This is a genomic window from Streptomyces sp. NPDC093085 (assembly GCF_040683935.1).
Lineage (GTDB): Bacteria > Actinomycetota > Actinomycetes > Streptomycetales > Streptomycetaceae > Streptomyces.
Window position 1 is genome coordinate 115344 of the sequence record NZ_JBFBFB010000012.1, and the last position, 57671, is coordinate 173014.

Genomic DNA, 57671 nt, shown 5'->3' on the forward strand with positions numbered 1-57671 from the left:
GCCGTTCCTGGTCAGCTCGTTGGCGAGGTCGACATTGAAGGCGTCGACCCGGGTGGAGGGGAGGGAGAGTCCGATCTTCTCGTCCTCGTACCGGTCCGCGAGCCCCTTGGCGACATCCGCGATCTCGGTGTGGTCGGCGGAGGAGAGCGAGAGCAGGCCGACCTCCTCGAAGCCGGTCGCCTTCAGCCCCTTGTCGACCATCTCCCCGATGCCGGTGATGGAGCGTTCGCGGACCGGGCGGGTGATCATGCCGGCCTGGCAGAAGCGGCATCCCCGGGTGCAGCCGCGGAAGATCTCCACGGACATCCGCTCGTGGACCGTCTCCGCGAGCGGGACCAGCGGCTGCTTGGGGTACGGCCACTCGTCGAGGTCCATGACGGTGTGCTTGGAGACCCGCCACGGGACGCCGGAGCGGTTGGGCACGACGCGGCCGATCCGGCCGTCCGGCAGGTACTCGACGTCGTAGAAGCCCGGCACGTACACGCCGCCGGTCCGCGCGAGCCGGAAGAGCAGCTCCTCGCGCCCGCCGGGGCGGCCCTCGGCCTTCCAGGCGCGGACGATCCCGGTGATCTCCAGGACGGCCTGCTCGCCGTCGCCGATGACCGCGCAGTCGATGAACTCCGCGATCGGCTCGGGGTTGAAGGCGGCGTGGCCGCCCGCGACGACCACCGGGTGGTCGACGGTCCGGTCCTTCGCGGCCAGCGGGATCCCCGCCAGGTCCAGCGCGGTGAGCATGTTGGTGTAGCCGAGCTCGGTGGAGAAGCTCAGTCCGAAGAGGTCGAAGGCGGCGACCGGGCGGTGCGCGTCCACCGTGAACTGCGGTACGCCGTGCTCGCGCATCAGCGCCTCAAGGTCCGGCCAGACACTGTAGGTGCGCTCGGCCAGCACGCCCTCGCGCTCGTTCAGCACCTCGTACAGGATCATGACGCCCTGGTTGGGCAGTCCGACCTCGTACGCGTCCGGGTACATCAGCGCCCAGCGGACGTCGGTGTCGTCCCACTCCTTGACGGTGGAGTTGAGTTCACCCCCGACGTACTGGATCGGCTTCTGCACATGCGGGAGCAGAGCTTCGAGCTGCGGGAAGACCGATGTGACAGGCATCACGGAATCTTTCGTGGACCGACAGGGGAACCGACAGCGGCGGCCTCCCAGCGTAACGCGGCCTACGGCACGCCCCGCCCGCTCAGTCGTCGGAGGCGATACCGAGACGGGCCCGGAGCGCGGGCTCGGAGGCCGCCGCCCAGACCTCCGGCAGCTCCCGCTCGCGCCGTGCGGCCAGCGCCTGCTCCTGCCCGTAGAGCATCCCCCAGACGAACGCGGACTCCCCGGCCGCGTGGGCCCGTACCGCGAGGTCCCGCAGCACCTCGCGGGCGACGACGCTGTCCTGGTGGTCACCGAGAAGCGTCTGTACGGCCTTGACGCGGCGCGCGAACCTGGTGGCGGGCTTGCCCAGCGCGGGGGCCGCCGCCTCCGCCGCGTACCGGGCGCGCTTGGCGGCCTTGCGGGCGTCGTGCAGCGCCAGGTCGCGGTCGGGCCCCGGCGGCAGGGTGAGGGCGTCCTCGATCCGGGCCGCGAGGCCGTCGTAGACCCGGTGGATCTGCGCGGGCAGCACCTTCTCGGGCTTCCCGGCCGCGCCGGGACGGAGCGGCGGGGCGGCCAGCAGGGCGTCGAGGGTGGCCAGCAGGGTCAGATAGCGCTCGCTGTCGAGTACGGCGACGGTCCTGGCCCGGGAGCCGGTACGGCCGCCCGCCCGCCAGATCCGCAGCCGGGCCTGGACCGGACCGAGCAACAAGGTGCCGGGCACGGCGTCGACGCGGGCGGTCAGCCGTTCGCTCAGCACCTCGTGGTCCCGGTCCACACCCAGTTCGGCGGCGAGCCACTTCAGTTCGGCACCCACCGGGTCGGTGACGTTCCGGTCGAGGACCTTGCGGTACGTACGGAGCGCGGAGCGCAGCCGGCGGGTGGCGACCCGGAGCTGGTGGACCGAGTCGGGCAGGTCGCGGCGGACGGCGGGGTCCTGGGCGACGATCGCGGCGACCTGGGTGCGCAGATAGCCGAGGATGTGGTCCCCGGCGGTGGCCGCTCCCCGCTCTCCCGGTTCCGGCGGGGCGGCAGGAGGCGCCTTCCGGCCGCCTTCGGTGAGCGCGCGGGCGAGTTTCGAGGCGCTCCCGGCCGGGCGGAGCCCCGCGCCCCTGAGCCGCTTCTCGACGGCGTCCAGGACCGCGGGGCGGGCGCCGTCGGCGAGCTCCACCTCGACCTCGGTCCAGGCGGTGTCGGCCCGCTGGTGGCCGGTCCCGGGGAGCCGCCGGGCCCGTACGGTGTCCACGGCGACCTCGGCGAGCGGGGTGCCCGCCGGGTCGACCAGCAGGCTCGCCTCGCGGGTGGTGCGGAGCCGGACCACCGGGATGAGTTCGGCGTCGCGGACCCGGGAGCGGACGAGTCCGGCGAGTTCCGCCGGGAGGGTGTCGGCGAGCGGCGCCCGGATCTCGTCGCGGATGCCGGAGGCGACGGGGAACTTGAGATGCCATCCCTCGTCGTCGCCGCCGGTTCTGCGGCGCAGCGTGAGCCCGTCGGCGTGCAGCCGCAGCGCGGGGGTGTCGTAGTAGACGGCGTCCAGCTCCCGTACACCGAGGTGACGGACGGCCGCGACGCCTTTGGCGGAGGCGAGGTCCGGCAGCGCGGGCGGCTCGCCGTCGTCCGGGCGCGTGGGGAGTTCGTACTTCCGCTCGATCTCACGCTTGGTGTCCGTCATGTACCGAATTTACCCGCCGGGAGAGCCCGAGGGCACCCCCCGACGGATAACGCCAGGGCCGGACGGCGGAGCGGGTTCGCCCGGCTCAGGCGGTGAGCGGGCGCTGCACCCGGATCGACTGGAGCAGCCCCACGGCCATCCAGACGGCGAACATCGACGTGCCCCCGTACGAGACGAAGGGCAGCGGCAGCCCGGCCACCGGCATGATGCCGAGGGTCATCCCGATGTTCTCGAAGGACTGGAAGGCGAACCAGGCGATGATCCCGGCGGCCACGATCGTCCCGTAGAGCTCGGTGGTCTCGCGGGCGATCCGGCAGGCGCGCCAGAGGATCACCCCGAGCAGGACGAGGATGAGTCCGGCGCCGAGGAAGCCCAACTCCTCCCCCGCGACGGTGAAGACGAAGTCGGTCTGCTGCTCGGGGACGAACTGGCCGGTGGTCTGCGAGCCGTGGAAGAGCCCGGTGCCGGTGAGTCCGCCGGAGCCGATGGCGATGCGCGCCTGGTTGGTGTTGTAGCCGACGCCGGCCGGGTCGAGGTCGGGGTTGGCGAAGGCGGCGAACCGGTTGATCTGGTACTCGTCCAGCACGCCGAGCGCGGCGACCGCGATGGCCCCGGCGACGCCCGCGCCGACCAGTCCGATGATCCAGCGGTTGGAGGCGCCGGAGGCGAGGAGCACGCCGAGCACGATGACCGCCATGACCATCACGGAACCCAGGTCGGGCATGAGCATGACGATGCCCATCGGGATGACGGCGAGGACCAGGGACTTGGCGACCGTACGGTGGTCGGGGTGGACCTGGTCCCCCGCGTCGACCCGGGAGGCGAGCATCATCGCCATCCCGATGATGATGGTGATCTTGACGAACTCGGAGGGCTGGAGGGTGAACCCGCCGCCGACCACGATCCACGAGTGCGCGCCGTTGATGGTCGCTCCGAGCGGGGTGAGCACCAGCAGCACCATCAGCACGGAGATCCCGTAGAGCACCGGGACGGCGCCGCGCAGGGTGCGGTGGCCGAGCCAGATGGTGCCGATCATCAGGGCGACCCCGATGCTCGTGTTGAGGAGGTGGCGGAGGAGGAAGTAGTACGGGTCGCCCTGGTTGAGATGGGTGCGGTTGCGCGTCGCCGACCAGACCAGGAGGGAGCCGAGGACGGAGAGGGCGAGCGAGGAGACGAGCAGCGGCCAGTCGAGCCGCCGCACCACCGAGTCGCGGGCCGCGAGCCGGGCCCAGGTGGAGCGCTGCGGCCCGTAGCCGGAGACGGAGAAGCCGCTGGTGCCGGCCATGGGTCAGTCCCTCCGGCCGGTCTGGACGGGCGGGCCGGCGAGCACCTGCTCGTCCGGGTCCTCCTGCTCCGGCTCGTACGGCGCGACCTTGGGGGCGTCGATCGAGCCGTCGGGCTGGATGGTGGGGAGCGCGGTGCGCGGGGCGGGCATGAGCGCCTTCTTGAGGTCCTGTTCGCCCTTCGCGTTCAGCCCGTACATCGCCTCGTAGATCTTGCGGACGGCGGGCCCGGAGGCACCGGAACCTGTACCACCCTGGGAGATCGTCATGACGATGGAGTAGTCCTTGGTGTACGAGGCGAACCACGAGGTCGTCTGCTTGCCGTAGACCTCAGCGGTACCGGTCTTGGCGTGCATCGGGATCTTGTCCTGGGGCCAGCCGCCGAACCGCCAGGCGGCGGAACCGCGGGTGGCGACGCCCGCCAGCGCCTCGTCCATCTCGTCGCGGGTCGCCTTCGACATGGGCAGCTTGCCGTGGGACTTGGGGGCGATCTCCTCGACCTGCTTGCCGTCGGGGCTGATGATCGCCTTGCCGACGGTGGGGGTGTAGAGGGTGCCGCCGTTGGAGATGGCCGCGTAGATGGTGGCCATCTGGATCGGGGTGACGAGGGTGTCGCCCTGGCCGATCGAGTAGTTGACGGAGTCACCGGCGCGCATCAGGTTGCCTTCGAGGCAACCTTCGTAGGCGAGCTGCTCGACATAGGTGCCGCCCTTCTTGCCCTGCTTGCACCAGCCGGTCTTGTTGGCCTCCCAGAACCTCTGCTTCCACTGGCGGTCCGGGACGCGCCCGGTGACCTCGTTGGGGAGGTCGATGCCGGTCTCGGCGCCGAGGCCGAACTGGTGGGCGGTCTTGTAGAACCAGTCGTGGGCGCTCTTCTTCGGCTTGGTGCCGCCGTCCTTCTGCCACTCCTTGTGGGCGAGACCGTAGTAGACGGTGTCGCAGGAGACTTCGAGGGCCCGGCCGATGGTGATCGAGCCGTACCCCTTGGACTCGAAGTTCTTGAAGACCTGGCTGCCGACGTTGTACGAGCTGGGGCAGGGGTAGTTGCCGTTGAAGGGGTACCCCGCGTTGACGGCGGCTGCCGACGAGACGACCTTGAAGATGGAGCCGGGGGCCGCCAGGCCCTGGATGGCGCGGTTGAGCAGCGGGAAGTTGGAGTTCTTTCCGGTGAGCTTTTCGTAGTCCTTGGCGGAGATGCCGCCGACCCAGGAGTTGGGGTCGTACGTCGGCAGGGAGGCCATGGCGACGACACGGCCGGTCTTGGCCTCCATGACGACGACGGCGCCGGAGTCGGCCTTGTAGTTCTCGTTGGTGTTGCGGTCCAGCTCCTTGCGGGCTTCCTTCATCGCCTCGTTGAGTTCGTACTCGGCGACGGCCTGGACCCGGGCGTCTATCGAGGTGACCACATTGGCGCCGGGCTTGGCCTGGTCGCCCTTGGCCTGGCCGATGACCCGGCCGAGGTTGTCGACCTCGTAGCGGGTCACCCCGGCCTTGCCGCGGAGCTGCTTGTCGTAGGTGCGCTCCAGGCCCGAGCGGCCGACCTGGTCGGAGCGGAGGTACGGCGAGTCGGACTTGGCGGCCTTGGTGATCTCCTCGTCGGTGACGGGCGAGAGATAGCCGAGGACCTGGGCGGTGTTGGCGAGGCCGGGGGCGGCGTAGCGGCGTACGGCGGTGGGCTCGGCGGTGATGCCGGGGAAGTCCTCGGCGCGCTCGCGGATCTGGAGCGCCTGCTGGGTGGTGGCCTCGTCGGTGACCGGGATCGGCTGGTACGGCGAACCGTTCCAGCAGGGCTGGGGGGTCTTGGCGTCGCAGAGCCGGACCTTGTCCATGACGTCCTTGGGGCGCATGCCGAGGATGTCGGCGAGCGCGGTGAGGACGGCCTTGCCGTTGTCCTTCATCTTCATCAGCTCGGTGCGGCTGGCGGAGACGACGAGGCGGGTCTCGTTGTCGGCGAGCGGCACGCCGCGCGTGTCGAGGATCGAGCCGCGCACGGCGGGCTGGATGACCTGCTGGACGTGGTTGTTCTTCGCCTCGTCGGTGTACTCCTGGCCGTTGCGGACCTGGAGGTACCAGAGCCGGCCGCCGAGGGTGAGGAGCAGGGAGAAGACGAGGACCTGGATGACGATGAGCCGGATCTGGACCCGGGGGGTCCGCCCGGTCTCCGGGATATTGCTCACTGCGACCCCCCACGGGCGCTACGGACGGTACGTGCGGTGGCGGTACGACCGGGTGGTGCTGGTGGTGCTGGTGACTCGGGTGATGCCGGTGGCGCTGGTGGTACGGACGGGGCGGGCGCGGCGGTCACAGGCGCTTGACCCCCTTGATGCGTCCGGCGCGCGCCGCGCGGTTACGGGCCGACCTGACCCGCAGGGCGCCGCGCTGGCCGCCGATCCGCAGCCCCGTACCGGCGCTGAGCCAGCCGGAGGACATGTCGCCCGCGCTCTCCCGGGAGTCGGCGAGCGGGTCGTTCTCGGCGCGTCTGGCGAGCGCCATGACGAGCGGCACGACGAACGGGGCGAGCAGCAGGTCGTAGACGGCGGCGGTGAGGATCAGGCCGCCCAGGCCCACATGGCGGGCCGCGGTGTCGCCGACGAGGGCGCCGACGCCCGCGTAGAGCAGGGTGGAGCAGATCGCCGCGGCGACGACCGCGATCATCGGTCCGGCCGCCGAGCGGAGCTGGCCCTTCTCGGGGCGGACCAGTCCGGTCGCGTAACCGATGACGCAGAGCACCAGCGCGTACCGTCCGGCGGCGTGGTCGGCGGGCGGCGCGAGGTCGGAGAGGAGCCCGGCGCCGAAGCCGATCAGGGCGCCGCCGACATGCCCGTACACGAGGGCCAGGGCGAGGACGACGAGGAGCAGGAGGTCGGGTACGGCGCCGGGGAGCTGGAGCCGGGCGAGCACGGACACCTGGACGACCAGGGCGACCACGACCAGGGTGACGGAGAGCAGAATCCGGTTGAAGCGCATGGGGATCAGCCCTACTCCTGGTCGTCTGCGGCTTGGCCGTCGTCGCCGGGTCCGGCGTCGGGATCGGCGTTCGGCCGCGGGTTCGCGTTTGCGTTTGCGTTCGGGTCGGGGTTCGCGTTCGGGTCGACGTTCGCGTTGACGTTCGTGTCGGGGAGCGGCTCGGCGTTCCCGTTGGCGTCGAAGTTGCCGTCGGCGTTGGGCGAGGGGGTGACCGTCACGGTGACGGTGGGCGTCGGGACGGGCTGCGGCTTGGGCGGCAGCACCGTGTCGCGGGGGTCCTCGCGGGGCGCCTCGACGACGACGCCGACGATGTCCAGCTTGGTGAAGCCGACGAACGGCCGCACCGAGAGCGTACGGGTGAGGTCGCCGCCGGACGGGTCCACCCGGACCACCTCGCCGACCGGGACCCCGGGCACGAACGGCTTGTCCTTGCTGGAGCCGAAGGTGACCAGCCGGTCGCCCTTCTTGATCTTCGCCTTGCCGTTGAGGAGCTGGACGGAGAGCGGCCGGTCGCCCTGTCCGGTGGCGAAGCCGAGTTCGTCGGAGCCCTCCATCCGGGTGCCGACGGTGAAGCCGGGGTCGTTGGCGAGCAGCACGGTGGAGGTGCGGGGGGCGACGGTGGTGACCCGGCCGACCAGGCCGTCCCCGTTCAGTACCGTCATGTCGCGCCGGATGCCGTCGTCGCCGCCCATGTCGATGGTGACCGTCCAGGAGAAGCCCTGGGCCGCTCCTATGGCGATGACCTGGGCGCCCTTGATGCCGTACTGTCCGGCGCCGGCCCGCTTGAGCATCTTGTCCAGCTCGCGGACCTGGCTGCGGTTGCGGTCGTCGCTGCCGAGCCGCTGCTTGAGCGCGGTGTTCTCGCGCTCCAGGGCGGCGATCCGGTTGTGCCGCGAGCCCGAGTCCCGGACCGCCCCTATGGCGTTGCCGACCGGGTTGACCGCTGCGGCGACCCCGTTCTCCACGGGGCCGAAGACCGTGGCGGCGGCCTGCCGGGCGCCGTCCACGGGGGAATCCTCACCGCCGCGGATGTCGACCGTGATCAGTGCGAACGCGATGGCGATCAGCAGCACCAGGAGCAGACGGCTCTCTCGTGTGTCCCTCACGTGCGGCGGCCGTGCCTTCCTGCTTGGAGTGCCTTGTCCTGCGATGTCGGTAGATGTGGTGCCGGGATGTCAACGATCCGCCGGACGGGAGGCAGAGCACCCGTTCGGCGGATCGTGAGGTTCCGTCACCGACGGGGCTGTGCGTCCAGTACCTGCTGGAGTGCTTCGAACTCCTCGACACACTTGCCGGAACCGAGCGCGACGGAGTCGAGCGGATCCTCGGCGATATGGATCGGCATCCCGGTCTCGCGGCGCAGCCGCTCGTCCAGGCCGCGGAGGAGGGCGCCGCCGCCGGTGAGCACGATCCCGCGGTCCATCACATCGCCGGAGAGCTCGGGCGGGCACTTGTCGAGCGTCGTCTTGACGGCGTCGACGATCGCGTTGACCGGCTCCTCGATGGCCTTGCGCACCTCGGCGGCGGAGATGACGACGGTCTTCGGCAGCCCGGAGACCAGGTCTCGCCCGCGGATCTCGGTGTGCTCGTCCTTGTCGAGGTCGTACGCGGAACCAATGGTGATCTTGATGCTCTCCGCGGTCCGCTCACCGAGGAGGAGCGAGTACTCCTTCTTGATGTGCTGGATGATCGCGTTGTCCAGCTCGTCGCCCGCGACGCGGATGGACTGGGCCGTGACGATGCCGCCGAGCGAGATCACGGCGACCTCGGTGGTGCCGCCGCCGATGTCGACCACCATGTTGCCGGTGGCCTCGTGGACGGGGAGCCCCGAGCCGATGGCCGCGGCCATCGGCTCCTCGATGATGTGCACCTGGCGCGCGCCGGCCTGCGTGGAGGCCTCGATGACGGCACGGCGCTCGACCCCGGTGATACCGGAGGGCACACAGACGACGACGCGTGGGCGGGCCAGGTAACGGCGCTTGTGGATCTTGAGGATGAAGTAGCGGAGCATCCGTTCGGTGATCTCGAAGTCGGCGATCACGCCGTCCTTCAGTGGCCGGACGGCAACGATGTTGCCCGGTGTCCGGCCGATCATCTTCTTGGCTTCCGAGCCGACCGCCAGGATGCCGCCCGTGTTGGTGTTGATGGCGACCACGGACGGCTCGTTGAGTACGATCCCGCGGCCCCTGACGTACACCAGCGTGTTGGCGGTCCCGAGGTCGACAGCCATGTCACGGCCGATGAACGACATATGGTTCCCCATGAGGATGCGTCTGGCCTTCCCAAGCGTTGACGGCTCTACAGGACGGCGAGGTGGGTGCTGTGGCGTGGAGGCTTCCATCGTAGTGCCGTCGGCGCGACGGCGGTGCGGTGGCCCACCTCAGTAACGGTGACGAAGTGTCGGACCGATGCGTTCCCGGAAGTGGCCTGGATACACCCAAAGGCGACCGAATTCCTTCGGTCGCCCCAGGTGGTCAGCTCCGTTTGGCTGACACTGGGTCAGGAAAGTCCCGGGAAAAAGATCTTCAGTTCCCGAATGGCGGACTCCTCGGAGTCCGAGGCGTGGATCAGGTTCTCCCGGACAATGGTCCCGAAGTCCCCCCGGATGGAGCCGGGTGCCGCGGCGATCGGGTCGGTCGGACCGGAGAGCGCGCGCACCCCCTCGATGACCCGCTCGCCCTCGACCACCAGGGCGACGACGGGCCCGGAGGCCATGAACTCCATCAGCGGCTCGTAGAAGGGCTTGCCCTTGTGCTCGCCGTAGTGCTGCTCCAGCGTCTCCTGGTCGAGGGTGCGCAGTTCCAGCGCGATCAAGGACCAGTTCGCCTTGCGCTCGATCCGGCCGATGATCTCGCCGACGAGGTGGCGGCGTACGGCGTCGGGCTTGAGCAGGACGAGCGTGCGCTGGCTCACGGTTCGGGCTCCTTCGTGGTGCGACGGCTGTGGTGCGGAGGGCCGGAGGACCGGGGTGCCCGGCTCCGGGTCCTCAGAGGCTACAGGGCACTCCACCCTCCCGATTACGCAGCGTCAGCCTCTGGCGCCCCCTGGGCGGCGGCCTGGGCCGCCCACCGGGCCTTCGCCGCGTCGATCACCCGCCCGTAGTGCACCGACGCCCACCACAGCGCCCCGAAGAGGATCCCGAGCAGGAACATCGCGGGGACCACGAAACCGCTCGCGACCAGGCAGATCTGGAACGCCCAGCCGAGCTGGACCCCGCCGGGGCGGGTGATCATCCCGCAGAGCAGCAGCGCGACCACCATGGCGATGCCACAGACCGTCCAGACCGTGGCCACCGACAGGTCGTCCGACTTCATGGCGACCAGACCGGCGAAACCGATCACGAAGAATTCACCGATGAGCGTCGACGCGCAGAGTGTTCGCAAGGAATTCAGCCCCTCTTCAGCAGCAGCCGGGCCTCGCCGACCGTGATCACGGACCCGGTCACCAGGACGCCCCCGCCGGAGAACTCGGACTCCTCCTCGGCGAGCGTGATCGCGGCCTCCAGCGCGTCGTCGAGCCGGGGCTCGACGACCACCCGGTCGTCGCCGAAGACCTCGACGGCGACGGCGGCCAGCTCGTCCACGTCCATCGAACGGTGGCTGGAGTTACGGGTGACGACCAGCTCCGTGCAGATCGGCTCCAGCGCCTCCAGGACCCCGCGCACGTCCTTGTCGCCGCTCGCGCCGACCACCCCGATGAGGCGGCTGAACCCGAACGACTCGGTGACCGCGTCCGCGAGGGCCCGCGCGCCCGCCGGATTGTGCGCCGCGTCCAGCACCACCGTCGGCGACTTGCGGACGACTTCGAGCCGGCCCGGGGAGGTCACCGAGGCGAACGCGGTACGGACCGTCTCCAGGTCGAGCCGGCGCGCGTGCTGGGCGCCGATCCCGAAGAACGCCTCCACGGCGGCGAGCGCCACCGCCGCGTTGTGCGCCTGGTGCGCGCCGTGCAGCGGGAGGAAGACCTGCTCGTACTCGCCGCCGAGGCCGCGCAGCGTCAGGAGCTGCCCGCCGACCGCGATCTCCCGGGCGGTCACCCCGAACTCCATGCCGGCGCGGGCCACCGTGGCGTCCGCGTCGACGGCCTTCTTCAGCAGCACCTGGGCGGCGTCCACCGGCTGCTGCGCCAGGACGACCGTCGCGCCCTCCTTGATGATCCCGGCCTTCTCGGTGGCGATCTCGCCGGGCGTGCTGCCGAGCCGGTCCGTGTGGTCGAGGTCGATCGGGGTGATGACGGCGACCGAGGCGTCGATGACGTTGGTCGCGTCCCAGGTGCCGCCCATGCCGACCTCGACGACGCCGACATCGACCGGGGCGTCCGCGAAGGCCGCGTACGCCATGGCCGTGAGCACCTCGAAGAACGAGAGCCGGTACTCCTGCCGGGCGTCGACCAGCTCGACGTACGGCTTGATGTCCTCGTACGTCTCGATGAACCGCTCGGCGGAGATCGGCGCCCCGTCCAGGCTGATCCGCTCGGTGACCGACTGGACGTGCGGGCTGGTGTAGCGGCCGGTGCGCAGTTCGAACGCGCCCAGCAGCGCCTCGATCATGCGGGCCGTGGAGGTCTTGCCGTTGGTGCCGGTGAGATGGATGGTCGGGTACGCGCGCTGGGGGTCGCCCAGCACGTCCATCAGCGCCTCGATCCTGGTGCGCGAAGGATCGAGCTTGGTCTCGCCCCAGCGGCCCGCCAGCTCCTGCTCGACGGCGCGCAGGGCCTTGTCCACCTCGGGGTCGGCGGGCCGGGCCGGCACGCCGTCGTCCTGCGGCGGCCCGGTGTGGGCGCGCAGCGTACGGCTGCCGGCCTCGATCACCGCGAGGTCGGGGTCTCGGTCGGTCGCGGCGGCGGTGATCTCGTCGAAAGCGTCGTCTGACGGATCGACATCGCCGTGGTCGCCGGGGTGCTCGGAAGGACGGTGCTCGCTCACGCCCCCCAGTCTACGGAGCCCCACCGACACCGCCCCCGGCACGCCCCCGGGCCCGTCGTACGGACCGGTCGACCGGTGGGCCGGAGGGCCCGTACGCGCGCCTCTCGTGCGCCCGTACGGGTCCACCGCGTACCGCCCGCCTCAGCCCGCCGGGAGCGCCGCCACCTGGGCGGTCAGGCGCTCGATGTCGGCCTCCGCCTTGGTGAGGCGGGCGCGGATCTTGTCGACCACGTGGTCCGGCGCCTTGGCGAGGAACGCCTCGTTGCCGAGCTTCGCGAGCGCCTGGGCCTTCTCCTTCTCGGCCGCCCCGAGGTCCTTCGTCAGGCGCTTGCGCTCCGCCTCGACATCGATGGTGCCGGAGAGGTCCAGCGCGACCGTGGCGCCCGCCACCGGCAGGGTCGCCGTGGCCTGGAAGCCGTCCTCCTCGGGCTGGAGCCGGAGGAGCTGGCGGATGGCGGCCTCGTGCGCGGCGAGCGGGGTGCCGGAGAGGCCGAGCCGGGCCGGGACCTTCTGGCCCGGCTGGAGGCCCTGGTCGGCGCGGAACCTGCGGACCTCGGTGATCACCTGCTGCAGGTGGCCGATCTCCCGCTCGGCCGCCGTGTCGCGGAACCCGCTGTCGGCGGGCCAGTCGGCGACGACGACGGACTCCTTGCCGGTGAGCGTGGTCCAGAGCGTCTCGGTGACGAACGGGATGACCGGGTGGAGCAGGCGCAGCGTGGTGTCGAGGACCTCGCCGAGGACCCGCCCGGAGACCCTGGCCGCCTCGCCGCCTTCGAAGAACGCGGTCTTCGACAGTTCGACGTACCAGTCGAAGACCTCGTCCCACGCGAAGTGGAAGAGGGTGTCGGAGAGCTTCGCGAACTGGTAGTCCTCGTAGTACGCGTCGACCTCGGAGACCACCGCGTTCATCCGGGAGAGGATCCACCGGTCGGTGGCGGACATCTCCGCCGCGTCCGGGAGCGGGCCCTCGACCGTCGCGCCGTTCATCAGCGCGAAGCGGGTCGCGTTCCAGAGCTTGTTGGCGAAGTTGCGGGAGCCCTGGACCCAGTCCTCGCCGATCGGGACGTCGACGCCCGGGTTGGCGCCGCGCGCGAGGGTGAAGCGGACCGCGTCCGTTCCGTACGCGTCCATCCAGTCGAGCGGATTGACGACGTTCCCGAAGGTCTTCGACATCTTCTTGCCGTGCTCGTCGCGGACCATGCCGTGCAGCACGATGGTGCTGAACGGCGGGGTGCCGTCCATCGCGTACAGACCGAACATCATCATCCGGGCGACCCAGAAGAAGAGAATGTCGTAGCCGGTGATCAGGACGGAGTTCGGATAGAACTTCTCCAGGCTCTGGGTCTGTTCGGGCCACCCCAGGGTGGAGAACGGCCAGAGTCCGGACGAGAACCAGGTGTCGAGGACATCGGTGTCCTGTGTCCAGCCTTCGCCGGTCGGCGCCTCGTCGCCGGGGCCGACACAGACCTCCTCGCCGTTGGGGCCGTACCAGACGGGGATGCGGTGGCCCCACCAGAGCTGGCGGGAGATGCACCAGTCGCGGAGGTTGTCGACCCAGGCGAAGTAGCGCGGCTCCATCTCCTTGGGGTGGATCGCGACCCGGCCGTCACGGACCGCGTCACCGGCGGCGCGGGCCAGCGGGTCGACCTTGACCCACCACTGCATGGAGAGCCGGGGCTCGATGGTGGTCTTGCACCGCGAGCAGTGGCCGACGGAGTGGGTGTACGGGCGCTTCTCGGCGACGATCCGGCCCTCGGCCCGGAGCGCGGCGACGATGGCGCTGCGCGCCTCCATACGGTCCAGGCCCTGGAAGGGGCCGGGGACGGTGATGACGGCGCGCTCGTCCATGACCGTGATGTTCGGCAGGTCGTGGCGGCGGCCGATCTCGAAGTCGTTCGGGTCGTGCGCCGGGGTCACCTTGACGGCGCCGGTGCCGAACTCCGGGTCGACATGGGCGTCCGCGACGACCGGGATCGTACGGTCGGTGAGCGGCAGCCTGATCTCGCGGCCGACGAGGTGGGCGTAGCGCTCGTCGTCCGGGTGGACGGCGACGGCGGTGTCGCCGAGCATGGTCTCGGCGCGGGTGGTGGCGACGACGACGGAGTCCTCGCCGTCCCCGTACTTGAGGGAGACCAGTTCGCCTTCGTCGTCCTGGTACTCGACCTCGATGTCGGAGATCGCGGTCAGACAGCGCGGACACCAGTTGATGATGCGCTCGGCGCGGTAGATCAGCTCGTCGTCGTAGAGCTTCTTGAAGATGGTCTGGACGGCCTGGGAGAGTCCCTCGTCCATGGTGAAGCGTTCGCGCGACCAGTCGACGCCGTCGCCGAGGCGGCGCATCTGGCCGGAGATCTGCCCGCCGGACTCGGCCTTCCACTGCCAGACGCGCTCGACGAAGGCCTCGCGCCCCAGGTCGTGGCGGGACTTGCCGTCCTTGGCGAGCTCGCGCTCGACGACGTTCTGGGTGGCGATGCCCGCGTGGTCCATGCCGGGCTGCCAGAGCGTCTCGTACCCCTGCATGCGCTTGCGGCGCGTGACGGCGTCGATGAGGGTGTGCTCGAAGGCGTGGCCCAGGTGGAGACTGCCGGTGACGTTCGGCGGCGGGATGACGACGGTGAACGGGGGCTTGTCGCTCTTGGCGTCGGCCTCGAAGTAACCGCGGTCCACCCAGCGCTCGTACAGCTTCCCCTCTACCTCGGCCGGGACGTACTGGGTCGGCAGTTCGGGGTTGCTGGCTGGCTGCTGCTGAGGATTCTCGGTCACGGGGGTCAGTTTAGAGGTGTCACAGCCGTGTACTGAAACGGCATTTTGCGTAACGGTGACACCCCCTGGTCCCCGTCCGTTTGGCTCTTCCGTCAGGATGTTCGGAGAACATAAGAAACGAGGGGACAGAGCATGAGCTACAACCAGCCGGGTCCGTACGGACAGCAGCCGCAGCAGCCCGGGCCGTACGGCCAGCCGGGCCCGTACGGCCAGCAGCCTCCGCAGGGAGCGCCCGGTTACGGTTACCCCCCTCAGGCCCCGCAGGGCGTCCCCCCGCAGCAGCCCCCGTACGGCTACCCCCAGCAGGGCCAGCCCGGCCCGTACGGACAGCAGCCCCCGCCGCCGCCGGGCCCGTACGGCCAGCAGCCGCAGTACGGCGGCGGCTACCCGCCTCCGCAGGGCGGCGCCCCGAAGAAGAAGACCGGTCTGATCGTCGGCGCGTGCGTGGCGGCGCTCGTGGTGATCGCGGGCGGCGCGTACTTCCTGAACGGCGGCGGAGGTTCCTCGGTCGCGGACGACGGCAAGAAGTACGAGCTGACGACGCCGGAGAAGGTGCTGAACGGAGAGTTCACCAAGGGCTCGGACTCGGGCTCCACCTTCTCCGAGAGCGACGCCAAGGAAGCCGAGGGATGGGGCATCTCGGACCCGAAGAACGTCAGCGCCTCCTACAAGGCGGGCACGGGTGCCGCCGTCAAGCAGCTCAACTTCAGCGGCCTCTACGGCACCATCGACGACCCGGCCGCCGTGGTGGACAAGATGTTCGAGAAGTCCAAGGAGAAGTCGTCGAGCGGCAGCGGCAATGTCGAACTCGTCGGCGAGGCGAAGGAGTTCACGCCCGACGGGTTCGAGAACGGCATCATGAAGTGCCAGGAGATGAAGGTGGGCCTCGGCACGGGGTCCGCCACGGCGGGCACCCCCTCCAGCGCCACGGTGCCGCTCTGCGTCTGGAGCGACCACAGCACGCTCGTCTACGTCGTCTACACCGACGCGGCCAGCGTCCTGACCGGCACCAGCATGTCCTTGGAGGACGCCGCGGCCCAGGCGGCGAAGCTCCGCAACGACGTCCGCACGGAGATCAAGTAACGGCCCCGGGAGGGCCCGCGCGAAGGACATGGGGGTGCCCGGCCGGAGAACCGGCCGGGCACCCCCATGTCCGCGACCGAGCGACTACGCTGAGTGCCGGACTGGCCGACCGCGCGGAGGAGACGCATCATGACCGTGATGCTTGAGCACCGGACCATAGACAGCGGCGACCCCCGACGCTTCGAGGAGCTGTGCACGGCCCTCGACGAGCTCAACGTGCCCGACGGCTTCAAGGCCGAGATCATCAGGGGGAACATCGTCGTGTCGCCGTGGTCGAAGGCGTACTACCTCGACGTCATGGATCTGATCTGCGATCAGCTCAGGCCCCATCTCCCCGACGGACACCGGATCAGTTCGGCCCCCGCGCTCTATGTGTTCCCCGGGGTCGAGCGCGGGTACGGGCCCGACATCCATGTCGCCGACCGGCGGACGCGCCGTACGGAGAGCCGTCGGCTGGACGGCGAGGGCCTCTCCCTCGTAGCCGAGCTGACCTCGCCCTCCACCCGGGATGTGGATCTGGTGGACAAGGTGGAGAGCTACGGCAGGGCCGGCGTTCCCGTGTACCTGCTGCTCGACATGGAGGAGGACAGCGCCACGGTCTACTGGTCACCGACGTCCCGGGGATACGCGTCCCACCTGACCGTGCCGTTCGGCAAGGAACTCAGGCTCCCCGCCCCCTTCGGCTGCGTCCTCGACACCACCGGCTTCGACGCGCCGTTCGAGGACGACGAGGAGTGACCCGACGAGGAGGGGCCCGGTCGGTGTGACCAGGCCCCTCCTCGTGACGTTCGTGACGGTGGTGCCGGTCCGCTACGCGGACTTCTCGTGGCGGCCGTCGTGTTTGATGATCCTCGGCTCGCGGGGGACCAGGGTCGGGTTGACGTGGGAGTGGACGACCTCTTCGGTGATGACGACGCGGGCCACGTCCTTGCGGGACGGGACCTCGTACATCACCGACTGGAGGACCTCCTCCAGGATCGCGCGGAGGCCGCGGGCGCCGGTGCCGCGGAGGATGGCCTGGTCGGCGATGGCCTCCAGGGCGGGGCGGTCGAAGTCGAGTTCCACGCCGTCGAGTTCGAAGAGCCGCTGGTACTGCTTGACGAGGGCGTTGCGGGGCTCCACCAGGATCTGGAGGAGCGCGGCGCGGTCGAGGTTGTGGACCGAGGTGAGGACCGGGAGGCGGCCGATGAACTCCGGGATCATCCCGAACTTCACCAGGTCCTCCGGCATGACCTCCTGGAACTGGTCGGTCTCCTCGATCTCGCGCTTGGAGCGGATCGTGGCGCCGAAGCCGATCCCCTTCGCGCCCGCCCGCGACTCGATGATCTTCTCCAGGCCTGCGAAGGCGCCGCCCACGATGAAGAGCACGTTCGTCGTGTCGATCTGGATGAACTCCTGGTGCGGGTGTTTCCGGCCGCCCTGGGGCGGTACGGAGGCCGTGGTGCCCTCCAGGATCTTCAGCAGGGCCTGCTGGACGCCCTCGCCGGAGACGTCACGGGTGATCGACGGGTTCTCGCTCTTCCGGGCGACCTTGTCGATCTCGTCGATGTAGATGATCCCGGTCTCGGCCTTCTTGACGTCGTAGTCCGCCGCCTGGATCAGCTTGAGCAGGATGTTCTCGACGTCCTCGCCGACATAGCCGGCCTCCGTGAGCGCCGTCGCGTCGGCGATGGCGAACGGGACGTTGAGCATGCGCGCGAGCGTCTGCGCGAGGAGGGTCTTGCCGGAGCCGGTGGGGCCCAGCAGCAGAATGTTGGACTTGGCCAGTTCGATCGCGTCGTCACGGCCGGACGCGCCGCCGTTCTCGCCGGCCTGCACTCGCTTGTAGTGGTTGTAGACCGCCACCGAGAGGGCCTTCTTCGCGGGCTCCTGCCCGACGACGTACCCCTCGAGGAATTCGTAGATCTCGCGCGGCTTGGGCAGTTCCTCCCAGCGGACCTCGGAGGTCTCCGCGAGCTCTTCCTCGATGATCTCGTTGCAGAGGTCGATGCACTCGTCGCAGATGTACACACCGGGTCCTGCGATGAGCTTCTTCACCTGCTTCTGGCTCTTCCCGCAGAACGAGCACTTGAGCAGGTCGCCGCCATCACCGATGCGTGCCACGAGGTGCTTCCCCTTCGCCTGGGAGCAGCTTGGTTCAGCGGCTCCTGTGCCTCATATCCGACGGTACCTTGCCCGGGCCCCGGTTCGGGCCCCCCTTGGCGCGGTTCACATGGTCGCTGGTGTCGGGCCGCGGCCGGTAAGGGCCGCGCCAAGGGTGCCGGGTGTGTGTCAGGCGGCCGCTGCGGCCGTGGTCTTGCGGGTCGACACGATCTGGTCGACGAGGCCGTAAGCGAGCGCGTCCTCGGCGGTCAGGATCTTGTCGCGCTCGATGTCGTCGCGGACCTTCTCGATCGGCGTGGTCGAGTGCTTGGCCAGCATCTCTTCTAGCTGGGCGCGCATCCGCAGGATCTCGTTGGCCGCGATCTCCAGGTCGGAGAGCTGCTCGCGGCCGGTCTGGCTGGACGGCTGGTGGATCAGCACCCGGGCGTTGGGCAGGGCGAGCCGCTTGCCCGGGGAGCCCGCGGCGAGCAGCACGGCGGCGGCCGAGGCGGCCTGGCCCATGCAGACCGTCTGGATGTCCGGCTTCACGAACTGCATCGTGTCGTAGATGGCGGTCAGCGCCGTCATCGAGCCGCCGGGGCTGTTGATGTAGATCGAGATGTCGCGGTCCGGGTCCATCGACTCCAGGCAGAGGAGCTGGGCCATGACGTCGTTGGCGGAGGCGTCGTCGATCTGCACGCCGAGGAAGATGACGCGCTCCTCGAAGAGCTTCGCGTACGGGTCGTACTCGCGCACGCCCTGCGAGGTGCGCTCCACGAAGCGCGGGACGACGTAACGGTTGTCCACCTGCGGGCCGGTGTAGAGGCCGTTCGCGGGGGTGTTGTTCATGTGGGTGTTCACCATCCTGTGGCGTTCGGTGGTCCTGGCCGGGTCCGGGAGGGGCATCGGGGCGGGTGCGGTCCTCAGGCCCCGGTGCCGCCGCCGCCCGGAACGCCCGAGGCCGCGGTGATGATCTCGTCGATCAGGCCGTAGTCCTTGGCCTCCTGGACGGTGAACCAGCGGTCGCGGTCGCCGTCGCGGATGATCGTCTCTTCGGTCTGGCCGGAGTGGAACGCGGTGATCTCGGCCATGCGCTTCTTGGTACGGAGCAGGTACTCCGCCTGGATCTTGATGTCCGAGGCGGTGCCGCCGATGCCCGCGGAGCCCTGGTGCATCAGGATGTCGGTGTTGGGGAGCGCGAAGCGCTTGCCCGCGGTGCCGCCGGTGAGCAGGAACTGGCCCATCGAGGCCGCCATGCCCATACCGATGGTCACGACGTCGTTGGGGATGTACTGCATGGTGTCGTAGACGGCCATGCCGGCCGTCACGGAGCCACCGGGGCTGTTGATGTAGAGGTAGATGTCCTTGTCCGGTTCGGCGGCAAGGAGCAGCATCTGGGCCGTGATCTTGTTGGCGATGTCGTCGTCGACCTGCTGGCCGAGGAAGATGATGCGCTCTCCGAGCAGCCGGCTGTAGACCTGGTCGCCGAGGCCACCACCGAGGGACGGCTCACCGGCGGCGTAAGGCATCAGATTCGTCACGTATACACCTGCTCGTCTCTGACGGCTGCGGCCGTCTCAGCGTCTTCGTACCGGGGACGGGAGACTCCCCTGCCCTCGTATTCATGGACCCTAACGCGCTGGTCGGCGCGGGCCATCCCGCTTCCGTGGCTGTTCGCTGGGAGCGCAAGGCAGTTGAGGTCACGCGCGCCCGCCGACGGGCCCGGCACGGGGCTGGGCAGCCTGCTGGGCCCCTCTGACGCCCCTCCGGTGTCCAGGGGGGCGGAGCCGGTGTGCGCGGCCCGTACCGGCGGACAGGGCGGGCCCCGGGCGCGTGGTGCGTCCGGGGCCCGTTCCGTCGGTGCGGTCGGTCAGCGGGTGACCGCTCAGGCGCCGGTCTTCTCGTCCTTGTCGGCCTTCTCGGCCTTCTCGTCGGACGCGGCCTCGGCCTGGTCGGCGGCGGGGGCCTCGGACGCCTCGGCGGCGGCGACAGCCTCGGCCGCCTCCTCCTCGTCCTCCAGGTCGACGGTCTTGCCGTTGGTGTCGGTGACCGTGGCGGCCTCGACCACGACGGCGAGCGCCTTGCCGCGGGCGACCTCGCCGACGAGCATCGGCACCTGGCCGCCTTCGACGACCGCCTGGGCGAACTGGTCGGGGGACATGCCGGAGGACTGCGCGCGCCGCATGAGGTGCTCGGTGAGCTCCTCCTGGTTGACGTTCAGCTTCTCCTTGTTGACCAGCTCGTCGAGGACGAACTGGGTCTTGATGCCCTTGACCGCCTGCTCCTTGGTCTCGGCCTCGAACTCCTCCTCGGTCTTGCCCTGGATCTCCAGGTACTTCGCGAGGTCGAGTCCCATCTGGCCGAGCTGGTGGTGCTCCAGGTTGTGCTTGCGGGTGTTGATCTCCTCCGCGAGCAGCTTCTCCGGGATCGGCACCTCGGTGAGCTTCAGCAGCTCTTCGAGGACGCGCTCCTGGGCCTGGGTGGCCTGGTCGTACTGCTTGGTGCTCTCCAGGCGCTTGCGGCTGTCCGCCTTGAGCTCCTCCAGCGTGTCGAACTCGCTGGCCATCTGCGCGAACTCGTCGTCCAGCGCGGGCAGCTCGCGGGCGGCGACCTGGGTGACCTTGACGGAGACCTCGGCGTTCTTGCCCTCGGCGGTGCCGCCCTTCAGCTCGGAGGTGAAGGTGGCCTCGCCGCCGGCCTCCAGGCCGGTGACGGCCTCGTCGATGCCGTCGAGCAGCTCGCCGGAGCCGATGGTGTACTGCACGCCGTTCGCGACACCGTCCGGGAGGACCTCGCCGTCGACCTTGGCCTCCAGGTCGACGGTGACGACATCGCCCTCGGCGGCGGCGCGCTCGACCGGGGTGGTGGTCGCGAAGCGGTCGCGGAGCTGCTCGACCGACTTCTCGATGTCCTCGTCGCTGACCTCGATGGCGTCGACCGTGACCGCGATGCCGGTGTAGTCCGGGATCTCGATGGTCGGGCGGACGTCCACCTCGGCGGTGAAGGAGAGCAGTTCGCCGTCCTTCAGCTCCTTGATGTCGACGTCGGGCTGGCCGAGGACGTTCAGCTCACCCTCGTTGACCGCTTCGGTGTAGAACTTCGGGAGAGCGTCGTTGACGGCCTCCTCCAGCACAGCACCACGCCCGAACCGCTGGTCGATGATCCGGGCCGGGATCTTGCCCTTGCGGAAGCCCTTCACCGTGACCTGCTGGTTGATCTTCTTGTACGCCGCGTCGAGGCTGTCCTTGAGCTCCTCGAAGGGCACCTCGACAGTGAGCCGAACCCGGGTCGGGTTCAGGGTCTCCACGGCGCTCTTCACGGTTCGGTCTCCTTGGTGGCTGATTCTGGGGTTCTGCCCGGCCCCGCCGCACGCGCGGCGCGGACCCGGCGGATTCGGCCCGGCTCTTCAGGGACTCTGAGACACACGGGCACGCAGCCTGCATAGTAACCGCAAGCGGAGAGGGGCCCACAACGCGGCGGTGCGCGGTGACCCTGCGAAGTGATCGTGAACGATGGTCGGGGTGGCCGGATTCGAACCGACGACCTTCCGCTCCCAAAGCGGACGCGCTACCAAGCTGCGCCACACCCCGTCGGTGCGACACGTAGGGTACCCGCTCGCGAAGGCTCCCCGGCCATCCTTGACCGGCGCTTTAACAGGCGCTGACGCGGGTGCGGCGAACGCCCGGGACCCGCTACGATGTTCTCCGTGCCCGGCTCCGAAGGTCCGCGGCACGCTCTGTGCGGGCGTAGCTCAATGGTAGAGCCCTAGTCTTCCAAACTAGCTACGCGGGTTCGATTCCCGTCGCCCGCTCCACTCCCCCGGCCCGGGTGGTGACGTACCCACGTCACCACCCGGGCCGGGGCTTTTCTCCGTACGGGGACCGGGCCGGTCAGAAGCTGATCTGGTTGATGGTGTCGGCTATCGAGTTGAGGAACCGGTTCACCGAGGGCGCGATGTTGGTGGACGCGAGGAAGAAGCCGAAGAGGATCGCGACGATCGCCGGACCCGCCTTGATCGAGCCACCGCGGATGAGCACCACGAGGATGATCGCCAACAGAAGCACCACAGACAGTGAGATGGCCACAACTGATCACACCCTCGTTCGCTCCGCCTGACCCAGCCGCGCGGGGTCACGTACACCGCGTACCCCGCGGATCCCGCTTCGACCATCGTGCCACCAACCCTCTTCCGGGTGGGGGCCGACGCTCCCTCAATTCCGGCCAATTGGCCCCTTAAGTCCGCTTGTTGGTGTTTTACGTGCCCAACTGGCGGGCGTGAGGGAAGGTTTCCGCGCACGTCAGCGCTACAGGAAGAACTCCGTCCACACCTCCGGTTGCCAGGTAACTCGTTTGGTAAACTAATTACTGACGATTTCTTGACATAGCCTTGACCAACGGAGGGACGATCCCATCGGACACGCGCAGACCCTCATAGCCATGGGCGGCGCCTTTCTGGCCGCCGCCGTTCTCGCCCGCCTGGGCGGCCGTATCGGGCTGCCCACCATTCCCCTGTTCACCCTGGCCGGGATACTCCTCGGCCCGCACACGCCCGGCATCGTGCTGGTCAAGGACCCGCACGAGCTGGAGATGCTCTCCGCGCTCGGCCTCGTCCTGCTGCTCTTCTACCTCGGTCTGGAATTCCATCTGGACGACCTCAAGGCGGGCGGCCGGAAGATGGCCCTCGCCGGCGGCGCCTATCTGGCGCTGAACGTCGGGGCCGGGCTCGGCTTCGGCTTCGCGCTGGGGTGGGGCACGTCCGAGGCGCTGGTCCTCGCCGGTGTGCTCGGCATCTCGTCGTCCGCGATCGTCACCAAGGTCCTGGTCGACATGGGCCGGATCGGCAACCCCGAGACCAAGCCCATCCTCGGCATCATCGTGGTCGAGGACATCTTCCTGGCGCTCTACCTCGCCGCGCTCCAGCCGATCCTCTCGGGCGCGGACAACGCCACCGAGGCGGTCCTGGACGGGGCCAAGGCGTTCGGCTTCCTGCTGCTGCTCGCCGTGGCCGCGCGGTACGGGACGAAGGTCGTCGGCCGGCTCATCAACACCAAGGACGACGAGCTGCTCGTCATCTCCTTCCTCGGGGTGGCGGTGCTGGTCGCCGGTGTCTCCGAGTGGTTCGGGGTCGCGGACGCCATCGGCGCCTTCATGATCGGCCTCATGCTGGGCTCCACCACCTCGGGCGACCGGATCCGCGAACTCGTCCACCCGCTGCGGGACGCGTTCGGGGCGATCTTCTTCTTCGCCTTCGGTCTCTCGATCAACCCCGGCGATCTGCCGGTCGTCCTGTGGCCGGTGCTCATCGCCGTCCTGGTGACGCTGGTGATGAACATCGCCGCGGGGGTGACCGCCGCACGGATCTTCGGGTTCGGCGCCGGGCCCGCCGCCAATATCTCCACGACCCTGCTCGCCCGCGGGGAGTTCGCGCTGATCCTCGCGACGATGGCGGCGGGAGCGGGCCTCGACAGCCGGCTCGCGCCCTTCATCGCCGGATATGTGCTGCTCCTGGCTGTCCTCGGCCCGCTGGCCGCGGGCCGCTCGCACTGGCTCGCCCGGATCCTGCCGGGCGGACGCCACGGGAAGGGCGGTGACGGGCCGGGCACAGCAGAGGCCGGTGGCCCAGCCGGGGACGACGGCCTGGACCGTAAGGACGAGAAGGGCACCGAGGCGGCCGTGACGAGCTGATCGGCGATGCCCGTGCTGTTACCGGATATCCACCAGGGCCCGGCCGGGACGGCAGGCCCTGACCCTGACGCCGACACAGGGGACGACAGTCAGGCCGTACCGCAGGTACTCAGAGGCCGGGCGGGCTCGACGGAGCCGGTCCGGCCTCTCGGCAGATCAGCAGCAGGGCGCGGTCGTCGTTGACGTCCTTCGCCACCGCCTCGATCAGATGCCAGGCCGCGCCCTGGAACCCCGGGGCGACATAGCGGTCGGCCTCGCCGGTGAGCCGGTCGATGCCCTCGCCCAGGTCCCGTCCCGGCGCCTCCACCAGGCCGTCCGTGAAGAGCATCAGGACGTCCCCGGGGCGCAGCGAACCCTTGGCGGGGTCGAACTGGGCACCGTCGTACACCCCGAGCAGCGGCCCCTCGCCGGACTTCTCCTCCCACCGCCCGCTGCCCGCGTGGAGCTGGAGGGCGGGGAGATGTCCGGCGGAGAGCAGTTCGTAGTCGCCGGAGTCCAGGTCGAGGACGAGGTGGATGGAGGTCGCGAACCCCTCGTCCCAGTCCTGGCGGAGCAGATAGCCGTTGGCGGCGGGGAGGAAGCCGTGCGGCGGGAGCGAGCCGAGCAGTCCGCCGAAGGCGCCGGAGAGGAGCAGGGCGCGCGATCCGGCGTCCATGCCCTTGCCGGAGACATCGGTGAGGACGACCTCCAGGGTGCGTCCTCCGTTGGTGCGGGCGGCCACCACGAAGTCGCCGGAGAAGGACTGGCCGCCCGCCGGGCGGAGCGCCATCTCGTGGTGCCAGCCGTTCGGCAGCCAGGGCAGCGCGCTCTGTACCCGGATCCGTTCGCGCAGGTCGAAGAGCATGGTGCCGCCGCGCCGCCAGGGCACCCCGACCCGGGCCCGGAACTGCGCGATCAGCAGGCCGAAGAGTCCGCAGGCCGCCACCACCAGGACCGTGCCGGGGGTGACCGTGGCCGGCCCTTCCGGGGACGGGCCCAGAACCGTCGACTCGACGATCAGGGCGGCGGCCGCCGCCGCGTACAGGCTGAGCAGGCTCGCGGGGCGGAGCACCAGGCCGCCCGCGACGATCGGCAGGACGAGTGCGGCGGGCGCGCACCAGTTGGGTATCGCCATGGTGGCGAGGGCGATCGCGGGGATGGTCAGCATGAGCCCGACCAGGGCGATCCAGTCGGAGCCGTCGCCTCTGAAGTAGTCGACTCCGGACTTGCGCACGCCGACGCGGACCCGGTGCAGTTTCCTGCGCATCCGGGCCGAGTATGAATCCGCTCCCGCTACACCGGCCATTGTGGTGGACCCTACCGAGCCGCGCCTGTGCCGCGCAGGGGGACCCCCGGCACATTGCGTTCGAAATCGGGTCGCCTCACCTCCGTACGACTGATAGTGATGTCATATGACACTGGATCTGAGGGTGCTGCGCCAGTCCGAATACGACTCCTGGTTCGGGGCGTTGGAGCTGGCGTTCGGCGGCGTCGCGGGACTCATCGGTGACACCGCGCTGCTCCGCGATCTGAACGAGTTCGAACGGTCGGTCGGCGTCTGGGACGGCGCGGAGTGCGTGGGCACGGCGGGGGCGTACAGCTTCCGGCTCTCGGTGCCGGGCGGGGCGCAGGTGCCCACGGCGGGGGTGACCAGGGTGAGCGTGGCGCCGACGCACCGCAGGCGCGGGGTGCTGACCGCGATGATGCGGCGCCAGCTCGACGACATCCGCTCCTGGGGCGAGCCGCTCGCCGTGCTGACCGCCTCGGAGCCCCCCATCTACGGGCGGTTCGGGTACGCGGCGGCGAGCCAGGCGATCTCGGCGGAGATCGATACGTCCCTGGTGCGGATCGAGCGCCCCGGGGGGAGCGGTGCGGACGGCATACGTTTTCGCCGGGTGACGCCGGACGACCCGGCCGTACGGGAGGCGTGCGAGGCGCTGTACGCGGCGGACGTGGCGCGGCGCCCGGGGATGCCGGCCCGGCGGCCCGGCTGGGAGCGGCTGCCGCTGGCGGGGCTGGGGACGCCGTCCCCGGGCTCCTCCGACCTCCAGTGCGTGCTGGCGGAGCGGGACGGCGCGGTGGCCGGGTTCACCCTCTACCACCTCCGTCCCGACTGGGGCGTCCCGGGCCCCCAGGGCACGGTGGAGGTGCGGGATCTGCACGCGGCCGACCCCGGGACGTACGCGGGGCTCTGGGACTTCCTCTTCGGGATCGATCTGATGTCACGGGTGAAGGCACGCAGCCGGCCGGTGGACGACGCGTTCCAGCACCTGGTGTCGGATCCGCGCCGGTGCGGGCTGCGGGTCAGGGACGACCTCTATCTGCGGCCGGTGGAGGTGGCGGCGGCGCTGGAGGCGCGTACGTACCGTACGCCGGTGGATGTGGTGGTGGAGGTGACGGACGCGTTCTGCCCCTGGAACGAGGGGCGTTGGCGGCTCAGCGGCGACGCGAAGGGCGCGGCGTGCGCACGGACCGCCGACGCGGCCGAGCTGTCGCTCTCGGTGAACGAGCTGGGCGCGGCGTATCTGGGCGGTACGTCGCTGGCCGCGCTGGCGCGCGCGGGGCGGGTGCGCGAGGTGCGCGCGGGCGCGCTGGAGGCGGCGTCGCTGGCGTTCGGCTCGGACATCGCGCCGTGGCTGCCGCACGGGTTCTGAGTCGTCCGCACGTTTCGTATACAGCCAGCCGTACGGTCACAGGTTTCGTATACAGCCGGCCGTACGGTCAGCGGCGCTGGCAGCCCGGGCACCAGAAGAGGTTGCGGGCGGCGAGGCTCGCGGTGGCGATCTCCGTACCGCAGAGCAGACAGGCCATCCGGGCGCGGCGGTAGACGTAGACCTCGCCGCCGTGGTCGTCGACGCGGGGCGGGCGGCCCATCGCCTCGGGGGTGTGCTCGGGGCGGACGGTGTCGATGCGGTTGTGGCGCACGCCCTCGCGCATGAGGGCGACGAGGTCGGCCCAGACGGCGTCCCACTCGGCGCGGGTGAGCTCCTTGCCGGGGCGGTACGGGTCGATGCCGTGGCGGAAGAGGACCTCGGCCCGGTAGACGTTGCCGACGCCCGCGATGACCTTCTGGTCCATGAGCAGGGCGGCGATGGTGGTACGGGAGCGGGAGATCCGGGCCCAGGCGCGCTCGCCGTCGCCGCCGGCGCGGAGCGGGCCGGGGCCGGTGCGGAGCGGGTCGGGGCCGAGCCGGTCGTGGACGGCCTGCTTCTCGGGTCCGGTGATCAGGGCGCAGGTGGTGGGGCCGCGGAGATCGGCGTAGTGGCCTTCGGTGACCAGCCGGAGCCGGACGGTGTCGGCGGGCGGCGGGGCCGGGGTGGTACCGAAGCCGAGCTTGCCGAAGAGCCCGAGGTGGACATGGACCCAGCCGGCCCCGCCGAAGCCGAGGAAGAGGTGTTTGCCGTGAGCGTCGGCGCCGGTCAGCACCTCTCCGTCGAGGAGGGCGGCGCTGTCCGAGAACTTGCCCTGCGGGCTGGAGACCCGTACCGGGCGTCCGCCGAAGCGGGCGAGATGGTCCTCGGCGAGGCGGTGGATCGTATGCCCCTCGGGCACGGCGCGGCTCCTCGGCTCTCTTGTTCCCTTGCCTCCGGCGCTCAGCTCTCCGGCTGGGGGTGGTGGGCCGGGATCGGGGGGAGCTCGTGGGTGGTCTCGTACTCCGTGAGCATCGCGATCCGGCGGCTGTGGCGCTCCTCGCCGGAGTACGGGGTCGTCAGGAAGGTCCGGATGAATCCGGTCACCTCGTCCTGGGTGTGCATCCGGCCGCCGACGGAGATGACGTTGGCGTTGTTGTGCTCGCGGCCGAGCGCGGCGGTCTGCTCGCTCCAGGCGAGGACGGCCCGGACGCCCTGGACCTTGTTCGCGGCGATCTGCTCGCCGTTGCCCGAGCCGCCGATCACGATGCCGAGGCTGTCGGGGTCGGCGGCGGTGCGCTCGGCGGCGCGCAGACAGAACGGCGGGTAGTCGTCCTGGGCGTCGTAGATGTGGGGGCCGCAGTCCACCGGGTCGTGGCCCTGGGCGGTGAGCCACTCCACCAGGTGGTTCTTGAGTTCGAAGCCGGCATGGTCGGAACCGAGGTACACGCGCATGGTGCGAAGTGTGGCACGCGGGCGCCGGCCGCCGCAGGGGCGGGTCACGGATGGGCAGCGGTGATCCAGATCAACGCTCCATTACGGCGTACCAGGAGCGGGTAAAGATACGGATTTGCCACTTCCGTCAACGGGGAGGTGAAGGCTTGAATGCGGGAACTCGTCACTCGGGTGACAAACAGACGTAAGGATTCTCGCATGACCACCCTGCCGACCCCCACAAAGGAAGGCGGAAATCCCAGCGAGCCTGGGAATCCGAACTCCTCTGGCAGTCTGCAAGCCGGCCTCAAGAACCGCCACCTCTCCATGATCGCGATCGGCGGTGTGATCGGCGCCGGTCTGTTCGTCGGCTCCGCCTCGGGGATCGCCGCCGCTGGCCCGGCGATCCTGATCTCGTACGCCCTGGTCGGCGCCCTGGTCGTCCTGGTGATGCGGATGCTCGGCGAGATGGCCGCGGCGCGCCCCAGCTCGGGTTCGTTCTCCGCCTACGCGGACCAGGCCCTGGGGCGGTGGGCCGGGTTCTCGATCGGGTGGCTCTACTGGTTCTTCTGGGTGGTGGTGCTGGCCGTCGAGGCGACGGCGGGCGCGCGCATCCTGGAGGGATGGATCCCGGCCGTTCCGCAGTGGGCCTGGGCGCTGATCGTGATGCTCGTGCTGACCGGGACGAATCTGGTGTCGGTCTCGTCGTTCGGCGAGTTCGAGTTCTGGTTCGCCGGTATCAAGGTGGTCGCGATCACCGGGTTCGTGGTGGTCGGTCTGCTCGCGGTCTTCGGTCTGCTGCCGGGTTCGGACAATCCCGGTGCCGGGTTCGGGCATCTCACGGACTCCGGCGGGTTCTTCCCCAAGGGGCCCGGATCGGTGCTGACCGGGGTACTGATGGTGGTGTTCTCGTTCATGGGCAGCGAGATCGTGACGCTGGCCGCGGGTGAGTCCTCGAACCCGCAGCGCGCCGTCGCCAAGGCGACCAACAGCGTGATCTGGCGGATCGCCGTCTTCTACCTGGGCTCGGTCTTCGTCGTGCTGACGCTGCTGCCCTGGAACGACGCCTCGATCGTCAAGGAGGGTTCGTACGTCGCGGCGCTGAACTCGATCGGGATCCCGCACGCCGGTCAGGTGATGAACGTCATCGTGCTGACGGCCGTGCTCTCCTGTCTCAACTCCGGCCTGTACACGGCGTCCCGGATGTCCTTCTCGCTGGGGCAGCGCGGGGACGCGCCCGCGTCGTTCGCGCGGACGACCGCGCGCGGGGTGCCGCAGGCGGCGATCCTGTCGTCGGTGGCCTTCGGCTTCGTCGCGGTGTTCTTCAACTACCAGTGGCCGGACACGGTCTTCGCGTTCCTGCTCAACTCGTCGGGTGCGGTGGCGCTCTTCGTCTGGCTGGTGATCTGTTTCACGCAACTGCGGATGCGGGCGATCATCATGCGGGAGACGCCCGACAAGCTGGTCGTCCGGATGTGGTTCTTCCCGTATCTGACCTGGGCGACGATCGCGATGATCTCGTTCGTGCTGGTCTACATGCTCACCGACGACGCGGCGCGCGAGCAGGTGGTGCTCTCCCTGCTGGTGGCGGCCGTGGTGGTCGGGATCGCGCTGGTACGCGAGGCGCGGGAGCGGCGGGCCGCGGTGAACCAGTCGCGGTGAACCAGTAAGGACGCTCCGGTAGTACCGGTGTCTCCAGTCATACCGGCATCTCCGGTATGACTGGAGACACCGGTATGACCAGAGATACCGGTACGGCCGGAGACGGCGGCCCGGGGGTCAGCCCCGGTTGCCGAGGAGCTTCCACGCGGCGGGCAGCGCGCCCATCGCCAGGGCCGCCTTGAGCGCGTCGCCGAGCAGGAAGGGCACCAGGCCGGCGGCGACGGCGGCGCTCGCGGACATGCCGGTGGAGAGCGCGAGATACGGGACGCCCACCGCGTAGATCAGCGCGGAGCCCAGCACCATCGTCCCGGCCGTGCGGAGGACCGAGCGGTCGCCGCCGCGCCGGGCCAGCGCGCCCACCACCGTGGCGGCGAGCAGCATGCCCAGGACATAGCCGAAGGAGGCGCCGCCCGCCCCGGCGGAGCCGCCCGCGAACCAGGGCACGCCGGCCATGCCGACCAGGGTGTAGAGGGCGAGGGAGAGGAAGCCGCGGCGGGCGCCGAGCGCCGTGCCGACGAGCAGCGCGGCGAAGGTCTGGCCGGTGACCGGGACGGGGGAGCCCGGAACGGGGACGGCCACCTGGGCGGCGATCCCGGTCAGCGCGGCGCCGCCGAGGACGAGGGCGATGTCCCGGGCGCGGGAGGCGGGGAGGAGGTCGGCGAGAACCGCTCCGGTACGGGGTGCTGCGGCAGCAGTGCTCATGGGAACTCCGCGGTGGGGTGGGGCGGGGGCCGTGACCGGCACCCCGGGGACCGTCCGACCGTAACCCGGACGTTGACGCCATATCACCGTCGGTCGTCCACAAAGCCGAGGTCAGCGCGTTGTGGAGGGTGTGACACACGGAGGGGGCCGCTTGCCGGGCGCGACATGCGGCCGGCTCCGCGCCGGTCCCGCCCTCTTGCTGATAGCGTGCAGTTGCATAGGATGTGCAATAAGACGCCGGAGGGGCTCATGGCCGTGTACACGCTTCCTGAACTGCCGTACGACTACACGGCGCTCGAACCGGTCATCGACCCGCAGATCGTCGAGCTGCACCACGACAAGCACCACGCCGCGTATGTGAAGGGCGCCAACGACACCCTCGAACAGCTCGCGGAGGCCCGGGAGAAGGAGGCGTGGGGGGCGATCAACGGGCTGGAGAAGAACCTCGCGTTCCATCTCTCCGGCCACATCCTGCACTCGATCTACTGGCAGAACATGACCGGCGAGGGCGGCGGCGAACCGCTCGCCGAGGACGGGGTCGGCGAGCTGGCGGACGCCATCGCCGCCTCCTTCGGCTCCTTCGCGGGGTTCAAGGCGCAGCTCACCAAGGCCGCAGCGACCACCCAGGGCTCCGGCTGGGGCGTTCTCGCGTACGAGCCGGTGAGCGCGCGGCTGATCGTGGAGCAGGTCTACGACCACCAGGGCAATGTCGGCCAGGGCTCCGTGCCCGTCCTGGTCTTCGACGCCTGGGAGCACGCCTTCTATCTCCAGTACAAGAACCAGAAGGTGGACTTCATCGAGGCCATGTGGCGGGTGGTGAACTGGCAGGACGTGGCGCGGCGGTACGCCGCCGCCAAGGAGCGCGCCCACAGTCTGCTGCTCGCGCCCTGACCGGCCGCGGCTCCCTGGCCTCGGATACGGCCTGCTCGTGATCGTCTTCTCACCCTTCACGCGCGGGCGGCACGGCGGAAGGCCCCCACGAGGACGTGACTCGTGGGGGCCTTCCTGTCCGTACGGTGCCGAGAAGTGCGGTCAGTCGAAGCTGGGGGGCGCCGTGCGGGTGCGCTTGATCTCGTAGAACCCGGGGATCGAGGCGACCATCAGGGTGCCGTCCCAGAGTTTCGCGGCCTCCTCGCCCCTGGGGGTGGGGGTGACCACCGGGCCGAAGAAGGCGATCTGGGCGCCGTCGGAGCCGGGGACGGCGATGACCGGGGTGCCGACCTCCTGGCCGACCAGGTCGATGCCCTCCTTGTGGGAGGCGCGCAGCTCGGTGTCGTACGTGTCGGAGTAGGCGTACTCGATCAGGTCGGCGGGGAGCCCCGCGTCCGCCAGCGCGCCGGCCAGGGTCTCGCGGCTGTTCCCCTCAGCGCGGTTGTGGAAGCGGGTGCCGATCGCGGTGTACAGGGGGCCGAGGACCTCGTCGCCGTGGAGCTGCTGGGCGGCGATGGCCAGCCGGACCGGGGCCCAGGTCTTGCCGCCGGGGAGCATGTTCTCCCGGTACGACTCGGAGAGCTGGTCCAGTTTGTCCTCGTTGAGCACGCTCAGGCTCATCACATGCCAGCGGACCTCGATGTCGCGGAGTTTCTCGACTTCCAGGACCCAGCGGGAGGTCATCCAGGCCCAGGGGCAGACGGGGTCGAACCAGAAGTCGACGGGGGTCTTCTCGGACATTTCTCTCCTCACGGCGGACGGACACACCTCACCCTCCCCAACAAAGGACGGCGCCGGCGGCATTCCCCCGCACTCCCCCGCACACCGCGCGCTCCCCCTCACAACATGTCCTGTCAGTGGCCCGTGCGAGGATCATGGGGTGCCGGAACGGACCGGCCGAGACCGCGAAGAAGCGAGCCATCGAGGAGCGACCGTGCCCGGAGAGAACCTGTCCCGCGACGAGGCCCGGGAGCGGGCCGACCTGCTCTCCGTAGACGGGTACGAGGTCGCCCTCGACCTGCGGTCGGCGGTCGGCGCCCCGGAGGGCGCGGAGGGGGACGAGGGCGCGCCACGGACGTTCCGCTCCGTGACCACGATCCGGTTCCGCTGTGCCGAGCCCGGTGCTTCGGCCTTCGCGGACCTGATCGCACCGAGCGTGACCGCGGTGACGCTCAACGGGGCCGATCTCGACCCGGCGGCCGTCTTCGACGGGTCGCGGATCGCGCTGGAGGAGCTGCTCGCGGAGAACGAGCTGACGGTGGACGCGCAGTGCGCGTACAGCAGGACCGGGGAGGGCCTGCACCGCTTCGTCGACCCGGAGGACGGCGAGGTCTATCTCTACACGCAGTACGAGCCCGCCGACGCCCGCCGGGTTTTCGCCAACTTCGAGCAGCCCGATCTGAAGGCCCCGTTCCGCTTCGAGGTGACCGCGCCCGAGGGGTGGACGGTGCGGAGCAACGGGGTGGGGACGCTGGAGAAGGACGGGCGCGGAGCGCTTCCTCAGAAGGGTGGTGGTGGGCGACGGGAGGGCGGGGTGTGGCGGTTCGCGGAGACGAAGCCGATCTCGACGTACATCACCTCCGTGCTGGCGGGGCCGTATCACGAGGTGACCGACTCCTACCGGCGGACGTTCGAGGACGGCACGGTGCTGGAGATCCCGCTGTCGGCGCTCTGCCGGAAGGGGCTGGCCCCCTACTTCGACGCGGAGGACGTCTTCCTCGTCACCAAGCAGGGGCTGGACTTCTTCCACGACCACTTCGACTACCCGTACCCCTTCGGCAAGTACGACCAGGCGTTCGTGCCGGAGTACAACCTGGGGGCGATGGAGAACCCGGGGCTGGTGACCTTCCGCGAGGAGTTCATCTTCCGGGGGCAGGTGACCTCGGCGTCGTACGAGCGCCGGGCCAATGTGATCCTCCACGAGATGGCCCACATGTGGTTCGGGGATCTCGTCACCATGGTGTGGTGGGACGACCTGTGGCTGAAGGAGTCCTTCGCGGACTTCATGGGGTCCTTCTCGATGGTGGAGGCGACGCGCTTCACCAACGGCTGGATCACCTTCGCCAACAACCGGAAGGCGTGGGCGTACCGCGCCGACCAGCTCCCCTCCACGCACCCCGTCACGGCGGACATCCGCGACCTGGAGGACGCGAAGCTCAACTTCGACGGGATCACCTACGCCAAGGGCGCTTCGGTGCTGAAGCAGCTCGTCGCGTACGTGGGGCGGGAGGCGTTCCTGGAGGGCGCCCGGCGGTACTTCAAGCGGCACGCGTACGGGAACACGCGGCTGCGGGATCTGCTCGCCGTGCTGGAGGAGACCTCGGGGCGGGATCTGGCCGGCTGGTCGCGCGCCTGGCTGGAGACGGCCGGCGTCAACTCGCTGACGCCGCAGCTCACCTGTGACGCCGAGGGCAGGATCACGGAGCTGGCGGTCCTCCAGGACGCCGCGCCCGGCCATCCGGAGCTGCGGCCCCACCGGGTCGCGGTCGGGCTGTACCGGCGCGACGACGACGGCGCGCTGGTGCGGTACGCGCGGGCCGAGGCGGATGTGGACGGGGCGCGTACGGTCGTCGGGGAGCTGACCGGGGCGGACCGTCCCGAGCTGGTCCTGGTCAACGACGACGACCTCACGTACTGCAAGATCCGGCTGGACGCAAGGTCGCTGGACACGCTGCGGGACCATCTCGGGGACCTCACCGACCCGCTGGCGCGTGCCCTGTGCTGGTCGGCGCTGTGGAACCTCACGCGGGACGCGCTGATGCCGGCCCGGGACTTCATCGCGCTGGTGCTGCGGCACGCGGGCCGCGAGTCGGACATCGGGGTGCTCCAGATGCTCCACGCGTGGGCGACGTCGGCGCTCACCCATTACGCGGCGCCGGCCTGGCGTGAGGAGGGCGGGCGGCTGCTGGCCGAGGGGGCGCTGGGCGAGCTGCGGACGGCGGAGCCGGGGAGTCAGCACCAGCTCGCCTGGGCGCGCTTCTTCGCCTCGGTCGCCGCGTCGGAGGCCGATCTCCAGCTCCTGACCGGTCTGCTGGACGCGACGGCGAAGATCGACGGGCTCGTGGTCGACCAGGAGCTGCGGTGGGCCTTCCTGGAGTCGCTGGCGGCGCACGGGCACGCGGACGAGGCGGTGCTCGACGCCGAACTCGCCCGGGACGACACGGCGTCGGGCAGGCGCCACCAGGTGCGCTGTCTGGCGGCCCGGCCCTCGGCCGCCGTCAAGGCCCAGGCGTGGGCGCAGGTCGTCGAGTCGGACGCGCTGTCGAACGCGCTGGTGGCGGCGGTCATCGCGGGGTTCAGCCGGCCGGGTCAGCGGGAGCTGCTGGCGCCGTACGCCGCGAAGTACTTCGAGGCGATCGAGCGGGTGTGGACGGAGCGTTCGATCCAGATCTCGATGTATGTGGTGCAGGGTCTCTTCCCGGCGCTCCAGGACGACCGTTCGACCCTGGAGGCCACCGAGGCGTGGCTCGCGGCGCACCGTCATGCGGCTCCGGCGCTGCGGCGGCTGGTGCTGGAGGCGGCGGACGACCTGGCGCGCTCGCTGCGCGGGCAGGAGTGCGACGCGGCGGCCGGGGAGTGAGCGGGACCGGCTGACCGGCCCCGGGGGCGGTTACGAGGGCTGCCCCGGGGACGGTTCCTGGGGCGGTTCCGGGAGGAAAGACGGTCTGTGTGATCGGCAGTCGAACGCCCTTACTTTAGTACGAGGTTGTCCGGATTCGCCGATAAATTCGTCACGGTGGTTACTCCCCCCGCCTCGCGGGGGGAGACACCCGGACATGAACAACAACACCCCGGTCTCCTCCCGCCCCTTCCCCCTCACCGAGCTCCCCGTCCTCCCCGCCGACGCGCGGTGCCGGGTGCTCTCGTCGGCGCAGCTCCGGGTCCACGGCGTCCCGGCCGGGCAGGCGGCCGCGCGGTGCCGGGCCGGTGGCCCCTGGCGGCAACTGCTGCCGGGGGTCTTCCTGTTGCACCCCGGGCCGCCGACCGCCGAGGAGCGGCTTCAGGCGGTGCTGCTGTACGCGGGCCGGCCGACCGTCGCGGGCGGCGGGGAGGTGCCCGTACAGCCGGGTCCCGCGCCGGCCCCGGCCGCCGCCCCGTACAGCGCGGTGCTGATCACGGGGCTCGCGGCGCTCTCGCTCTACGGGTTCGCCTCCGCTCCCCCGGTCACCGCGCTGGAGCGGATCGATGTGCTGGTGCCGCGGACCCGGCGGCTCCGTTCGACCGGGTGCGCCCGGCTGATCCGGGCCCATGTGCTGCCGCTGCCGGAGCTGGTCGACGGCCGTCCGGTGGCGCCGGTGGCGCGCGCGGTGGCCGACGCGGTCGCCCATCTGACGGACGCGTCCTCGGTGGTGGAGGTGCTGACGGAGGCGGTACGCGGCGGGCACTGCGACCCGGCCACGGTGGTACGGGAGTTGAGCCTCTCCGGGCTGCTGTCGCGGCAGCATGTGGTGGACGCCGTGGACACCCTGCTCGCGGAGGGGCGGTCGCTGGCCGAGGGGCGGCTGTACGAACTGGTGCGCACGTACGGGCTGCCGGAGCCGGTGTGGAACGTCGACCTGCGGCTGCCGGGCGGGCCCCATCTGGGCGGGGTGGACGCGTACTGGCCGGAGCGCGCGGTGGCGATCGAGCTGGACACCCGGGCACCGAGGCCGGGCGGGCGGCCGGATCCCGGTCCTGATCTCTCGGACGACGAGCAGTGGTCGGCGACGGTCCGCAAGCGCGAGCACCTGGAGCTGCTCGGGATCACGGTCGTGCATCTGACGCCCAGAAAGCTCCGGGAGGCGCTGGAGCAGCAGGCCATGGTGGTCCGTACGGCGCTGACGGCGGCGGCGGACCGGGATCCGGCGGCACGGGTGGTCGTCCTGCCGAGGTGAACGCGGGGCGGGGCCGTGGCCGGTGCCGGAGCGCCCCGCCCCGCCCGGCGGTGGCGCCCGGGGCCGCCGCCCGGTGAGCGCGGGCTCAGGCGACGCCGGCGCGAGCGCACGGGCTCAGGGGTGTCGGCTCAGGCGTGCCAACTCAGGTGCGCAGGCTCAGGCGTGTCGGCTCAGGTGCGCAGGCTCAGGCGCCGCCGCCGACCGCGCCTTCGTCCGTACGTTCGTTTCCTGACCCGCTTTCGGCCGCATTGCTTTCGGCCATGTCGAGGCGGCCCCGCGCCGGGCGTTCGCGCCAGAGGCGCAGCCCCACGTCGACCAGTTCGACCCGGTCGAGTCCGTCGACCGACGCCAGCTCGTGCCAGGCCGCCAGATCGGTGGATCCGCCCTGTTCGGGGCGGAGTTCGCCGCCGGTGACGCGGCCCTCGTACACGATGCGCAGGCCCTGGAAGTCGGCGAAGGCGCCCAGTTTGCGCGGGTAGCGGCGGCGGATGGAGTCGATGCCCAGGAGTGCGGTCATCTCGCTGGTGTGGCCGGTCTCCTCGGCCACCTCGCGGACCACCGTGTCCACGGGGTCCTCGCCGTGGTCCATCCCGCCCCCGGGAAGCGTCCAGCGCTTCGTACCGTCCTTCGACACCCAGCGTGCGAGCAGGATCCGGCCGTCCTGGACACAGACCGCGTAGGCGGCCACGCGCAGCTCCTCATGCATTCCGTGAGCCTAATACCCGTCACCCGCCCCCTCCCTGCCGCAGGCCCCTCGCTTTCGTACGGTCCGCCCGGTTGCTCCCCGGTGGCGGAAGGAGCGCGGTGGCGGATCACCGCCATGTCTCAAACTCGCCCCCAACAGCTCTCCACAAAACCCTGACTTGTAGGAAAAGCTGAGCGGTCATCCGGTACCGAAATCCGGACTTCCTCTTTCCTCGAACAAGGATGCTGATGACCTCCGAATCCGACAGCTCCATATCCGGGCCGAGACGCGTGGCCAGAGCCACCGCCGCGGCCGGCCTGGTGGCCGCGCTGATCGCCTCCGGCGCGGCGCCCGCGTTCGCCGCGACAGGCGCCGAAGAACCGGCCGCCCCCGCGCCCGTGAAGTCGTCCGCCCACTCGGACAAACTGGGCGCGGCCGACGCCGACCGGCTGGCCAAGGCGAAGGCGGACGGCGCCAAGAACGTCACCGTGATGATCGCCACCGCTCCCGGCCAGACGAAGCAGGTCGCCGGTGAACTCGACGGTGTCCAGGGCGCCATCGTCGGCAAGACGGACGACAGGCTCGGCTACGTCCGCGCCACGCTCCCCACCGCGAAGGCGGAGGCGGCGATCCGGGCGGCGGAGAAGCTGTCGTCGGTCCACGGCATCGATCTCAACCAGGAGATCATGCTCGACGACCCCCGCCCGGCGGCGGACGGCGACACCGTGCGGAGCGAAACCGTGCAGGGCGCCCAGGGCTCCCAGGGCGCGAAGGGCTCGAAGACGTACCCGGGCCCCGACGCGAAGACGCCCGCGAAGAACCCGTACAACCCGTCCTTCGAGACCGGCGCGGTCGACTTCGTCAAGAAGAACCCGAAGGCCGACGGGCGCGGCGTCACCATCGGCATCCTGGACTCGGGCGTCGACCTGGGCCACCCGGCGCTCCAGAAGACCACCACCGGCGAGCGCAAGATCGTCGACTGGGTCACCGCCACCGACCCGGTGGTCGACGGCGACGGCACCTGGCTGCGGATGGACACCGCCGTGTCGGGGCCGTCCTTCACCGCGGCCGGGCGCACCTGGAAGGCCCCGGCCGGCTCGTACAAGTTCCGGGTCTTCCGCGAGGACGCCACGCTCGGCGGCGAGATGGCCGGTGACCTCAACCGGAACGGCACCACCACCGACACCTGGGGCGTGCTGTACGACCCGGCGAACGGCACCGTCCGGGTCGACCTGGACGGCGACGGGGACTTCACGAACGAGACCGCGATGAAGCCGTACAAGGACGGCTTCCAGGTCGGGTACTTCGGTACGGAGGACCCGTCCAACCCGGTCTCGCAGCGCATCCCGTTCACCGTCGAGGTCCGCAAGAACGTGGTGTACAACGCCGCGGGCGCCACCTCCGACTATGTCAGCATCGGCGTCATCGAGGGCGCGCACGGCAGCCATGTCGCGGGCATCACCGCCGCCAACGGGCTCTTCGGCGGCAAGATGAACGGCGCGGCGCCCGGCGCCAAGCTGGTCTCCTCGCGCGCCTGCACCTGGAGCGGCGGCTGCACCAGCGTCGCGCTCACCGAGGGCATGATCGACCTCGTCACCAACCGTGGCGTGGACATCATCAACATGTCGATCGGCGGTCTGCCGGCGCTCAACGACGGCAACAACGCCCGCGCCGAGCTGTACACGCGCCTCATCGACACCTACGGTGTCCAGCTCGTCATCTCGGCGGGCAACGACGGCCCCGGCACCAACACCATCGGTGACCCGGGTCTGGCCGACAAGGTCATCTCGGTCGCCGCTTCGATCTCCCAGGAGACCTGGGCCGCCAACTACGGCTCGGCCGTGACGAAGAAGTACGCGCTGCTCCCCTTCTCCTCCCGGGGCCCGCGCGAGGACGGCGGCTTCACGCCGACCCTGACCGCGCCCGGCGCCGCCATCAACACCACGCAGACCTGGCTGCCCGGCGGCCCGGTCGCCGAGGCGGGGTACACGCTGCCGGCCGGCTACTCGATGCTCCAGGGCACCTCGATGTCCTCCCCGCAGGTCGCGGGCGCGAGCGCGCTGCTGCTCTCCGCCGCGAAGCAGAAGAAGATCGAGCTGACCCCGGCGAAGCTGCGGACGGCGCTCACCTCCACCGCCACGAAGATCCCCGGCGTGCAGGCGCATGAGCAGGGCGCCGGTCTGATCGACATCGTGGACGCCTGGAAGTCGATCCAGAAGGCGTCGGGCAAGCACGCCGTCGCCGCGCACGCGTACACGGTCAAGGCGCCGGTGGACACCGCGCTCGACCAGTACCTGAAGACCCCCGGCTTCGGCACGGGGCTCTACGACCGCGAAGGCGGGCTGAAGGCCGGCCAGAGCCGTACGTACGACATCACCGTCACCCGGACCACGGGCGCCAAGGGCGCGCTGGAGCACCGGCTGACGTGGAAGTACAACGACGGTACGTTCCGGCTGCTCGGCAGCGACAAGGTCAGGCTGCCGCTGAACCAGCCGGTGACCGTCACCGTGCAGGCCCGGCCGGGCTCGGCCGGGGTGCACAGCGCGATCCTGGAGGTGGACGACCGCGCCACCGAGGGCGTCGACAAGCAGATCCTCGCCACCGTCGTCGTCGCGAAGGAGCTGACGGCCTCGGCGAAGCCGGCGTACACCGTCACGGCGAAGGGCTCGGTGCAGCGCAACAGCTCGCAGTCGTACTTCATCACCGTGCCGGAGGGGGCCAAGACGCTGGAGGTGGCGCTCGGCGGCCTCGCGAAGGACAGCCAGACCCGCTTCATCTCCCTGCACCCGTACGGCGTGCAGATGGAGAGCAGCTCGACCATCTACTGCTACCCGAACTACCCGAACCCCAGCAACACCTGCCGCCCCGACGTGCGTTCGTACGCCGACCCGGCGCCCGGGGTCTGGGAGATCGAGGTCGAGTCGCGCCGTACGTCGCCGCTGCTGGACAACCACCCGTACACGCTCGACGTGACCCTGCTCGGGGTCGCCTTCGACCCGGCGGTCACCACGATCCCCGAGGCGAAGATCGGCACCGCGACGCCGGTCTCCTGGAAGGTCTCCAACGGGTTCGCCGCGGTCGACGGGACCCTCGGCGGGGGCTCGCTGGGCTCGGCGAAGGTCAGCCGGCCGACGATCTCGGACGGTGACGAGCAGGAGACCAGCGTGACCATCGGCGCGGGCGTCGAGCGGCTGGACGTCGCGATCGGCGGTACCGCCGACACCGGCGCCGACCTGGACCTGTACGTCCTGAAGGACGGCAGGGTGGTCGGCCAGTCGACGTCGGCGGGGTCCGAGGAGTCCGTCAGCCTGGTCAAGCCGGCCGCCGGTACTTACACGATCGTGGTGGACGCCTACTCGGTCCCGGCCGGGTCCACGGCGTACGACTACCGCGACGTCTACTACTCGGCGTCGCTGGGCTCGGTGACCACGGATGCGTCGAAGCCGGTGCGGCTCGGCACCGGGGGTTCCGCGGAGGTCTCCGCGAACGTCCTGGTGAACAGCGCGGCCCCGGCGGGGCGGCAGTTCTTCGGTGAGGTCAAGCTGCTGAACGGGCGCGGTACGGCCGCGGGCGTGGGCAGTGTGATCATCGAGAACGTCGCACCGTGACTCCGCGTGAGTGAGTGACCTAAGTAAGTAAGTAAGTGAGTGAGAGGGCGGGCGTCCGGACGGGCGCCCGCCCTTTTTCCTGTTTTCCCGTACTCCGGAGGCGGGGCGTCCGGTCCTCGGACAATGGATTGGACAAACCGCCCGGGGACATACGCATCATGAGGGAACGCGTCCGCCAGCGAAGGAGCCCCAGTGAAGGTCGGAATCGTCGGAGCCACCGGTCAGGTCGGCACGGTCATGCGCAGGATCCTCGCCGAACGGAACTTCCCGGTCGACGAACTGCGGCTCTTCGCCTCCGCGCGCTCCGCGGGCTCCACCCTGGAGTGGAACGGCACGGCCGTCACCGTCGAGGACGCCACCACGGCCGACTACACGGGCCTCGACATCGTGCTCTTCTCGGCCGGCGGGGCCACCTCGAAGGCGCTGGCCGAGAAGGTCGCGGGGCAGGGCGCCGTCGTGATCGACAACTCCTCGGCCTGGCGGCGCGACCCCGAGGTGCCGCTCGTCGTCTCCGAGGTCAACCCGCACGCGATCGCGGACCGCCCCAAGGGCATCATCGCCAACCCGAACTGCACGACGATGGCCGCGATGCCGGTGCTGCGCCCGCTCCACGAGGAGGCCGGGCTGACCGCGCTGGTCGCCACGACGTACCAGGCCGTCTCGGGCTCCGGGCTGGCCGGCGTCGCCGAGCTGCACGGCCAGGCGCAGAAGGTCGTCGCCGAGGCGGAGAAGCTGACCCACGACGGCGGGGCCGTGGACTTCCCCGAGCCCGCCGTCTACCAGCGCCCCATCGCCTTCAACGTGGTGCCGCTCGCGGGCTCGCTCGTGGACGACGGCTCCTTCGAGACGGACGAGGAGCAGAAGCTCCGCAACGAGTCCCGCAAGATCCTGGAGATCCCGGAGCTGAAGGTCTCCGGGACCTGTGTCCGGGTGCCGGTCTTCTCCGGCCACTCGCTCCAGCTCAACGCCCGCTTCGCCCGCCCGCTGAGCGTGGCGCGCGCGTACGAGCTGCTGAAGGACGCGCCGGGCGTCGAGCTCTCCGAGATCCCGACCCCGCTCCAGGCGGCCGGCCGGGACGTCTCGTATGTCGGCCGGATCCGGGCGGACGAGACGGCGGAGAACGGCCTCGCGCTCTTCCTCTCCGGCGACAACCTCCGCAAGGGCGCGGCGCTGAACGCGGTCCAGATCGCGGAGCTGGTGGCGGCGGAGCTCTCGGCGTAGCCGTCCGGGGTACGTACGGATACGACGGATGCGTGCGTTCCCGTACGGGGTACGCGCGGATACGGCGGATGCGTGCGTACCCGTACGGGATACGCGCGGATACGGCGGATACGTACGGGGCGGGGCGGGTACGGGGCGCTGTCATCCCCGCCCCGTACCCGCCCGGCCCCGCCACCGCCCGCCCGGACCGCCGGCCGGACCGCCGCCCAGGCCGCCCAGGCCCGCGCCCAGGCCGAGGGCGAGGACGGCGAGGGCGCCGCCGAGGGCCAGGGCGCCGGCGACCTCGTAGTGGTCCACGGCGCGCCCGCCCAGGAGGGCGCCCAGGGCGATGGCCGCGTTGAAGACCCCGGTGAAGAGCGCGGAGCCGGCCTCCCTGCGCTCCGGGACCACCGTCATCAGCCAGCTCTGGGCGCTGACCGGGACCCCGCCGTACGCCACGCCCCAGACCAGCAGCAGCGCCACGGCGGTGCCGGGCGCCCCGGCCGCCCGTACGCTCAGCAGCACCGTCGCGGCGAGCAGCGCGGCGAGGCCGAGCAGGGTACGGCGCGGGGCGCGGGCCGCCAGCGAGCCGCCCAGGAAGGTGCCGCCGAGCGCGGCGGCCCCGTACCCCAGCAGCAGCCAGCCGACGGCGCCCGGGCCGATGCCGGTGACCCGCTCCAGGGCCGGGCGGACATAGGTGTACGCGGCGAAGTGCCCGGTGACCAGCAGTCCGGCGGCGACCAGGACGGCCGGCACCCCGGGCGTCCGGAAGGCCCTGACGACCTCGCCGAACCCGGCAGCCCCGCGCGGGGGCAGCGGCGGCAGGACGGCGAGCACCCCGGCGGTCCCCAGGGCGAGCCCGGCCATCACCCCGAAGGCCCAGCGCCACCCGGCGAGCGCGCCCAGCACCGTCCCCGCGGGCACCCCGAGGACGGAGGCCACGGCGGTCCCGCTGTAGATCACGGCGGTGGCCCGCCCGGCGTTCCCGCGCCCCGCAGCGTCCCCCACGAGCCGTACCGCCAGCCCCGCCGCGACCGCCCAGACACCGCCCACGCAGACCCCGACCAGTGCACGCGCCAGCAGCAGCACCCCGAAGGAGGGCGCGAGGGCGGAGAGCACATTGGCGGCGGCGAGCAGGAGCAGCAGCACCCGGAGGACGGTGCGCCGGTCGGTGGAGCGCGCCGCCACCGGCAGCAGCGGCGCGGCGAGGGCGGCGACGAGGCCGGGCAGGGTGACGGCGAGCCCGGCCGTCCCCGGGGAGGTACCGAGCCCCTCGCCGAGCGGGGTGAGCAGGCCGACCGGGAGCATCTCGGTGGTGACGACGGAGAACGTCGCGGCGGCGACGGCGAGCACGGACACGGGCACGGACACGGACGCCGGCACCGGTAACGGCACCGGTGACCCCGCCTCGCCCGCTCCCCGCCCGGCGCCCTTTCCCCTCCCCTTCATAGGACAAGCGTTCGCCTGTCGCCGCCGGGGAGCAATACCCGGGACCCCCCTTCCCGGCCGGGGCCCGCCCGGTGACCGTCCGCCGCGGAAATGCCACCGCACCTCCCGTACCGGCCGTGGAAGGATGACTTCAAACGTCACATACCGAGGAGATGAACCGGGTGCCTGGCACAAATCTGACCCGCGAAGAGGCCCAGCAGCGCGCACGCCTCCTCAGCGTCGACTCCTACGGGATCGACCTCGACCTCAGCGGCGCGCAGGAGGGCGGCACCTTCCGGTCCGTGACCACGGTGCGGTTCAGCAGCGCGGAGGCCGGTGCGGAGAGCTTCATCGACCTGGTGGCGCCCGCCGTGCACGAGGTCGTGCTGAACGGCACGGCGCTGGACACCGCCGCCGTCTTCGCCGACTCGCGGATCGCGCTCAAGGAGCTGCTCCAGGGGCCGAACGAGCTGACGGTCGTCGCGGAGTGCGCGTACACCAACACGGGTGAGGGGCTGCACCGCTTCGTCGACCCGGTCGACGAACAGGCTTACCTCTACACGCAGTTCGAGGTCCCGGACGCGCGGCGCGTCTTCGCCTCCTTCGAGCAGCCGGACCTGAAGGCGACGTTCCAGTTCACCGTGAAGGCGCCGGAGGGGTGGACCGTCATCTCCAACTCGCCGACGCCCGAACCCCAGGACCACACCTGGGTCTTCGAGCCGACGCCGCGCATCTCGTCGTACATCACGGCGCTGATCGCCGGTCCTTACCACTCGGTGCACAGCTCGTACGAGAAGGACGGGCACTCCGTGCCGCTGGGCATCTACTGCCGGCCCTCGCTCGCCGAGTACCTGGACGCGGACGCGATCTTCGAGGTCACGCGGCAGGGCTTCGACTGGTTCCAGGAGAAGTTCGACTACGCGTACCCCTTCGCCAAGTACGACCAGCTCTTCGTCCCGGAGTTCAACGCGGGCGCGATGGAGAACGCGGGCGCGGTGACCATCCGCGACCAGTATGTCTTCCGCTCGAAGGTGACGGACGCGGCGTACGAGACGCGTGCCGAGACCATCCTGCACGAGCTGGCGCACATGTGGTTCGGCGATCTGGTCACCATGGAGTGGTGGAACGACCTGTGGCTGAACGAGTCGTTCGCCACCTACACGTCGATCGCCTGCCAGGCGTACGCGCCGGGGTCGCGGTGGCCGCACGCGTGGACGTCGTTCGCCAACTCGATGAAGACCTGGGCGTACCGGCAGGACCAGCTCCCCTCCACCCATCCGATCATGGCGGAGATCCGCGATCTGGACGACGTCCTCGTCAACTTCGACGGGATCACGTACGCCAAGGGCGCCTCGGTGCTGAAGCAGCTCGTCGCCTATGTCGGGCAGGACGAGTTCTTCCAGGGCGTACAGGCGTACTTCAAGGCGCACGCCTTCGGGAACACGCGCCTGTCGGACCTGCTGGGCGCGTTGGAGGAGACCTCGGGGCGCGATCTGAAGACCTGGTCGAAGGCGTGGCTGGAGACGGCGGGCATCAACATCCTCCGCCCGGAGATCGAGGTGGACGGGGCGGGGAACGTCGTCTCGCTGGCGGTACGGCAGGAGGCCCCGGCGCTCCCGGCCGGCGCCCAGGGCGTGCCGACGCTCCGCCCGCACCGGATCGCGGTGGGCTGCTACGACCTGGACGAGGCCGGCAAGCTCGTCCGGACCAGCCGGATCGAACTGGACGTCGACGGGGAGCGTACGGAGGTGCCGTTCCCGGCGGACACCCCGCGCCCCGCGGTGATCCTGCTCAACGACGACGACCTCTCGTACGCGAAGGTGCGGCTGGACGCGGAGTCGCTGCGGGTGGTCACCGAGCACCTCGGGGACTTCACGGAGTCGCTGCCGCGCGCGCTCTGCTGGGCGTCGGCGTGGGACATGACCCGGGACGGCGAGCTGGCCACCCGCGACTATCTGGAGCTGGTGCTCTCGGGTATCGCGAAGGAGTCGGACATCGGGGTCGTGCAGTCGCTGCACCGCCAGGTGAAGCTCGCCCTCGACCTGTACGCGGCGCCCGGGTGGCGCGAGGCGGGGCTGACCCGGTGGACGGACGCGACCCTGGCGCATCTGCGGGCGGCGGAGCCGGGCGGCGACCACCAGCTCGCGTGGGCGCGGGCGTTCGCGGCGACCGCCCGTACGCCGCACCAGCTCGACCTGCTCCAGTCCCTGCTGGACGGTACGGAGTCGATCGAGGGCCTGGCCGTCGACACGGAGCTGCGCTGGGCGTTCGTGCAGCGGCTGGCGGCGACGGGGCTGCACGACGAGGAGGAGATCGCCGCGGAGTACGAGCGGGACCGCACGGCGGCGGGCGAACGCCACGCGGCGGCGGCGCGGGCGGCGCGCCCCCTGGCCGAGGCCAAGGCGGAGGCGTGGGCGTCGGTGGTGGAGAGCGACAAGCTGCCGAACTCCCTCCAGGAGGCGGTGATCGGCGGCTTCGTCCAGACCGACCAGCGCGAGCTGCTGGCGCCGTACACGGAGAAGTACTTCGCGGCGGTCGCCGACGTCTGGGCCTCGCGCTCGCACGAGATGGCCCAGCAGATCGCGGTCGGCCTCTACCCGGCGGTCCAGGTCGCCCGGGAGACCCTGGACGCGACGGACACCTGGCTCGCGGCCGAGGGCCGGAACGCGGCGCTGCGCCGGCTGATCTCGGAGTCCCGCTCGGGCGTGGAGCGCGCGCTGCACGCCCAGGCGGCGGACGAGGCGGCGGGGGTGTAGCGGGCAGCTCCGCCCCGTACCCCGCCGTGCCCGGTGGCCATCCGAGGGTGGCCACCGGGCACGTCCGTGTGATGAGGCCGGTGGGCACGTCGTGTGATGAGGCCGGCGGGCACGTCCGTGCGATGAGGCCGGTGGGCACGTCCGTGTGATGAGGCCGGTGGGCACGTCCGTGTGATGAGGCCGGTGGGGAGCGTGATGTCCGTTTCCCGCCAGCACCGGAGTGCGGGCTGCCGCATGCTGGGGACGTGACCAGCGACGACGACACCGGGAAGGCCCGAAGGGACACGGGCGGCGAGAACCGTGTGCACGATGACGGGGACGGCGGGGACGGCGGGGACGGCGGCCGGTACGAGGCGGTGCGCAGCCGGGACGGCCGGTTCGACGGGGCGTTCTTCTTCGCCGTGTCCACGACCGGCATCTACTGCCGGCCGAGCTGCCCCGCCACCACCCCGAAGCGGCGGAACGTCCGCTTCTTCCCCTCGGCGGCCGCCGCCCAGCGCGCGGGTTTCCGTGCCTGCCGGCGGTGCCGCCCGGACGCGGTGCCCGGTTCCGCGGCCTGGGAGGCGCGGGCGGACCTGGTGGGCCGGGCGGTGCGGCTGATCGGCGACGGCGTCGTGGACCGGGAGGGCGTCACGGGGCTGGCCGCGCGGCTCGGCTACAGCGCCCGGCAGGTGCAGCGGCAGCTCGGCGCCGAACTGGGCGCGGGCCCGATCGCGCTCGCCCGGGCCCAGCGTGCGCACACCGCGCGGATCCTGCTCCAGACCACGGCGCTGCGGGCCACGGAGATCGCCTTCGCCGCCGGGTTCGCGAGCGTACGGCAGTTCAACGACACCGTACGCGCGATCTACGCCACCACCCCCGGAGAGCTGCGCGCGGCCCGGCCGGCCCACGCCTCCCGCCGCGGTGCCACGGACGGGGCAGGGGCCCCCGGCGCCGACGGGGCGGCGTCCGGCATTCCGCTGCGGCTGGCCTACCGGGGCCCGTACGCCGCCACCGGGCTCTTCGACCACCTCGCCGCGCACGCCCTGGACGGTGTGGAGGAGATCACCGGCGGTACGGGCCGACGTGTCTACCGGCGCGCCCTGGACCTGCCGCACGCCCCCGGGATCGCCGAGGTGGGCGAGCGGACCGGCGACGGCTGGCTGGAGTGCCGCCTGCACCTGGGCGACCTGCGGGACCTGACCACCGCCACGCGGCGGATCCGCCGCCTCTTCGACCTGGACGCCGACCCGTACGCGGTCGCCGAACGCCTCGGCGCCGATCCGCTCCTCGCCCCGCTGGTCCGGCACCGCCCCGGCCTGCGCGCGCCCGGGGCGGCCGACCCGCACGAGTCGGCGGTACGGACCGTCCTGGGCCTGGACGACCGGACCTCACTCCCCGCGGTACGGACACGAGGCGCCGCCCTGGTACGCGCCTACGGCCGCCCCCTGCCCGCCCCGAGCGGAACCCTGACCCATGTGTTCCCCCGCGCGGCCGACCTCGCCGACGCGCCGCCGACCGGACCGGAGCTGCCCGGAGGCCTCCGTACGACCGTACGCGCCCTCGCCGCCGCCCTGGCCCGGGGCACGGTCCGCCTGGACCCGGGCGCGGACCGCGACGAGGCCGAGAGGGCCCTGCTCGCCCTGGACGGGATCACCCCCTGGACGGCCGGCCATATCCGGATGCGGGCGCTGGGCGACCCGGATGTCCTGCTCACGGACGATGCCGCCGTCCGGGCCGACCCGCACCGCACCGAGCGCTGGCGCCCATGGCGTACGTACGCCACGCACCACCTCCGAGAAACACGAGAAGCACGAGAGACACGAGAGACACCAGTGAAGAAGGCACTCCGATGACGCTCTACACCACGACGAACAGCCCCTTGGGCGACCTGCTGCTGGTCGGCGAGGAGCACCCCGAGGGGACCGCCCTGGCCTCGCTGTCGACGCCCGGCCAGAAGGGCGGCGCGGTCGTCCAGGACGGCTGGGTCCGCGCCCCGGAGGCGTTCACCGCGATCGCCGCACAGCTCCGCGCCTACTTCGAGGGAGGGCTGACCCGCTTCGATATCCCGTACGTGCCCAGCGGCTCGGAGTTCCAGCGGCGCGTCTGGGGCGCGCTGGAGGAGATCCCGTACGGCACGACCCGCACCTACGGCGATATCGCCGGCGCGATCGGCGCCCCCGAGGCTCGGCACGCGCCGTGGGCACCGCGATCGGCGCCAACCCCCTCCTGGTCGTCCGCCCCTGCCACCGCGTCCTCGGCGCCGGCGGCCGCCTCGCCGGCTACGCGGGCGGCCTCGACCGCAAGCGCCACCTCCTGACCCTGGAGCACGCGCGCCAGGGCGAGTGAGCGGCCGGGCCGCGCGAACCGGCCGGCCACCAGGGGGCGTTACGGTCCGTTCCCGGCCGGTTTCGGGGGGCTCCGGCGGGGACCCCGGTCAACTCGGCGGTGACATATGTGAGATGGTCCGGCCGTGAAACCGCTTCATGTCAGTGATCCCGCCCACCTCGGACCGCACCGGATTCTCGCGCGCATCGGCGCGGGGGGCATGGGGCAGGTGTATCTGGGGCGTTCGCCGGGCGGGCGGTTGCTCGCGGTGAAGGTGGTGCACGACGACTTCGCCGAGAGCGCCGAGGCCGATGAGGTGCTGGCGCGGTTCCGCCGGGAGGTGGAGACCGTGGGGCGGGTGCGGAGCGCGTATACGGCGGCGCTGGTGGACTGCGATGTCGAGAACCGGCCGTACTGGCTCGCCACGGAGTATGTGCCGGGGCCCACGCTCGCGGCGGCCGTTCAGTCGCAGGGGCCCGGCGGACTGCCGGAGCGGTTCGTTCCGCTGCTTTTCGCCGCGCTCGCCGAGGGGCTGGCGGACGTGCACGCGCGCGGCGTCAGCCACCGGGACCTCAAGCCGCAGAACATCATCCTGTCGGCGGACGGGCCCCGGCTGATCGACTTCGGGATCGCGCACGCCTCGGACCGCACCGCGCTGACCCGGGTCGGGCAGACCGTGGGGAGTCTCGGGTACACCGCGCCCGAGGTGATGACCGACGGCCTGGTCGGTCCGGCGGCGGATGTGTTCGCGCTCGGGGCGACCATGGCGTACGCGGTCACCGGGCGCGGGCCCTTCGGGGAGAACGCCGCCGGGGTGGTCTACCGGAGCCTCAACGGGGAGATCGACCTCGTCGGGGTCGAGGAGGGACTCGCCGGGCTGATCACGGCGTGCGTGGCCGTGGAGCCCGGAGAGCGGCCGGATCCCGGTGAGATCATCCGGCGGTGCGATGTCCGGACCGCGCTGACCGACCACCCCGTGTACCGGCAGCTCGTCGGGGACGCGCCACGCGTCGCCGCCACGGTGCTGGAGGCCACCAGTGGGCTGTCGGAGCTGCCGGTGGGTGACGGGAAGGTGTCCGCGCAGGAGGCCGTGACCGTTGCCGCCGCGCCTCGGACGCTGCTCGCCCCGCCGGACCTGCTCGCGGCGACCGCTCCGGTGCCCGCCCCCGAGCCCCCGCGCGGGCGGGGCGTGGCGCTGGCGTCGGCGGCGCTGGCCGCGCTGGTCACGGTCGTCGGGTTGGTTTTCCTGGTGCTTCTCCCCGGCGGCTCCGCCGATCTGGAAGCGGGCGCGGAGCCGGAGTCGCCCGCCACCGGCGCACAGCCCTCGGCCGACTCCGTGGCCGAGAGCCCGGAGGAGCCCGCCGGGCCGCAGGGGCAGATCACCGGGATGGCGGACAAGTGCGTCCATGTCGCCAACTCCGACACGGAGAACGGCGCCGTCCTTCAGCTCTGGACCTGCAACAGCACCGACGCCCAGCGCTGGACGGTGCTCGGCGACGGCCGGCTCCAGGCGCTCGGCAAGTGCATGGACGTCGAGTGGAGCGGCGTCGGGAACGGCACGCCCATCCGGCTGTGGGAGTGCAACGGCAGTACGGCGCAGCAGTGGGAGAGCCAGGAGGACGGGACCCTCAAGAACCCCGGGTCCGGGCGGTGTCTCGACCTGACCGACTGGAAGACGGAGAACGGGACGCCCTTGATCCTCTTCGACTGCAACGCCACCGCCAATCAGATCTGGCGTCTGCCGGGGTAGCCGGACAGACCTGAGCGCCCGGCCGCTTCGTCCGCGGGCGGGCGCTCTTCGGGGCGGTGCCCCGGGTCAGACGTGCTGCTGCTTGCGGGACTTGTCGAGCACGATGACCAGGGCGGTGATGACGCCGAAGATCACCAGCGGCGCGACCACGAAGAGGCCGAGCGTTTCGGCCACGCTCAGGCCGGGGCCGGGGTCGTCGCCGTCGTCGCGGGTGAGCGCGAGGGCCGGGGACGTCATGAGCAGCATCATCAGCGTCGTGCCGGCCGCCAGGGCGCCGGCGCGCAGAGTGTTCTTCTTGTCCACGGTGCAAACGTAGCGAACGCGGTACGGGGCCGCGCGGGCGGGGTGCCGTACGCCGCTGTCACCCCTCGCGCAGCACCTCGGTGAGTCGGTGCAGCCGGGGCGAGGCGGCCAGCTCCTCCAGGGTCGTCGGGCGGCCCCGGGCGTCGGCCAGCGGCAGCCGCCAGTTGGGGTACTGGTCCCAGGTGCCCGGCAGGTTCTGCGGGCGGCGGTCGCCCACCGTGTCCGGCAGCCAGACCCCGACCAGCCGGGCCGGGGTACGGAGGAGGAAGCGGTAGACGGCGGCGATGGTCTGTTCCTCGTCGATGGCGCCCGCCCCGCCCGTCCCGTCCACCCCATTCATCCCGCTCGCCCGCTCCGTCCACTCCGTACGCTCCAGGGCGGCGGCGCCGTCGCCTTCGGGCAGGACGCCCAGGCGGGCCAGGCAGTCGAGCCATTCGGCCACCTCCGCGTGGTCCGCCGAGCGCTCCCGCTCCAGCGGGCGGGTGAGCAGGCCGAGCCGGTGGCGCAGCTCCACGTGTTCGCCGGTGAGCCGGGCGGCCGTGGAGGGCAGGTCGTGGGTGGTGGCGGTGGCCACGCACCCCTCGCGCCAGCGCTCGGGCTCCAGCGGGCGGCCCGTCCCCGTCCAGTCGCGCTCGAACCAGAGCACCGAGGTGCCGAGCACCCCGCGCCGCTCCAGCTCCTCGCGTACGCCGGGCTCCACGGTGCCCAGGTCCTCCCCTATGACGGCGGCGCCCGCGCGGTGCGCCTCCAGGGCGAGGACGGCGAGCATGGCCGGGGCGTCGTAACGGACGTACGTGCCATGTGTGGGCGGGCCGCCCTGGGGCACCCACCAGAGCCGGAAGAGCCCCATGACATGGTCCATCCGCAGCGCCCCCGCGTGCCGCAGCAGCCCTTGGAGCAGCCCTCGGTACGGGGCGAAGCCGGAGGCGGCCAGGGCGTCGGGGCGCCAGGGGGGCAGCCCCCAGTCCTGGCCCAGCGCGTTGAAGGCGTCGGGCGGGGCGCCGACGGACATGCCGTCGGCGAAGACGTCCCGCTGGGCCCAGGCGTCCGCGCCGTCCGGGTGGACGCCGACGGCGAGGTCGTGGACGATCCCGACCGGCATGCCGGCGTCGCGGGCGGCCCGGGAGGCGTCGGCGAGCTGGGTGTCGGTGAGCCAGGCGAGGCGGCAGTGGAAGTCGACGCGGTCGAGGAGACGGGTGCGGGCGGCGGCGGTCTCGGCGGAGCGCGGGTCGCGCAGCCCCTCGGGCCAGGCGCGCCAGCGGGGGCCGTACTCCTCGGCGAGCGCGCACCAGGTGGCGTGGTCCTCCAGGGCGCGGCCCTGGGCGGCGAGGAAGTCGCAGTACGCGGCCTGCCGGCCGGGGCCGAGCGGGACGGCCGCGAGGATCTCCAGGGCGGCGCGCTTCAGCTCCCAGACGGCGTCGCGGTCGATCAGGCCGGCCGGGGTGTCGTCGGGCGGGGTGTCGTCGGGCGGGGTGTCGTCGGCCGGGGTGTCGTCGGGCGGGGTGGCCAGGACCGCGTCGCGGAGCGCCGCCGCCCGGTCGGCCAGGGCGTCCAGCCGTCGGCGCTCCCCGCCCCGTACGTACGCGTACTCCGGCACCGCCTCGATCCGGAGATGGACCGGGTCGGGGAAGCGGCGCGAGGAGGGGCGGTACGGGGAGGGGTCGGTCGGGGCCCCGGGGACGGCGGCGTGCAGCGGGTTGATCTGGACGAAGCCCGCGCCGAGCGAACGGCCCGACCAGGCGGCCAGTTCGGCCAGGTCGCCGAGGTCGCCCATGCCCCAGGAGCGGGTGGAGAGGAGCGAGTAGAGCTGGACGAGGAAGCCGTACGTACGGCCCGGGGCCTGCGGGACGCGGTCGGGCGCGACGACGAGCACGGCCCGGGCGGTACGGCCGTCGGGGGCCTCGGCGGTCAGCCGGTGCACGCCGAGCGGCAGCCGGGACCAGGCGGACGGCGCGGCGGCGGGCGCCCCGGGGCCGCGGGGCGCGGCGGGGGCGGGGGCCACACCCGGCAGCTCGACGGTCTCGCCGCGCGGCGTCCCCCAGTACTCGACCTCGACGCGGAGCGCCGTGCCCGCGGGGAGCGTCCCCGGGAGGGCGGAGGGGGGCGCTCCGGTCACGGGTACGGATACGGTCCCGGCCCCGGCGGCCTCCCTAGGGACGGCCCCGGGCCCCGGTGTCCCCGCCGCGCTCCCGGGCCCGGCCACGGGGCGCCAGAGGACCAGGGTCGGGGGCAGCAGCCGGCTCGCGGCGGCGGATTCCGCGCGGTCCAGGGCGGCGCTCACCGCCTCGGGGGTGGACGCGTCGACGCCCAGCGCGGCGAGTACGGAGACGACCGTGGCGTCGGGGACCGGGACATCGGTGCCGGGTGCGGGGGCGTACGCGGTGGCGACACCGTGCAGCTCGGCGAGTCGGGCCAGGGCCACGCCCATACTCTCTATCTCCTCGTTCGGGGTCAGAACGTCATGCGGTCACGCGGTCATGCCCCGTCACGCGGTTACACACCGGGGGCTTCCGGGCCGCCCGCGGTGCCCGCCGCGGTCGGCTCGCTGGTCAGCGGGGCGGTGTCGGCGAGGGGCGGCTCGCTGGTGAGGGGGGCGGCGTCGGCGAGCGGGGGCTCGCTGGTCAGCGGGGCGGACCCGGTCGGCGGCTCGGTCTGTCGGGAGAGGGCGGAGAGCAGAAGCTGGGCGGATGCGGCCATGGCGGCGCCTCCCGGTGGTGGTGAACAGGTCACGGCCAGCCCTACCCAGCGAGCGCGACCGCAGACGTCTACCACCGGGAAACGTGTGCCTCGTCACGGTCCGTTCCCCGAGCCCCGCCACTCCACCCGTTCGTGGGATCACGCCAGATCAGTTGACGAATCGGTTGACGGATCCATTGACGAAAACCCGCTCGCCGCACGTAGTTGACCATGACCGCGCACGGCGGAGTCCTGCTTATCATAACGGGCAAATGCGACACAGCGACCACGCGCGTTGACACCCTCGGCACAGGGGTGGTGGGCTCGTTGGCGCCCCGGAGCGGTCCCTGACGGGGCATGCGGCGGCACCAGCGACAGCGGCGGGACACCGGCGGACACGGCAGGCGTAACGGGAGCAGCGGGAGGGACGCCACACATGCGGCTCGGGCATACGGCACGTACAGCGCGCACAGCACGTACGGAACACGCGGCGGGCACGACGGGCGCCGCGGGCCCGGCGGGCGCCCGGCACACGGCGCACGCCAAGGGGACCGCGACCGCCCTCACCGTCGCCGTGCTCGGCGGTCTCCTCGGTACCGCGCCCGCCGCGCTCGCCGCCCCCGGCGACCCGGCCGGCTCCCCCGCCGCCTCCGCAGCCGACCGTACGAGCCGGGACGCGCTCCCCTCCGTATGGCCACGGCCGCAGACCATCCGGGCCGCCGGGCAGAGCGTCGCCCTCGGGGACGAGGCGACCGTCGTGGCCGGTGCGGGGGCCGACCCGTACGCCGTACGGGAGCTGGCGGCGCTGCTGCGCTCCGCCGGGGTCCGTACCGTGCACAGCGTCTCCGCCGCCGACGGCCCGCCCCAGGACGGCCCGGTCATACTGGCGGGCGGTACCGGCGCCCGCGCGGCGCTCGACGCCCTGCGCGTCCCCGGCCAGGCCGACCTGCCCTCCGGCGGCTACCGGCTCGCGGTGGGCACCGTGGCGGGCCGGGGCACCGTCGCGCTGGACGGGGTCGGCGAGGACGGCCTCTTCCACGCCGCCCAGACCCTGCGGCAGCTCCTCGCCGACGGGGACGGCCTGGGAAGCGACCAGAGGGGCGGCCGGAAAGCGGCGCCAGGAACGACCGTCCCCGGGGTGGTCGTACGCGACTGGCCTGGTACGGCGGTGCGCGGCACGGCGGAGGGGTTCTACGGCCGCCCCTGGACGCGCGAGCAGCGGCTGGCGCAGATCGACTTCATGGGGCGCACCAAGCAGAACCGTTACCTGTACGCGCCCGGGGACGACCCGTACCGCCAGACCCGCTGGCGCGACCCGTACCCCGCCGCCGACCGCGCCGCCTTCCGTGAGCTGGCCGAACGCGCCCGGCGCAACCATGTGACGCTCGCCTGGGCGGTCTCCCCGGGACAGGCCATGTGCATGTCCTCGGAGCAGGACGTCAAGGCGCTCAACCGGAAGATCGACGCGATGTGGGCGCTGGGGGTGCGCGCCTTCCAGCTCCAGTTCCAGGACGTCAGCTACAGCGAGTGGCACTGCGGGGCGGACGCGGCGGCGTTCGGCTCGGGCCCGGAGGCGGCGGCCCGGGCGCAGGCGCGGGTGGCGAACGCGGTGGCGGCCCATCTCGCGGAGCGGCATCCGGGCGCGGAGCGGCTGACGGTGATGCCGACGGAGTACTACCAGGACGGCGTCACGGCGTACCGTACGGCGCTCGGCACGGCGCTCGACCCGGGGGTGCAGGTGGCGTGGACGGGCGTCGGGGTGGTGCCGCGCACGATCACCGGGCGGGAGCTGAAGGACGCCCGGGCCGCCTTCAAGCACCCGATGGTCACCGTCGACAACTACCCGGTCAACGACTACGAGCAGAACCGGCTCTTCCTGGGCCCGTACACCGGCCGGGAGCCCGCCGTGGCCATCGGTTCGGCGGCGCTGCTCGCCAACGCGATGGAGCAGGCCTCCGCGTCCCGTATCCCGCTCTTCACGGCGGCCGACTACGCCTGGAACCCGCGCGGCTACCGGCCCGAGGAGTCCTGGCGCGCCGCCATAACGGACCTCGCGGGCGGCGAGGGGCGGGCCCGCGAGGCGCTGAACGCGCTGGCGGGCAACGGCTCCTCGTCCATCCTCGGCACCTCCGAGTCCGCCTACCTCCAGCCGCTGCTGAAGGAGTACTGGGACGCCCGTACGGCCACGGACGGCCGGCGGCGGGCGGCGGCGGAGAAGGCGCTGCGGGCCGCGTTCACGGTGATGCGGGAGGCGCCCGGCCGGCTGTCGGGGACGGCCGGGGGGCTGCTGGAGGACGAGGTACGGCCCTGGCTCGACCAGCTCGCGCGGTACGGCGCGGCGGGCGGGCACGCCCTCGACATGCTCGCCGCGCAGGACCGGGGCGACGGGGCGGGCGCCTGGCGGGCCGCGGTGGCGCTGGAGCCGCTGCGCACGGCGGCGCACCGGTCCAAGGCGACGGTGGGCAAGGGGGTGCTGGACGCGTTCCTGGACCGGGCGGCGGAGGAGAGCGCGGCGTGGACGGGCGCGGGGCGCGCGAAGGGCCAGTCGGTCACGGAGGACACCTCCGGGGACGGCCGGCGCACGTACACGGTCAGCGTGGGGCGGCCCCGCCCGGTGGAGACGCTGAACACGATGACGGTCCCGGGCACGGGCGCGGGCGCGACGGTGGAGGCGCATGTACCGGGCCGGGGCTGGCTGGCGCTGGGCCCGCTGTCGCCGACGGGGTGGACGGAGCAGAGCGGCAGGCCGCTGGGGGGCCGGCCGGTCGACGCGGTGCGTGTCGTCTGGCCGGAGGGCGCGTCCGCCCCTTCCGGCGTCCCCGGCCCCTCCGGCACCCCCGACACGTCCAGTACCTCCGGTACAGGCGGTACGTCCGGTACGGGCGCCCCGGAGGTGGTCTCCTTCGTCCCCTGGTTCGCCGACGAGCCCCGGGGCGGCCTGGATCTGGCGCGCGGCGAGACGGACGCGCAGATCGGCGGGGCCCCCGAGCGGGTGGAGGCACGGCTGACGGCGCGGCGCTCGGAGGGCGTCAAGGACACGCTGAAGGCGAAGGCGCCGTCCGGGATCCGGGTGAAGGTCCCGAAGGAGACGACGGTGCCGCGCGGTACGGGCCGTACGGTCCCGGTCGAGGTCAGCGTCTCCGCTTCGACCCCGGCGGGCACCTACGAGGTGCCGCTCTCCTTCGCGGGCGAGGAGCGCACCCTCACGGTCCGCGCCGCCCCCGCCACCGGCGGCCCCGACCTGGCCCGTACCGCCACCGCGTCCTCCTCGGGCGACGAGACCCCCGACTTCCCCGCGTCGGCGGCGGTGGACGGCGCCCCGGGGACCCGCTGGTCCTCCCCCGCCGAGGACGGCGCCTGGCTGCAACTGCGGCTGGACCGGCCCGCCCGGGTGGGACAGGTGGTGCTGCACTGGGAGAAGGCTTACGCGAGCCGCTACCGCGTCCAGGTCTCGGAGGACGGCCGCAGGTGGCGTACGGCGACGACGGTGAAGGACGGCAAGGGCGGCCGCGAGGCGGTCGGCCTGGACGCGAAGGACACCCGGTACGTACGCGTCCAGGGCGACGCCCGGGCCACGGAGTTCGGCTACTCGCTCTTCTCGGTCGAGGTCTACGCCGTCAAGGACACCACCAAGGACAGCACTGACGCACCCTCCTCGGAGGCCGGCTGAGCAAGCCCGGGCCGCTCCGGCGGGTCACAACGCCCGGATGCCCTGCCTACAGCCCTCGGCCCTTTAGGAAAAGGGCTGTAGGTAGGGCATCCAGCGGGGGTCGCGGTGGCCCGTGCCGATGATCCTCCAGGCGAGGCCCGAGGGCGGGGCGGGCTGGTTGTTGAGGCGCCAGCCGAGTTCTCGCAGGTGGCGGTCTGCTTTGACGTGGTTGCAGCGGCGGCAGGCGGCCACCACGTTGTCCCATACGTGCTGCCCGCCCCGGCTGCGCGGGATGACGTGGTCGACGCTGGTGGCGACGGCCCCGCAGTACATGCAGCGTCCGCCGTCCCGGGCGAAGAGGGCGCGGCGGGTGAGCGGGACGGGGCCCCGGTAGGGGACCCGGACGAAACGCTTGAGCCGTACGACGCTGGGCGCGGGGATGACCCGGGTTTCGCTGTGCATATAGGCGCCGGATTCCTCTAGGCAGAGGGCCTTGTTCTCCAGAACGAGGACGAGCGCGCGGCGGAGCGGTACGACGCCGAGTGGCTCGTACGACGCGTTGAGGACCAGGACATGCGGCACGGATGCCTCCTTGTACGCCGGCGGCACGTGGCTCGCGCCGGGACGATCTGTTCTCAGTCTCTCCTCATGCCTGGTCGAAACGCCACCACGTCCAGGTAACGGGCTCGGAGTGTTTTCCGCCACAAGAACCCCGGCGCACCCCGTCCCGGCCCGGTCCCGGCCCCGTCCCGGTTCCATCCCGGTTCCATCCCGGTCCCGTCCCGGTCCGTCACGTGAGGAGTGTCTCTCCGGGCCGCTGAGCGCCGTACCGGCCACGTTGCCCCGTTAGTGTGGTTGGTCCCCCCGCTCGTCCCCGCCGGTCCCCGCATATCCCCTGTCTGTCCCGCCTCTGGAGGTCTTCCGCCGTGTCCTGGTCCGTCCCCCTGGCCGCCGCTACGGGTGCCGATTCCGGCTCCGGATCCGGTTCGGGTTCCGTCACCGCCCCCGTCACGCTCGACGAGGCGGCGGAGCGGGCGACGGACGCGGCGAGCTGGGTGGAGCAGAACTGGGCGACATGGCTCGCCGTCGGTCTGCGGATGACGCTGATCCTGATCATCGCGCTGGTGCTGCGCCATGTGATCCGCAAGGCGCTGACGAAGCTCATAGACCGTATGAACCGCAGCGTCCAGACCGTCGAGGGCACCGCATTGGGCGGGCTTCTCGTCAACGCGGAACGACGCCGGCAGCGCTCCGAGGCGATCGGTTCCGTACTGCGGTCCGTGACGTCGTTCCTGATCCTCGGCACGGCGGCGCTGATGATGCTGGGTGCGCTGAACATCAATCTGGCCCCGCTGCTGGCCTCCGCCGGGGTGGCGGGGGTGGCGCTCGGCTTCGGTGCGCGCAACCTGGTGACCGACTTCCTCTCCGGTGTCTTCATGATCCTGGAGGACCAGTACGGCGTCGGGGACACCATCGACGCGGGGGTGGCCAGCGGCGAGGTGATCGAGGTCGGGCTGCGGGTGACGAAGCTGCGCGGCGCCGACGGCGAGATCTGGTAC

General features: G+C 71.6%; 42 protein-coding genes, 2 tRNA genes and 1 pseudogene (2 of these 45 cut by a window edge). 17 read left to right on the forward strand and 28 right to left on the reverse strand.

What is annotated here, in order from left to right:
- The 11 genes from AB0O07_RS27540 to AB0O07_RS27590 form a co-directional block, all read right to left on the reverse strand.
- Positions 1–1101: the 5' portion of a TIGR03960 family B12-binding radical SAM protein gene (locus AB0O07_RS27540; RefSeq protein WP_365638044.1), read on the reverse strand. Its footprint begins 825 nt before the window's first position; 1101 of the gene's 1926 nt are visible here — the first part of the coding sequence; it begins with the start codon at positions 1099–1101; its stop codon lies beyond the left edge, outside the window.
- 82 nt (positions 1102–1183) lie between these two features.
- On the reverse strand, positions 1184–2752 hold the full coding sequence (locus AB0O07_RS27545) for a CYTH and CHAD domain-containing protein (RefSeq protein ID WP_365638047.1): 1569 nt from the start codon (positions 2750–2752) through the stop codon (positions 1184–1186).
- Between the two features lie 85 nt (positions 2753–2837).
- Entirely contained in the window at positions 2838–4037 is a 1200-nt protein-coding gene (gene rodA / locus AB0O07_RS27550) for a rod shape-determining protein RodA (protein ID WP_365638049.1), read from the reverse strand.
- A gap of 3 nt (positions 4038–4040) precedes the next feature.
- Positions 4041–6212: a penicillin-binding protein 2 gene (mrdA, locus tag AB0O07_RS27555; protein WP_365638052.1), complete on the reverse strand. Its 2172-nt coding sequence runs from the start codon at positions 6210–6212 to the stop codon at positions 4041–4043.
- Between the two features lie 124 nt (positions 6213–6336).
- Positions 6337–7002 (reverse strand): rod shape-determining protein MreD, encoded by a 666-nt coding sequence (gene mreD / locus AB0O07_RS27560; protein ID WP_365638055.1) that lies wholly within the window; start codon positions 7000–7002, stop codon positions 6337–6339.
- An 11-nt stretch (positions 7003–7013) separates the two neighbouring features.
- A complete protein-coding gene (gene mreC / locus AB0O07_RS27565; RefSeq protein ID WP_365638057.1) occupies positions 7014–8108 on the reverse strand; it encodes a rod shape-determining protein MreC in 1095 nt (364 codons plus the stop codon).
- A 125-nt stretch (positions 8109–8233) separates the two neighbouring features.
- Entirely contained in the window at positions 8234–9253 is a 1020-nt protein-coding gene (locus AB0O07_RS27570; protein ID WP_329827104.1) for a rod shape-determining protein, read from the reverse strand.
- A gap of 248 nt (positions 9254–9501) precedes the next feature.
- A complete protein-coding gene (gene ndk, locus AB0O07_RS27575) occupies positions 9502–9915 on the reverse strand; it encodes a nucleoside-diphosphate kinase (protein WP_365638060.1) in 414 nt (137 codons plus the stop codon).
- A 104-nt stretch (positions 9916–10019) separates the two neighbouring features.
- The gene (locus AB0O07_RS27580) at positions 10020–10385 is read right to left on the reverse strand and encodes a DUF4233 domain-containing protein (protein ID WP_365638064.1); all 366 of its coding nucleotides are present in this window, start codon (positions 10383–10385) and stop codon (positions 10020–10022) included.
- A 5-nt stretch (positions 10386–10390) separates the two neighbouring features.
- Entirely contained in the window at positions 10391–11926 is a 1536-nt protein-coding gene (locus AB0O07_RS27585; protein ID WP_365638065.1) for a Mur ligase family protein, read from the reverse strand.
- Between the two features lie 141 nt (positions 11927–12067).
- Complete coding sequence (locus AB0O07_RS27590; RefSeq protein WP_365638067.1) at positions 12068–14689, reverse strand: valine--tRNA ligase; 2622 nt, start codon at positions 14687–14689, stop codon at positions 12068–12070.
- Positions 14690–14821: 132 nt separating this feature from the next.
- Between AB0O07_RS27590 and AB0O07_RS27595 the strand changes: the two genes are divergently transcribed.
- On the forward strand, positions 14822–15772 hold the full coding sequence (locus AB0O07_RS27595) for a hypothetical protein (RefSeq protein WP_365638069.1): 951 nt from the start codon (positions 14822–14824) through the stop codon (positions 15770–15772).
- A 129-nt stretch (positions 15773–15901) separates the two neighbouring features.
- Complete coding sequence (locus AB0O07_RS27600) at positions 15902–16510, forward strand: Uma2 family endonuclease (protein WP_365638071.1); 609 nt, start codon at positions 15902–15904, stop codon at positions 16508–16510.
- 72 nt (positions 16511–16582) lie between these two features.
- Here AB0O07_RS27600 and clpX read toward each other — a convergent pair whose 3' ends face one another.
- From clpX to AB0O07_RS27625, 5 genes are all read right to left on the reverse strand, one after another.
- Positions 16583–17875, reverse strand: a complete 1293-nt coding sequence (gene clpX / locus AB0O07_RS27605; protein WP_365638073.1) for an ATP-dependent Clp protease ATP-binding subunit ClpX — start codon at positions 17873–17875, stop codon at positions 16583–16585.
- A 168-nt stretch (positions 17876–18043) separates the two neighbouring features.
- On the reverse strand, positions 18044–18718 hold the full coding sequence (locus AB0O07_RS27610; protein ID WP_365638256.1) for an ATP-dependent Clp protease proteolytic subunit: 675 nt from the start codon (positions 18716–18718) through the stop codon (positions 18044–18046).
- A 59-nt stretch (positions 18719–18777) separates the two neighbouring features.
- Positions 18778–19383: an ATP-dependent Clp protease proteolytic subunit gene (locus AB0O07_RS27615; protein WP_365638258.1), complete on the reverse strand. Its 606-nt coding sequence runs from the start codon at positions 19381–19383 to the stop codon at positions 18778–18780.
- Between the two features lie 356 nt (positions 19384–19739).
- The gene (gene tig, locus AB0O07_RS27620) at positions 19740–21173 is read right to left on the reverse strand and encodes a trigger factor (protein WP_365638076.1); all 1434 of its coding nucleotides are present in this window, start codon (positions 21171–21173) and stop codon (positions 19740–19742) included.
- A gap of 194 nt (positions 21174–21367) precedes the next feature.
- Positions 21368–21444: transfer RNA gene (locus AB0O07_RS27625), tRNA-Pro, on the reverse strand.
- A gap of 150 nt (positions 21445–21594) precedes the next feature.
- Between AB0O07_RS27625 and AB0O07_RS27630 the strand changes: the two genes are divergently transcribed.
- Positions 21595–21668: transfer RNA gene (locus tag AB0O07_RS27630), tRNA-Gly, on the forward strand.
- A gap of 76 nt (positions 21669–21744) precedes the next feature.
- Here the strand turns inward: AB0O07_RS27630 and AB0O07_RS27635 are convergent.
- Positions 21745–21939, reverse strand: coding sequence for a hypothetical protein (locus AB0O07_RS27635; protein WP_365638079.1), 195 nt, complete (start codon positions 21937–21939; stop codon positions 21745–21747).
- 352 nt (positions 21940–22291) lie between these two features.
- Between AB0O07_RS27635 and AB0O07_RS27640 the strand changes: the two genes are divergently transcribed.
- Positions 22292–23539: a cation:proton antiporter gene (locus tag AB0O07_RS27640; RefSeq protein WP_365638081.1), complete on the forward strand. Its 1248-nt coding sequence runs from the start codon at positions 22292–22294 to the stop codon at positions 23537–23539.
- Positions 23540–23648: 109 nt separating this feature from the next.
- Here the strand turns inward: AB0O07_RS27640 and AB0O07_RS27645 are convergent, their stop codons facing one another.
- Complete coding sequence (locus tag AB0O07_RS27645; RefSeq protein WP_365638082.1) at positions 23649–24824, reverse strand: PP2C family protein-serine/threonine phosphatase; 1176 nt, start codon at positions 24822–24824, stop codon at positions 23649–23651.
- Between the two features lie 106 nt (positions 24825–24930).
- Between AB0O07_RS27645 and AB0O07_RS27650 the strand changes: the two genes are divergently transcribed.
- The gene (locus AB0O07_RS27650; RefSeq protein WP_365638083.1) at positions 24931–26172 is read left to right on the forward strand and encodes a GNAT family N-acetyltransferase; all 1242 of its coding nucleotides are present in this window, start codon (positions 24931–24933) and stop codon (positions 26170–26172) included.
- 67 nt (positions 26173–26239) lie between these two features.
- Here AB0O07_RS27650 and AB0O07_RS27655 read toward each other — a convergent pair whose 3' ends face one another.
- Together AB0O07_RS27655 and AB0O07_RS27660 are read right to left on the reverse strand one after the other, a co-directional pair.
- Positions 26240–27070: a DNA-formamidopyrimidine glycosylase family protein gene (locus AB0O07_RS27655; protein ID WP_365638086.1), complete on the reverse strand. Its 831-nt coding sequence runs from the start codon at positions 27068–27070 to the stop codon at positions 26240–26242.
- 41 nt (positions 27071–27111) lie between these two features.
- The gene (locus tag AB0O07_RS27660; RefSeq protein WP_365638088.1) at positions 27112–27603 is read right to left on the reverse strand and encodes a ribose-5-phosphate isomerase; all 492 of its coding nucleotides are present in this window, start codon (positions 27601–27603) and stop codon (positions 27112–27114) included.
- Positions 27604–27801: 198 nt separating this feature from the next.
- On the opposite strand from AB0O07_RS27660, the gene AB0O07_RS27665 reads away from it, so the two are divergent.
- On the forward strand, positions 27802–29244 hold the full coding sequence (locus AB0O07_RS27665) for an amino acid permease (RefSeq protein WP_365638091.1): 1443 nt from the start codon (positions 27802–27804) through the stop codon (positions 29242–29244).
- A gap of 117 nt (positions 29245–29361) precedes the next feature.
- Here AB0O07_RS27665 and AB0O07_RS27670 read toward each other — a convergent pair whose 3' ends face one another.
- On the reverse strand, positions 29362–29946 hold the full coding sequence (locus tag AB0O07_RS27670) for a biotin transporter BioY (RefSeq protein ID WP_365638093.1): 585 nt from the start codon (positions 29944–29946) through the stop codon (positions 29362–29364).
- Between the two features lie 249 nt (positions 29947–30195).
- Here AB0O07_RS27670 and AB0O07_RS27675 point away from each other — a divergent pair, with 249 nt between their 5' ends.
- Complete coding sequence (locus AB0O07_RS27675; RefSeq protein ID WP_365638095.1) at positions 30196–30837, forward strand: superoxide dismutase; 642 nt, start codon at positions 30196–30198, stop codon at positions 30835–30837.
- Between the two features lie 141 nt (positions 30838–30978).
- On the opposite strand, the gene AB0O07_RS27680 is transcribed toward AB0O07_RS27675, so the two are convergent.
- Positions 30979–31617, reverse strand: a complete 639-nt coding sequence (locus tag AB0O07_RS27680) for a DsbA family protein (protein ID WP_365638097.1) — start codon at positions 31615–31617, stop codon at positions 30979–30981.
- Positions 31618–31810: 193 nt separating this feature from the next.
- Between AB0O07_RS27680 and pepN (AB0O07_RS27685) the strand changes: the two genes are divergently transcribed.
- Both pepN (AB0O07_RS27685) and AB0O07_RS27690 read left to right on the forward strand, forming a co-directional pair.
- Entirely contained in the window at positions 31811–34456 is a 2646-nt protein-coding gene (pepN, locus tag AB0O07_RS27685) for an aminopeptidase N (RefSeq protein WP_365638100.1), read from the forward strand.
- Positions 34457–34652: 196 nt separating this feature from the next.
- Positions 34653–35750: a hypothetical protein gene (locus tag AB0O07_RS27690; protein WP_365638103.1), complete on the forward strand. Its 1098-nt coding sequence runs from the start codon at positions 34653–34655 to the stop codon at positions 35748–35750.
- Positions 35751–35934: 184 nt separating this feature from the next.
- Here the strand turns inward: AB0O07_RS27690 and AB0O07_RS27695 are convergent, their stop codons facing one another.
- On the reverse strand, positions 35935–36456 hold the full coding sequence (locus tag AB0O07_RS27695) for an NUDIX hydrolase (protein ID WP_365638105.1): 522 nt from the start codon (positions 36454–36456) through the stop codon (positions 35935–35937).
- 221 nt (positions 36457–36677) lie between these two features.
- Here AB0O07_RS27695 and AB0O07_RS27700 point away from each other — a divergent pair, with 221 nt between their 5' ends.
- Entirely contained in the window at positions 36678–40043 is a 3366-nt protein-coding gene (locus AB0O07_RS27700; protein ID WP_365638106.1) for a S8 family serine peptidase, read from the forward strand.
- Between the two features lie 192 nt (positions 40044–40235).
- A complete protein-coding gene (locus AB0O07_RS27705; protein WP_365638108.1) occupies positions 40236–41264 on the forward strand; it encodes an aspartate-semialdehyde dehydrogenase in 1029 nt (342 codons plus the stop codon).
- 141 nt (positions 41265–41405) lie between these two features.
- Here the strand turns inward: AB0O07_RS27705 and AB0O07_RS27710 are convergent, their stop codons facing one another.
- Positions 41406–42614 carry an MFS transporter gene (locus AB0O07_RS27710; protein WP_365638111.1) on the reverse strand — a complete coding sequence of 403 codons (1209 nt, stop codon included), beginning with the start codon at positions 42612–42614 and terminating at the stop codon, positions 41406–41408.
- A 239-nt stretch (positions 42615–42853) separates the two neighbouring features.
- Here AB0O07_RS27710 and pepN (AB0O07_RS27715) point away from each other — a divergent pair, with 239 nt between their 5' ends.
- From pepN (AB0O07_RS27715) to AB0O07_RS27730, 4 genes and pseudogenes are all read left to right on the forward strand, one after another.
- Positions 42854–45427: an aminopeptidase N gene (gene pepN / locus AB0O07_RS27715; protein ID WP_365638113.1), complete on the forward strand. Its 2574-nt coding sequence runs from the start codon at positions 42854–42856 to the stop codon at positions 45425–45427.
- A 302-nt stretch (positions 45428–45729) separates the two neighbouring features.
- A complete protein-coding gene (locus AB0O07_RS27720) occupies positions 45730–47262 on the forward strand; it encodes an AlkA N-terminal domain-containing protein (RefSeq protein ID WP_365638260.1) in 1533 nt (510 codons plus the stop codon).
- Positions 47259–47755: pseudogene (locus AB0O07_RS27725) on the forward strand (methylated-DNA--[protein]-cysteine S-methyltransferase). The gene AB0O07_RS27720 and the pseudogene AB0O07_RS27725 overlap by 4 nt, the downstream one beginning before the upstream one ends.
- A 124-nt stretch (positions 47756–47879) precedes the next feature.
- On the forward strand, positions 47880–49484 hold the full coding sequence (locus tag AB0O07_RS27730) for a ricin-type beta-trefoil lectin domain protein (RefSeq protein ID WP_365638115.1): 1605 nt from the start codon (positions 47880–47882) through the stop codon (positions 49482–49484).
- Between the two features lie 66 nt (positions 49485–49550).
- Here AB0O07_RS27730 and AB0O07_RS27735 read toward each other — a convergent pair whose 3' ends face one another.
- From AB0O07_RS27735 to AB0O07_RS27745, 3 genes are all read right to left on the reverse strand, one after another.
- Positions 49551–49787 carry a hypothetical protein gene (locus AB0O07_RS27735; RefSeq protein ID WP_365638117.1) on the reverse strand — a complete coding sequence of 79 codons (237 nt, stop codon included), beginning with the start codon at positions 49785–49787 and terminating at the stop codon, positions 49551–49553.
- 58 nt (positions 49788–49845) lie between these two features.
- Entirely contained in the window at positions 49846–52209 is a 2364-nt protein-coding gene (locus tag AB0O07_RS27740) for a 4-alpha-glucanotransferase (RefSeq protein WP_365638263.1), read from the reverse strand.
- A gap of 71 nt (positions 52210–52280) precedes the next feature.
- Positions 52281–52484 carry a hypothetical protein gene (locus tag AB0O07_RS27745; RefSeq protein ID WP_365638120.1) on the reverse strand — a complete coding sequence of 68 codons (204 nt, stop codon included), beginning with the start codon at positions 52482–52484 and terminating at the stop codon, positions 52281–52283.
- A 415-nt stretch (positions 52485–52899) separates the two neighbouring features.
- Between AB0O07_RS27745 and AB0O07_RS27750 the strand changes: the two genes are divergently transcribed.
- Entirely contained in the window at positions 52900–56133 is a 3234-nt protein-coding gene (locus AB0O07_RS27750) for a beta-N-acetylglucosaminidase domain-containing protein (RefSeq protein WP_365638123.1), read from the forward strand.
- A 63-nt stretch (positions 56134–56196) separates the two neighbouring features.
- On the opposite strand, the gene AB0O07_RS27755 is transcribed toward AB0O07_RS27750, so the two are convergent.
- Positions 56197–56694 carry an HNH endonuclease gene (locus AB0O07_RS27755; protein WP_365638125.1) on the reverse strand — a complete coding sequence of 166 codons (498 nt, stop codon included), beginning with the start codon at positions 56692–56694 and terminating at the stop codon, positions 56197–56199.
- Positions 56695–57056: 362 nt separating this feature from the next.
- On the opposite strand from AB0O07_RS27755, the gene AB0O07_RS27760 reads away from it, so the two are divergent.
- A protein-coding gene (locus tag AB0O07_RS27760) for a mechanosensitive ion channel family protein (RefSeq protein ID WP_365638266.1) crosses the window boundary here: on the forward strand, positions 57057–57671 show its 5' portion. Its footprint extends 468 nt past the window's final position; 615 of the gene's 1083 nt are visible here — the first part of the coding sequence; its start codon is at positions 57057–57059; its stop codon lies off the right edge, out of view.

What these genes read in the sequence shown, in the direction of transcription:
- AB0O07_RS27545 (WP_365638047.1), bottom strand. Translation starts at nt 2,752, where the DNA reads ATGACGGACACCAAGCGTGAGATCGAGCGGAAGTACGAACTCCCCACG.
- rodA (WP_365638049.1), bottom strand. Translation starts at nt 4,037, where the DNA reads ATGGCCGGCACCAGCGGCTTCTCCGTCTCCGGCTACGGGCCGCAGCGC.
- mreD (WP_365638055.1), bottom strand. Translation starts at nt 7,002, where the DNA reads ATGCGCTTCAACCGGATTCTGCTCTCCGTCACCCTGGTCGTGGTCGCC.
- AB0O07_RS27570 (WP_329827104.1), bottom strand. Translation starts at nt 9,253, where the DNA reads ATGTCGTTCATCGGCCGTGACATGGCTGTCGACCTCGGGACCGCCAAC.
- AB0O07_RS27595 (WP_365638069.1), top strand. Translation starts at nt 14,822, where the DNA reads ATGAGCTACAACCAGCCGGGTCCGTACGGACAGCAGCCGCAGCAGCCC.
- AB0O07_RS27600 (WP_365638071.1), top strand. Translation starts at nt 15,902, where the DNA reads ATGACCGTGATGCTTGAGCACCGGACCATAGACAGCGGCGACCCCCGA.
- AB0O07_RS27610 (WP_365638256.1), bottom strand. Translation starts at nt 18,718, where the DNA reads ATGGTGAACACCCACATGAACAACACCCCCGCGAACGGCCTCTACACC.
- AB0O07_RS27615 (WP_365638258.1), bottom strand. Translation starts at nt 19,383, where the DNA reads ATGCCTTACGCCGCCGGTGAGCCGTCCCTCGGTGGTGGCCTCGGCGAC.
- AB0O07_RS27640 (WP_365638081.1), top strand. Translation starts at nt 22,292, where the DNA reads ATGGGCGGCGCCTTTCTGGCCGCCGCCGTTCTCGCCCGCCTGGGCGGC.
- AB0O07_RS27645 (WP_365638082.1), bottom strand. Translation starts at nt 24,824, where the DNA reads ATGGCCGGTGTAGCGGGAGCGGATTCATACTCGGCCCGGATGCGCAGG.
- AB0O07_RS27650 (WP_365638083.1), top strand. Translation starts at nt 24,931, where the DNA reads ATGACACTGGATCTGAGGGTGCTGCGCCAGTCCGAATACGACTCCTGG.
- AB0O07_RS27660 (WP_365638088.1), bottom strand. Translation starts at nt 27,603, where the DNA reads ATGCGCGTGTACCTCGGTTCCGACCATGCCGGCTTCGAACTCAAGAAC.
- AB0O07_RS27665 (WP_365638091.1), top strand. Translation starts at nt 27,802, where the DNA reads ATGACCACCCTGCCGACCCCCACAAAGGAAGGCGGAAATCCCAGCGAG.
- AB0O07_RS27670 (WP_365638093.1), bottom strand. Translation starts at nt 29,946, where the DNA reads ATGAGCACTGCTGCCGCAGCACCCCGTACCGGAGCGGTTCTCGCCGAC.
- AB0O07_RS27675 (WP_365638095.1), top strand. Translation starts at nt 30,196, where the DNA reads ATGGCCGTGTACACGCTTCCTGAACTGCCGTACGACTACACGGCGCTC.
- AB0O07_RS27680 (WP_365638097.1), bottom strand. Translation starts at nt 31,617, where the DNA reads ATGTCCGAGAAGACCCCCGTCGACTTCTGGTTCGACCCCGTCTGCCCC.
- AB0O07_RS27690 (WP_365638103.1), top strand. Translation starts at nt 34,653, where the DNA reads ATGAACAACAACACCCCGGTCTCCTCCCGCCCCTTCCCCCTCACCGAG.
- AB0O07_RS27695 (WP_365638105.1), bottom strand. Translation starts at nt 36,456, where the DNA reads ATGCATGAGGAGCTGCGCGTGGCCGCCTACGCGGTCTGTGTCCAGGAC.
- AB0O07_RS27700 (WP_365638106.1), top strand. Translation starts at nt 36,678, where the DNA reads ATGCTGATGACCTCCGAATCCGACAGCTCCATATCCGGGCCGAGACGC.
- AB0O07_RS27745 (WP_365638120.1), bottom strand. Translation starts at nt 52,484, where the DNA reads ATGGCCGCATCCGCCCAGCTTCTGCTCTCCGCCCTCTCCCGACAGACC.
- AB0O07_RS27750 (WP_365638123.1), top strand. Translation starts at nt 52,900, where the DNA reads ATGCGGCTCGGGCATACGGCACGTACAGCGCGCACAGCACGTACGGAA.